48 protein-coding genes (1 of these 48 running past the window's edge) are annotated in these 57,671 nt (G+C 54.4%); 17 read left to right on the forward strand and 31 right to left on the reverse strand.

Going from position 1 to position 57,671, the window contains the following annotated elements; genetic code table 11:
* The coding region (locus CWI75_RS15305; RefSeq protein ID WP_101522404.1) for a CoA transferase at positions 1-1,802 on the reverse strand (1,802 nt) is incomplete at its 3' end.
* A 235-nt stretch (positions 1,803-2,037) separates the two neighbouring features.
* On the opposite strand from CWI75_RS15305, the gene CWI75_RS15310 reads away from it, so the two are divergent.
* Positions 2,038-3,108: a LacI family DNA-binding transcriptional regulator gene (locus CWI75_RS15310; protein WP_101522405.1), complete on the forward strand. Its 1,071-nt coding sequence runs from the start codon at positions 2,038-2,040 to the stop codon at positions 3,106-3,108.
* 142 nt (positions 3,109-3,250) lie between these two features.
* Here the strand turns inward: CWI75_RS15310 and CWI75_RS15315 are convergent, their stop codons facing one another.
* The gene (locus tag CWI75_RS15315) at positions 3,251-4,519 is read right to left on the reverse strand and encodes an MFS transporter (RefSeq protein ID WP_162300108.1); all 1,269 of its coding nucleotides are present in this window, start codon (positions 4,517-4,519) and stop codon (positions 3,251-3,253) included.
* A gap of 602 nt (positions 4,520-5,121) precedes the next feature.
* On the opposite strand from CWI75_RS15315, the gene CWI75_RS15320 reads away from it, so the two are divergent.
* From CWI75_RS15320 to CWI75_RS15330, 3 genes are all read left to right on the forward strand, one after another.
* Positions 5,122-6,120, forward strand: coding sequence for an NAD(P)H-dependent flavin oxidoreductase (locus CWI75_RS15320; protein WP_101522407.1), 999 nt, complete (start codon positions 5,122-5,124; stop codon positions 6,118-6,120).
* Between the two features lie 114 nt (positions 6,121-6,234).
* Entirely contained in the window at positions 6,235-7,848 is a 1,614-nt protein-coding gene (locus CWI75_RS15325) for an AMP-binding protein (protein ID WP_101522408.1), read from the forward strand.
* A gap of 129 nt (positions 7,849-7,977) precedes the next feature.
* Complete coding sequence (locus tag CWI75_RS15330) at positions 7,978-9,327, forward strand: MBL fold metallo-hydrolase (protein WP_101522409.1); 1,350 nt, start codon at positions 7,978-7,980, stop codon at positions 9,325-9,327.
* Between the two features lie 442 nt (positions 9,328-9,769).
* On the opposite strand, the gene CWI75_RS15335 is transcribed toward CWI75_RS15330, so the two are convergent.
* Genes CWI75_RS15335 through CWI75_RS15345 form a run of 3 tightly spaced genes read right to left on the reverse strand, consistent with a single transcriptional unit; the run spans position 9,770 to position 13,579 of the window.
* Positions 9,770-11,374 carry a sodium:solute symporter family transporter gene (locus tag CWI75_RS15335; RefSeq protein ID WP_101522410.1) on the reverse strand — a complete coding sequence of 535 codons (1,605 nt, stop codon included), beginning with the start codon at positions 11,372-11,374 and terminating at the stop codon, positions 9,770-9,772.
* A gap of 23 nt (positions 11,375-11,397) precedes the next feature.
* Positions 11,398-12,411 carry a nuclear transport factor 2 family protein gene (locus CWI75_RS15340; protein WP_101522411.1) on the reverse strand — a complete coding sequence of 338 codons (1,014 nt, stop codon included), beginning with the start codon at positions 12,409-12,411 and terminating at the stop codon, positions 11,398-11,400.
* Positions 12,412-12,415: 4 nt separating this feature from the next.
* On the reverse strand, positions 12,416-13,579 hold the full coding sequence (locus CWI75_RS15345) for a nuclear transport factor 2 family protein (protein WP_101522412.1): 1,164 nt from the start codon (positions 13,577-13,579) through the stop codon (positions 12,416-12,418).
* A 129-nt stretch (positions 13,580-13,708) separates the two neighbouring features.
* Here CWI75_RS15345 and CWI75_RS15350 point away from each other — a divergent pair, with 129 nt between their 5' ends.
* Complete coding sequence (locus CWI75_RS15350) at positions 13,709-14,587, forward strand: AraC family transcriptional regulator (RefSeq protein ID WP_101522413.1); 879 nt, start codon at positions 13,709-13,711, stop codon at positions 14,585-14,587.
* 190 nt (positions 14,588-14,777) lie between these two features.
* On the opposite strand, the gene CWI75_RS15355 is transcribed toward CWI75_RS15350, so the two are convergent.
* A complete protein-coding gene (locus CWI75_RS15355; RefSeq protein WP_101522414.1) occupies positions 14,778-16,124 on the reverse strand; it encodes a 2-oxo acid dehydrogenase subunit E2 in 1,347 nt (448 codons plus the stop codon).
* A 1-nt stretch (position 16,125) separates the two neighbouring features.
* Positions 16,126-18,831, reverse strand: a complete 2,706-nt coding sequence (gene mdeB / locus CWI75_RS15360) for an alpha-ketoglutarate dehydrogenase (protein WP_241521257.1) — start codon at positions 18,829-18,831, stop codon at positions 16,126-16,128.
* A gap of 120 nt (positions 18,832-18,951) precedes the next feature.
* Here mdeB and CWI75_RS15365 point away from each other — a divergent pair, with 120 nt between their 5' ends.
* Positions 18,952-19,419, forward strand: coding sequence for an Lrp/AsnC family transcriptional regulator (locus tag CWI75_RS15365; protein WP_101522415.1), 468 nt, complete (start codon positions 18,952-18,954; stop codon positions 19,417-19,419).
* 433 nt (positions 19,420-19,852) lie between these two features.
* Here the strand turns inward: CWI75_RS15365 and CWI75_RS15370 are convergent, their stop codons facing one another.
* Together CWI75_RS15370 and CWI75_RS15375 are read right to left on the reverse strand one after the other, a co-directional pair.
* Entirely contained in the window at positions 19,853-20,494 is a 642-nt protein-coding gene (locus CWI75_RS15370) for a TonB-dependent receptor (protein WP_101522416.1), read from the reverse strand.
* Between the two features lie 114 nt (positions 20,495-20,608).
* The gene (locus CWI75_RS15375) at positions 20,609-21,610 is read right to left on the reverse strand and encodes an alpha/beta hydrolase family protein (RefSeq protein WP_101522417.1); all 1,002 of its coding nucleotides are present in this window, start codon (positions 21,608-21,610) and stop codon (positions 20,609-20,611) included.
* A 92-nt stretch (positions 21,611-21,702) separates the two neighbouring features.
* On the opposite strand from CWI75_RS15375, the gene CWI75_RS15380 reads away from it, so the two are divergent.
* Complete coding sequence (locus CWI75_RS15380) at positions 21,703-22,749, forward strand: ester cyclase (RefSeq protein WP_101522418.1); 1,047 nt, start codon at positions 21,703-21,705, stop codon at positions 22,747-22,749.
* A gap of 161 nt (positions 22,750-22,910) precedes the next feature.
* Here the strand turns inward: CWI75_RS15380 and CWI75_RS15385 are convergent, their stop codons facing one another.
* Entirely contained in the window at positions 22,911-23,756 is an 846-nt protein-coding gene (locus CWI75_RS15385; protein ID WP_101522419.1) for a LysR family transcriptional regulator, read from the reverse strand.
* 121 nt (positions 23,757-23,877) lie between these two features.
* On the opposite strand from CWI75_RS15385, the gene glyA reads away from it, so the two are divergent.
* The 6 genes from glyA to CWI75_RS15415 all read left to right on the forward strand — a co-directional run bounded on the left by glyA (position 23,878) and on the right by CWI75_RS15415 (position 32,807).
* The gene (gene glyA, locus CWI75_RS15390) at positions 23,878-25,146 is read left to right on the forward strand and encodes a serine hydroxymethyltransferase (RefSeq protein ID WP_101522420.1); all 1,269 of its coding nucleotides are present in this window, start codon (positions 23,878-23,880) and stop codon (positions 25,144-25,146) included.
* Between the two features lie 30 nt (positions 25,147-25,176).
* A complete protein-coding gene (locus CWI75_RS15395) occupies positions 25,177-26,574 on the forward strand; it encodes an L-serine ammonia-lyase (RefSeq protein WP_101522421.1) in 1,398 nt (465 codons plus the stop codon).
* 39 nt (positions 26,575-26,613) lie between these two features.
* Positions 26,614-27,738, forward strand: coding sequence for a glycine cleavage system aminomethyltransferase GcvT (gene gcvT, locus CWI75_RS15400; RefSeq protein ID WP_101522422.1), 1,125 nt, complete (start codon positions 26,614-26,616; stop codon positions 27,736-27,738).
* A gap of 40 nt (positions 27,739-27,778) precedes the next feature.
* Entirely contained in the window at positions 27,779-28,153 is a 375-nt protein-coding gene (gene gcvH / locus CWI75_RS15405; protein WP_101522423.1) for a glycine cleavage system protein GcvH, read from the forward strand.
* Between the two features lie 90 nt (positions 28,154-28,243).
* Entirely contained in the window at positions 28,244-31,138 is a 2,895-nt protein-coding gene (gene gcvP, locus CWI75_RS15410) for an aminomethyl-transferring glycine dehydrogenase (protein WP_101522424.1), read from the forward strand.
* 253 nt (positions 31,139-31,391) lie between these two features.
* Positions 31,392-32,807 carry an alpha/beta hydrolase family protein gene (locus CWI75_RS15415; RefSeq protein WP_146003612.1) on the forward strand — a complete coding sequence of 472 codons (1,416 nt, stop codon included), beginning with the start codon at positions 31,392-31,394 and terminating at the stop codon, positions 32,805-32,807.
* A 200-nt stretch (positions 32,808-33,007) separates the two neighbouring features.
* Here the strand turns inward: CWI75_RS15415 and CWI75_RS15425 are convergent, their stop codons facing one another.
* Together CWI75_RS15425 and CWI75_RS15430 are read right to left on the reverse strand one after the other, a co-directional pair.
* Positions 33,008-34,891 carry a tetratricopeptide repeat-containing sulfotransferase family protein gene (locus CWI75_RS15425; RefSeq protein WP_101522426.1) on the reverse strand — a complete coding sequence of 628 codons (1,884 nt, stop codon included), beginning with the start codon at positions 34,889-34,891 and terminating at the stop codon, positions 33,008-33,010.
* Between the two features lie 84 nt (positions 34,892-34,975).
* A complete protein-coding gene (locus CWI75_RS15430) occupies positions 34,976-37,318 on the reverse strand; it encodes a TonB-dependent receptor (RefSeq protein WP_101522427.1) in 2,343 nt (780 codons plus the stop codon).
* A gap of 578 nt (positions 37,319-37,896) precedes the next feature.
* Here CWI75_RS15430 and CWI75_RS15435 point away from each other — a divergent pair.
* Complete coding sequence (locus CWI75_RS15435) at positions 37,897-38,943, forward strand: ester cyclase (protein ID WP_101522428.1); 1,047 nt, start codon at positions 37,897-37,899, stop codon at positions 38,941-38,943.
* Between the two features lie 54 nt (positions 38,944-38,997).
* Here the strand turns inward: CWI75_RS15435 and CWI75_RS15440 are convergent, their stop codons facing one another.
* The 8 genes from CWI75_RS15440 to hisD all read right to left on the reverse strand — a co-directional run bounded on the left by CWI75_RS15440 (position 38,998) and on the right by hisD (position 47,680).
* A complete protein-coding gene (locus CWI75_RS15440) occupies positions 38,998-40,011 on the reverse strand; it encodes a nuclear transport factor 2 family protein (protein ID WP_101522429.1) in 1,014 nt (337 codons plus the stop codon).
* A gap of 11 nt (positions 40,012-40,022) precedes the next feature.
* Entirely contained in the window at positions 40,023-41,630 is a 1,608-nt protein-coding gene (locus CWI75_RS15445; protein ID WP_101522430.1) for a sodium:solute symporter family protein, read from the reverse strand.
* A gap of 1 nt (position 41,631) precedes the next feature.
* On the reverse strand, positions 41,632-42,612 hold the full coding sequence (locus tag CWI75_RS15450; protein ID WP_101522431.1) for an ester cyclase: 981 nt from the start codon (positions 42,610-42,612) through the stop codon (positions 41,632-41,634).
* 70 nt (positions 42,613-42,682) lie between these two features.
* On the reverse strand, positions 42,683-43,732 hold the full coding sequence (locus CWI75_RS15455; protein WP_101522432.1) for a cupin domain-containing protein: 1,050 nt from the start codon (positions 43,730-43,732) through the stop codon (positions 42,683-42,685).
* A gap of 149 nt (positions 43,733-43,881) precedes the next feature.
* The gene (locus CWI75_RS15460; protein WP_101522433.1) at positions 43,882-44,631 is read right to left on the reverse strand and encodes an HpcH/HpaI aldolase family protein; all 750 of its coding nucleotides are present in this window, start codon (positions 44,629-44,631) and stop codon (positions 43,882-43,884) included.
* Between the two features lie 10 nt (positions 44,632-44,641).
* Complete coding sequence (locus CWI75_RS15465) at positions 44,642-45,322, reverse strand: alpha/beta fold hydrolase (RefSeq protein ID WP_206604755.1); 681 nt, start codon at positions 45,320-45,322, stop codon at positions 44,642-44,644.
* A 50-nt stretch (positions 45,323-45,372) separates the two neighbouring features.
* Positions 45,373-46,416, reverse strand: a complete 1,044-nt coding sequence (locus CWI75_RS15470; RefSeq protein WP_101522435.1) for a LacI family DNA-binding transcriptional regulator — start codon at positions 46,414-46,416, stop codon at positions 45,373-45,375.
* A complete protein-coding gene (hisD, locus tag CWI75_RS15475; protein ID WP_101522436.1) occupies positions 46,394-47,680 on the reverse strand; it encodes a histidinol dehydrogenase in 1,287 nt (428 codons plus the stop codon). The genes CWI75_RS15470 and hisD overlap by 23 nt, the downstream gene beginning before the upstream one ends.
* Positions 47,681-47,857: 177 nt before the next feature.
* On the opposite strand from hisD, the gene CWI75_RS15480 reads away from it, so the two are divergent.
* Complete coding sequence (locus CWI75_RS15480; RefSeq protein WP_101522437.1) at positions 47,858-48,622, forward strand: SDR family NAD(P)-dependent oxidoreductase; 765 nt, start codon at positions 47,858-47,860, stop codon at positions 48,620-48,622.
* A 344-nt stretch (positions 48,623-48,966) separates the two neighbouring features.
* Here the strand turns inward: CWI75_RS15480 and CWI75_RS15485 are convergent, their stop codons facing one another.
* The 10 genes from CWI75_RS15485 to CWI75_RS15530 all read right to left on the reverse strand — a co-directional run bounded on the left by CWI75_RS15485 (position 48,967) and on the right by CWI75_RS15530 (position 54,658).
* On the reverse strand, positions 48,967-49,887 hold the full coding sequence (locus CWI75_RS15485) for a hypothetical protein (protein WP_101522438.1): 921 nt from the start codon (positions 49,885-49,887) through the stop codon (positions 48,967-48,969).
* Positions 49,888-49,943: 56 nt separating this feature from the next.
* A complete protein-coding gene (locus CWI75_RS15490; RefSeq protein ID WP_101522439.1) occupies positions 49,944-50,699 on the reverse strand; it encodes a PP2C family protein-serine/threonine phosphatase in 756 nt (251 codons plus the stop codon).
* Complete coding sequence (locus tag CWI75_RS15495) at positions 50,699-51,406, reverse strand: hypothetical protein (protein ID WP_101522440.1); 708 nt, start codon at positions 51,404-51,406, stop codon at positions 50,699-50,701. The genes CWI75_RS15490 and CWI75_RS15495 overlap by 1 nt, the downstream gene beginning before the upstream one ends.
* Positions 51,403-51,984, reverse strand: coding sequence for a hypothetical protein (locus tag CWI75_RS15500; protein ID WP_101522441.1), 582 nt, complete (start codon positions 51,982-51,984; stop codon positions 51,403-51,405). Before CWI75_RS15500 ends, CWI75_RS15495 begins: the two co-directional genes overlap by 4 nt.
* A 410-nt stretch (positions 51,985-52,394) precedes the next feature.
* Positions 52,395-52,739, reverse strand: a complete 345-nt coding sequence (locus CWI75_RS15505) for a HigA family addiction module antitoxin (RefSeq protein ID WP_101522442.1) — start codon at positions 52,737-52,739, stop codon at positions 52,395-52,397.
* Positions 52,739-53,023, reverse strand: a complete 285-nt coding sequence (locus CWI75_RS15510) for a type II toxin-antitoxin system RelE/ParE family toxin (protein ID WP_101522443.1) — start codon at positions 53,021-53,023, stop codon at positions 52,739-52,741. The genes CWI75_RS15505 and CWI75_RS15510 overlap by 1 nt, the downstream gene beginning before the upstream one ends.
* A gap of 261 nt (positions 53,024-53,284) precedes the next feature.
* Positions 53,285-53,554 carry a HigA family addiction module antitoxin gene (locus CWI75_RS15515; protein ID WP_206604756.1) on the reverse strand — a complete coding sequence of 90 codons (270 nt, stop codon included), beginning with the start codon at positions 53,552-53,554 and terminating at the stop codon, positions 53,285-53,287.
* Positions 53,555-53,565: 11 nt separating this feature from the next.
* Positions 53,566-53,880 carry a type II toxin-antitoxin system RelE/ParE family toxin gene (locus CWI75_RS18950; protein ID WP_241521258.1) on the reverse strand — a complete coding sequence of 105 codons (315 nt, stop codon included), beginning with the start codon at positions 53,878-53,880 and terminating at the stop codon, positions 53,566-53,568.
* 17 nt (positions 53,881-53,897) lie between these two features.
* Positions 53,898-54,134: a site-specific integrase gene (locus CWI75_RS18485; RefSeq protein WP_175580230.1), complete on the reverse strand. Its 237-nt coding sequence runs from the start codon at positions 54,132-54,134 to the stop codon at positions 53,898-53,900.
* Between the two features lie 227 nt (positions 54,135-54,361).
* Positions 54,362-54,658 carry a type II toxin-antitoxin system PemK/MazF family toxin gene (locus CWI75_RS15530; protein WP_101522445.1) on the reverse strand — a complete coding sequence of 99 codons (297 nt, stop codon included), beginning with the start codon at positions 54,656-54,658 and terminating at the stop codon, positions 54,362-54,364.
* A gap of 120 nt (positions 54,659-54,778) precedes the next feature.
* Here CWI75_RS15530 and CWI75_RS15535 point away from each other — a divergent pair, with 120 nt between their 5' ends.
* Positions 54,779-56,179, forward strand: a complete 1,401-nt coding sequence (locus CWI75_RS15535; RefSeq protein WP_146003613.1) for a GumC family protein — start codon at positions 54,779-54,781, stop codon at positions 56,177-56,179.
* Between the two features lie 437 nt (positions 56,180-56,616).
* A complete protein-coding gene (locus tag CWI75_RS15540) occupies positions 56,617-57,549 on the forward strand; it encodes a haloalkane dehalogenase (RefSeq protein WP_101522447.1) in 933 nt (310 codons plus the stop codon).
* Here CWI75_RS15540 and CWI75_RS18955 read toward each other — a convergent pair.
* Positions 57,538-57,671 carry the 3' portion of a type II toxin-antitoxin system RelE/ParE family toxin gene (locus CWI75_RS18955; protein WP_101522448.1) on the reverse strand. It continues 28 nt past the right edge of the window, so 134 of the gene's 162 nt are visible here — the last part of the coding sequence; the start codon falls outside the window, past its right edge; its stop codon occupies positions 57,538-57,540. The genes CWI75_RS15540 and CWI75_RS18955 overlap by 12 nt on opposite strands.

The raw sequence follows: 57,671 nt of genomic DNA on the forward strand, positions 1-57,671 counted from the left end.
CCCCAGCGCACCCATTCTGCCCCCATCAGCGACACCGTGGCGGAAAGCTGGTTGAGCACAATCTCCTGACCGAGGCCAGTTAGCTCGCGCTCGCGCAACGCCGCCAGGATCTGCAGGCAGAGCAGGTAGGGCGAGGTAAAGTCGGGGTAGGCGCATGCAATACCATAAGGCGGACTGCCTTCGAACCCGGAGATTTCATTCAGCCCGGCAGCAGCCGCGAGGATACCGCCAAAGGTACCGCGCTTTGCCCAGGGGCCCGTGACCCCGCAACCAGGCAGATGCATGACAATGATCCCGGGGTTGATCCTCTTGAGCTCGTCGTAGCCGAGCCCCATACGATCGAGGACACCCGTCCTGAAATTTTCAGTTACCACATCCGCCTGCTCGACCATCTTCCTGATCAGCGCGATAGATTCCTGTTTGGACATATCTAGCGTAAGCGATCGCCTCCCGAGGTTCGCATCATTAAAAACACCGTTTGCACTCAGCATGGCGCCCTCCATTCTCACGATATCCAGGCGCACCGATGATTCAATACGGATGACTTCGGCACCGAAGTTGGCAAGGATTCGTGTCCCCAGGGGGCCCGCAAGTACCCACGAGAAATCCAGTACGCGAATCCCCGCAAGCGGCCTGGCGACATCTACCACTACCCCTGCATTATCTGGCCTGTCGGGCTCTGCACGAACTTCTGCGAAGACCGCCTCGGTATGTTCTCCCAGCACGGGCGCCGCACGAGCTGGAACGTCCGCCGCCATCCCGGCAACCGGACTGCGGACGCTAGTGAGGTCCAGGCCCAGGCCCTCGTGCCTGACTGGTGCAAATTGATCAATTGCCTGAAAGTGCGGATGCGCATAAATATCCTCGAACCCGCAAACGGGCAACCCGATCAGGTCAAACTCCTCAACCAGGGCCATAACCTCTTCCGCGGTTATATTGGCCGCCAGCTGTTTCATGATTCCCGCGCCAGGAATGGCCTCTCCTTCCTCGGCAACGATTCCGCGCTCCGCTGCCACCGCCTGAAGCCTCAACAGCGACTGGGGTAACGCGTGAGCCGCGATGTATTTACCGCCCTTACAGCGATGAATCGGGCCGAAGAACCCTTGCCGCCGGGGGATGTGACCCTCAACCGTATAAATACACGGGTTTAGCGACTGGACCCCCATCATCACAGTCGCCTCCTGCACCGAAATATCAACATGGACGCCCGGTGCACCGCGGCAGACGCCCTGCCAGGACAGCAGCGCACCCGTAGCCGCTGCCAGACCCGCCATCTTGTAAGACGGGTCGGCGTTGCCTTGCATAGGCGGCTCATCAGGCGCCCCACTGATACCGAGTATTCCGCCCGACGCCGCTGCAATAAGATCGTTGCCGGAACGGTTCGACCACGGACCATCCTGGCCAAAGGGCGAAATGGAGACAAAGGTCAGGCCAGGGTTAATTTGCCGAACAGATTCGTAATCGAGATCGTACGCTGCCAGCCGCCCGGGCGCGCCGGATTCAACCAGAATGTCAGCCGTCCGCACCAGGGCTTTCACCTTGGCGAGAGTATCCGCATCATCGAGATCGGCGACAACGGAGCGTTTATTCATATTATGAAAAAGATGGTAATAGCCGCACTCAGCGTCCTGCATGCCGTCGAGGCCGGGGCCGTGACTACGGAGAGACCCACCATCCGGCGGTTCGATACGTACAACGTCGGCACCGAGATCTGCCAGCAGACGTGTCGAAAAGACGCCTGAGGCGTCGGTGAGGTCAAGAACACGCACGCCCGCGAGGGCAGATGCGTTGGAAGCACTCATACAATTATCCTTTGGCAACCAAACTTTGGCGACCGCTGAATAGTGAATATCGCAGCACAGCTGAATTCATAGGCCGCTCTATTTTCAATATGGGCGCAGCCTAGCGCAACAAATTAGACTTTTCAAGCAAACGTTTGCAGCTCTGGAGGCCGCGCCTGCCCTGCATTGTGATTAGTGGCATTCCCATTCGCGGAACGGGCTGATGGCTGTTATACTACCTCTTTCTAACTAATGGATGGCCTCGTTGCACTCGTCAATTACCCCGAAACATCGCGCCACCATCCGCGAAGTCGCAGAGATCGCAGGCGTGTCAATCTCAACCGTGTCGCGAGCGCTGACAGGCCATCGGGGCGTTGGTGATCAAACCAGATCCAGAGTGGTCGAGATTGCCAAAAAAGTCGGATACCAGCCCAGCGGGGCAGCTCGCTCTCTCCGCACCTCCCGTTCGCTGACAATTGCCATGCTGGCACCAGATCTCGAGAACCCGGGCAACCAGACCGAAGTCCGCACTGCGATCAGTGTTGCTGCCGCGCGGGGATACTCGCTCATGGTCTTCGACTACAGCGCCGGGTCTACCGGCGGATTCTCGGTGATCAATCGAATTCGCGAGAGTGATGTAGACGGGGTCCTCCTGGGCGCAGCGCGATTGAAAGTCACTCGAGAACTACTGGATCTCCTCGAGTCAGGGATTCCTGTGGAATCTGTGGGTGAGTCGACGACCCCCCATGTCGAAGGAACGTTTATTGTAGATAACGCCACGTGGTTTCATTACGACAAGGCGGCATGCACTCATGCGGCAAGACGCCTGTTCAGCATGGGACACCGGCAGGTCGCCTACATCGACTGGCGGGATCAATCCCTGCTCGGCCGCACACGTTTCCAGGCATTCCAGGAGTGCGCTATCGCGCATGGGCTCCCAGAGAGCTCCGTAACCTTGCTAAAGGCTGCAAAGAAAGAAGAGGCGGTCGGGCTGGTGCAGCATGCTCTCGCAAATTCGCCCACGCCAACTGCAATCATATCCGGCAACGGTGTCATGACACCCTACACCCTGGAGGGAATTCATTCCGCCCACGCCAGGATTCCAGATGACCTTTCGTTCATCGCGTTCGGTGACTCGCCGTGGCACCGAGCCTTTCAACCGTCATTATCCGTCATTCGACGCAACATTGAAGGCGAGGCCGCAGGAATGGTCGAGCGCCTGATTGCGCGAATCGAAGGCCGTGAGGTGCCCGAGCCTGATATCCAGCCAACAGAATTCATTGATCGCGCGTCAATAGCGCCACCGCCACAAACTGAGCCAGATTGACGCAGGCAATGACGACACCGTTGGTACAGAAGGCCGCGATTAGTGCATACGTTGCAAAACCGGTAGCGTGAAAGCCGTAGATTAATAACCACACAGTTGCTGACCTTCACTCAGGGACATCACCCACCGCCGGCATGGAAACTCAAACCCTTACCGCAACCTCCTGCTCTGCTCTATCATCGGATTTGATGAAATAGAGCATCGGCGCCGTGACCAGCAATATGACCAGAAATATCTGGAAAGCGAGGACGTAGCTACCCAATTCGTCATAGACAAACCCGGCAATAGGCGATGCAAGCAATACAATCGGAAGCGATAGAGGCTGCATCAAGCCGTAAGCGGAACCATATGATTGACTGCCAAATGCAGACGCCAACGCCATATTCCGAAGAGGCGCCATTCCACTCAAACCGAAGCCATAAATTACAGCCGCTATCAGGAAGGCCGATTTTTCATGCGCAAGTGAGAACAGAATTATGCCAATCATCTGACAGACCAGGGAGATCAATATGCTCATCCTGGGTCCGAGAAGATCAGCCAACCATCCGAGCAAAGGCTTACCGGATGCAATCAGGGCTGCCATTACCGAAAGGACGATAGAAGCTTCGTAGGCACCCATACCTGAATCCTCCAAATGACCGTAAAGATGCAGGCCGAGCCCCTGAAAAACACAAACCATGCCGCTAAAAAGGATAACGATGCCCCAGAAAGACGGACTCCGAAGCAGCTCCCGGGTACTCCAGAATTTTTCATCCTCGCCAACCGGGGAGGCTACACCGGCCGAGGGACTCGGGGCGCAAATACCGTCGGTTGTGTCGCCGGTTTCACTGGGGTCCTTGATGAATAAAAGTATGATTGGAACAAGGATGATAACCACCACCACCCCGAGAATAACGTAGCCACCCCGCCACCCGAAGTTCAGAAGCAGCCATGCCGCAATTGGCGGAATAAAAATCCCGGCCACTGAAGCGCCAGCCACATCAAGTGACAATGCCAGTCCCCGACGTCGCTTAAACCATCGCACAACTACTTTTGACGTGGAAAAGCTGCTGATCGAGGCCCAGCCAACGCTCAAAATTAGCCCGAAGACTGCATATATTACAAGTATGCTGGGCGCGAGGGACGCAAGAAAGTACCCCACGGATACCAGGACGGTTCCCATCAGCAAAATACGTCTGGCGGACCAAAGGTCCAGTGCCCGCCCTATAAACGGCGCGGACAGAGCGCCACCGGCATGTGCAATCGTGAATGCCAGCGCGACGGCAAATCTGCTCCCACCGAATTCATCAGACATTGCCGGCAGGAACACCCCTCTACTGTAAAAAAGGCTCCCTGAAACCATGGAGATCACAAAACAGGCACCGAGTACGACCCACCCGTAAAAAATCCTCGCCCGAATACGCTCGCTCACGTTTCCCATACCCCTGACGGACGATTGCAACCAACAAAGATATCGCGTTGATTACTCCTCCACGCTGCGCCGACAGTGTCCAACAGTCGCCCGACGGCCAGGGACCTATGTTGCATACTGTGCTCCCAGCTAAGCCATGTGTTCACGATCATTGCCAATCCTTTATCAACATACGCACTAACCCTTTTTGCCGCCAATTTGCCTGGCAAAACCTCTTTGAGACAATCGTATTGCAAAACTATTGCGACATCAAGGAATCGTTTGCGTTACGATTGTCGCCATTGCCCGGGTATTAGATTTACAATGCACTTACCAAGCTGAAGGCTCACGATACCCGAAAATATGCGAAAACTATCACGCACAATCTCGCGTGTTATGGTCCAAGAACTTCTGCCAATCGGCACTGCGCAAAGGCCCAAAGACTAAAATGGCTAACGTCTTAGGCAGTTTCTCCAGCGGCGCGTTGAGAAACGATAATCGGCTTGAGGGATTTGACCAATAATGAGCAAACGTTTTCTTGAAATTGCGAATTTGTTGCGCTAATCTCGATTTAAATGTGAGCCCATGGCCCAGCATTCCTGCAAAACTGGAGATTTTACTTTATGAAGACCCGACTCACCGAACTGCTCGGCATAGAAGCTCCGATAATCTGTGGTGGAATGATGCGCGTTGGCACCGCCGAACTGGCGGCCGCGGCCTCTAACGCAGGCGCACTTGGCGTGATGACAGCACTTACGCTGCCCACCAGTGAAAGGCTGAGGGCTGAAATCGAAAAGTGCCAGTCGCTAACCAACAAACCTTTCGCAGTCAACCTGACTATGGGCGTGGCGGTTACCCAAATCAACTACGACGACTATGTACAAACGATAATTGACAGCGGAGTGAAAATCGTAGAGACCGCTGGCCGCAGTCCGGAGCCATTCATGGAGCGCTTCAAGGCCAATGGTATCAAGGTGATCCATAAGTGTGTAGCGGTACGACACGCACTGACAGCCGAGCGCATCGGCGTCGACGTAGTGAGCATAGACGGTTTCGAGTGTGCCGGGCATCCAGGTGAGAGTGATGTCGGAGGACTTGTGCTATTTCCTGCAGCGACCAGCGCACTGAAAATACCGGTTGTCGCCTCCGGCGGTATAGCGGATGCGCGCGGCCTCGTGGCCGCCCTGGCCCTGGGCTGTGAGGGTATCAATATGGGTACCCGTTTCGTGGTGACAAAGGAGTCCCAGGTTCACCAGAACATCAAGCAGAAGGTTGTCGAGATGGATGAGACCCAGACGCGGCTAATCTTTCGTAGCTACCGTAATACGTCTCGCGTCTATCGCAATAGTGTGGCCGACCAGGTCGCCGAACTGGAGGCGCAGGGTGCGGATTTCAGCCAGGTGCATCATCTGGTATCCGGGAAAAACCAGGAAGTTGCGTGGACCACCGGCGATGTAGAAGCGGGAATGATAACCATAGGTATGTGCGGCGGCCTCATCAACGACATCCCGAGCTGCCGGGAACTGGTACAGAATATCGTGACCGAGGCAAAGCAAATAATAAACGAGCGTCTTAGGACAATTATTGCCACCTCGCCAGCAGGAGATGTAAACGCAGCGTGACTAGCGGACCATGACTTCGTGTTGATCATGAGTAGCCTGCACATGCTGTACTTTCGAACGGTCACTAGCCCGATCATCAAATTCTTTGAATAATAATATACGGGGTGAACAACAATGTCGGATAACTTCGATCGGCAACAAACACGTGAGCCCGATGCACCAGATAGCAGCCGTCTTATTGCACTGTATGAAAGCTCCTGCAGGCACAATGCCAGTCTGCCGGTTTATTCATGCCTGGGCCAGATTATGACCTTTGCAGAACTCGATCGCCTGAGTCGAGATTTTGCAGCTTTTCTGGTGACTCGGCTCAACTTGCAAAAGGGCGACCGAATTGCGGTTCAGTTACCAAACCTCATTCAGTATCCTGTTGTCGCGTGGGCCGCGCTACGTGCCGGCTTGATTATTGTTAACACAAACCCAATGTATACCGCGCGGGAGTTACTTCAACAGTTAACAGATTCCGGCGCCCGCGTACTGGTGATGTTGGCGCGCAATCAGTCTGTTATGGAAACAATAATTTCACAATGCGCTGTAGAGCATGTCATAACAACGCATCAGGAAGATATGATCACCCCGCAGCCTCGCATCAATTGCGAGCTGGTAAATACCACAGCGTTACCAGAAGCTCTTCGCCAAGGTGCGGCCTTGCCGTTTTCCACGGCCTCATTGCTAATGGAAGACCTGGCTTTGCTGCAATACACCGGTGGCACAACCGGGGCTTCAAAAGGCAGTATGCTGACACACGGAAACCTGTTTGCAAGCATGTGTCAATTTAACACGGCATATCCTCCCTCTGAAGAGAGACAAGACGTAGTGCTTAATCCCATGCCGATTTACCACATCTATGGCTTCGTCACCAGCGTTGTCATGGCCACGGCTATGGGTACGCTGTCGGTATTAATACCCGATCCACGCGACATAGACAGATTTATTCAGATCATGTGCGAACGTCCGTTTACGGCTATTGCGGGGATCAATACGATATATGCCGGCTTGATGATGCATCCGGATTTCGACCGAATTAATTTTGATAACCTACGGTATGCCATTGCCGGTGGAGCCGCACTAATGACGTCAGTCGCTGAAGAATGGTACCAGCGTACCGGGTGTCATATTTACGAGGGTTACGCGCTTTCAGAGACTACCTCTGCAGCCTGCATCAATACCATAGGAGCCAGGCAAACAGGTACTGTAGGCAAACCGGTCATAAATACTGAACTGAAATGCGTAGACCTCGATGGTCATGACGTGAAGCCTGAAGGGGAAGGAGAGCTTCTAATCAGAGGCCCACAAGTCATGCAGGGTTATTGGCGGGCCCCGCAAAACAGTACGCCAGCCATTGATGAAGAGGGCTGGTTTCATACCGGGGATATTGCCGTATTGCAGGCAGATGGCTTTGTTCGGATAGTTGATCGCCTAAAGGATATGATTCTTGTTTCTGGCTTCAATGTATATCCGAATGAAATCGAGGAGGTAGTGAGCCGTCACCCGGACGTAATCGAATGTGCTGTAGTGGGTATACCTGATGAGAAAACCGGTGAGGCTGTCAAACTATTCGTGACTACAACTAGCAATGTATTCAGTGAAGACGAAATAAGAGCTTTTTGTAGGGAGTCGCTCACCGCCTATAAAGTGCCCAAGCATGTAGTAGTTGTGGAGGACTTACCAAAGTCTACGGTAGGTAAGATTCTGCGGCGTTCACTGAGGACAGAAAATACGTCCGCGTGAGCTGTCTGTATGTAGCTTCGGGGTAGTACACACGCTTAGCGCAATCTCGCGGAATTCACTCGACGGCAAATTCTACAAGCTCGAATACCTGGCCACTCAGCATATCTTCTTAAAATGGAGTAAGGGATCATGACTATAGACACATTCAGCAGCCTCAGCGCAGGCTCTGCCACACGGGTGGGGACGATTTTAATGACCGTCTCTCTATTCCTGTGCCTGCCCGTTCTAGCGCAGACGCCAATGGGCCTGGATCCGACGCAAGTCGGATCAGATGAAACCTCCGCGCAGCGCATTACTGATGAAATTTGGCAAGCAACCGGTTTTGGCAACACCTTTATGGTCGTCACCACAGACGGGAATGTCGTTATTGATACCTCGGGGAGTGTTTCCGCACCCAAGCACAAACAGCTGTTGCAGGAAGTGAGCGATGCTCCGGTCCGCTACATAATATTAACTCATGCCCATGGCGACCATAGAGGTGGCATACCATTCTGGCGCGAAGAAGGCACTGAGATTATCGCGCATGCGGAGCATGAGGAGTTCGTACACTATACGCAGCGTCTGAAGGGTATGTTTGCCACCCGTAACCGCGCTCAATTCCCAGACTATCTGCGTCCTGTAACTGCGGCGACAGAAACTGTTGCAGCTACTGCACAGATGAATCCCGGCAACTATGCGGCGACGATCCTGCCGACCATCCTGTTTGACCGAAAGTACGATTTCGAGCTCGGGGGCCTGACGTTCCAGGTCATACATACACCCGGAGAAACCCCCGACCAACTCTCGGTCTGGATACCAGAATTGAAAGCTCTGTTCGTTGGCGACAACTTCTACGGCTCGTTTCCGAATATCTATACCCTTCGCGGTACCAAACCACGATGGGCACTGGACTATGTCAATGCGCTGAACACAATGCTGGAACTGGAACCGGAAATATTGATTCCTAGCCACGGTGATGCCATCCACGGCAATGCCACTATCACGCAGGTGGTCAGTAAGTCTCGTGATGCAATCCTGTACGTACATGATGAGACTGTTGCCGGTATGAACCAGGGTAAGGATGTACATACCCTGATGCAGGAAATTACCCTGCCTCCCGAACTGAATGTTGGTGAAGAATACGGCGCAATATCTTGGTCCGTGCGAGGCATTTATGAAGGTTATATGGGCTGGTTTGACGGTAACCCGGCAAATATGTACTCGACACCGGTAGGTGCCGTGTATCCAGACCTCGTGGCGCTGGGTGGCGGGGCTGACAAGATGGCTGGACTGTCGCAGAACTACCTCAGTGGAGGCGATGCGGTTCGTGCGATTCATATAGCGGATATCGCACTGAAGGCGGAGCCCGACAACATAGCGGCCTTGCAGGCGAGGCTGGCGGCGCTGGAAAAGCTATTGGCTGACTCGCGTAACTCCAATGAAGCCGGCTGGCTGCGCTCTGGTATAAGTGAGGCTCGTGCACGTCTCGGACAGCCATGATAGTGATTGGATGTCCTCCGGTTATGGCTGCTTGTTCACCTCAGTAGCCGTAAATCATCGCGCGGGACTTCGCTCGTATTTTGACAACGGCCGAGATGACAGGAAAGCCCGCCTGACCCTGCGGGAGATTTGCGGGGCTTGCTCTGATCCGTTGTGCTCTGTGCGGGAAAATGCGCTGTGGGTGTTCGAATTTAAGTCAATAAAATCAGTAAGTTAAAAATATCCAGCCAAATTCATAATGCTGGGGTCGGTGGTTCAAGTCCACCCGTAGCTACCACTTCTCTCTTTTCCCGGTCTTTCCTTCGGGGGGTCAGGTCTCGCATTGTAGCATCCGCCGGCTCGGCTCTTCGGCTCTTCCCCATGGCTCTTCCCCATTAAGGGGGGATGCACCGATATTCACTAAACCCGGTTAATGATGAAGAGCCGATAAGTGCACCGCTAGCTAGAGGGTTGTCAACACTAAGAGAGCGCCCAGGGACACGACGAAAAACAGCGGAAGGCCCAGCAGAGCACGGTCCACGCTACCCGGCATCAAGCTCCAGCCTGACTCATGGGTGGGAAGCCCACGTTCGGCAAACATGCGCCGGCGCCCAGGCACCGAGTAGGGGTGCCATTCATGTCGCCTGCCTTCCAGGGCCAGGCTGGCAAGCCAGCCAACAATGAGACTCACAAGTCCCCCAATGACCGCGTACCAGGGCCACGCCACCTGTGTGTAGCTGGCCACCCACCAGAGCACCGTAAAACTGGCCGCGACACCGACCAAGATACCCCTTTCGTTGGCGTTGCGGGAAAAAAATCCGAGCCCGTAACAGCTCAGCTTCGCTCCGACGAAGAAGGAGCCAATTTTACTCAACAGTTCTAGGACCGATCCGCCCCAACCGAGTACCGTGAAGGCCGGCACCAATACCGCCATACCCCAGAAGACGGTGAATAGACGGGTCACCACCAATGCCTTCTCTGGGCTACACGGCTTTTTGCTGAAGCGCTGGTAGAAGTCGAGCGTCGATACTGTGGCCATCGAGTTGAGGCTAGAATCTAGACTGGACATGGCCGATGCCAGAACCGCAGCGGCAATGAGACCCAACAATCCCGGTACAGCCAGTTCATCGATGTAGGTGAGGATTATGGTATTTTTGTTGTCAAAAGCTTGCCCCGCGTAGTGATCCCCAAGCAGTATGCCGATAGCAAACATCAGCAGGAAAACAAAGAATGCGGCATATCCCATAAACGCGAAGGCTTTTTTCGCATCGCCAATGGTTTTGGCTGCCAATGTCCGCTGGACCATCATCTGGTTAACGCCGTATACCACAACATGGTAAATAGACATCGCCACAATACCCGTCCAGAGTGTCGCCGTCACTTCCGGGTCTAGCGACGTTTTCATGATATCGAGCGTGCCGGCAGACTGGAGGTCGCCGTACAAGCTTCCCATGTTCCCTTCAAAACCCAGTAGCAGGAAGAACAGTACCGACAAAGCACCCAGCAGTAATACGAAGCTCTGGACAACATCAGTCCAGACGACTGCATTCAAACCGCCCAGCAATGTGTAGCTCAAGGCAAACAAAGCCACCAGAAGAATCGCTACAGGTACGGAAATCGGAGCGATATAGCTTAGTAGTAGCGAGGTGGTATAGAGCATGATTCCCGAGTAGATCAAGTTTCCGAACAGGAAAACGGACGCCATCAACAGTCTCGTCTGACCACCAAAACGCTTTTCCAGGTAGTCATAGATGGAGGCGGAACCGGAATCGTAAAAGAACGGAATAAACACGACGCAAACGAAAAATATAGCGATCGGGTAATTAATATGGATCAGCAGAATCGCCAGTCCTTCATCATACGCCCACGCCGGGGCACCGAGAAAAGTCATCGCTCCGACGTAGGTCGCCAGAACGGAAAGTCCCAGAGCCCACCACGGAATAGAGCGGTCCCCCAGGAAGTAATCCTCCGCGGTGTGAATACGGCCGCTGAACTTCACTCCAATTGCGAGGGTGACAAAGACATAACCAACCAAAATTACCCAATCAATTCCTGCCAGCTGTGCCATTTGTCACCCTTTTTTTTACGGTTTTAATTGGACTGAGATAGCGCTCTCATACTCTTAAGTCGGCCTAGGACATCCAGACCCTGCATATGAAGAAAGTGCAGCAGATCGATAAACACCCAATTCTCCGCAAGCTTGTCGCCGTCTCTCCGATAAAGATCAACCACGCGCATCTCTGTCGGGATGTCCGAGCCTGTCAGACCCAGGAAGCCCCCGCTCGTCTTCATGGACAGATTCGCCCAGCCAAACCACCCGCCAAAACTGCCCTCTGCAAACCGCGCCATGTGCCCGTTGAACGTGATATCTTTCAGTCCATCGTTGAACGGCCCCTGGTGCTGCACTTCGTAGCGTGGGATGGTGTAGGTTGCGCCAATGCCTGTCGGGCCGAACCAGATCATGTCTTCGTGCCATGTGTTACGTAACTCATCGTCCGTAGAGTGCATATCTGATCCTGTAAGCTCATCGCACATACGATTGATGAGTTTCAGGGTCTTCGCAGTCTGCTTGGGATCCTGAGTACCGTACAGTAGTCCATCATGGGTGCGCGGACCGGGCTGAATGATAAAGGCGCCCGTTTGCTCTGGAAGCGGTTGCAAGCCAGCCTGTTTCATGACGCTGATCAGGTCGCAGAAAAATGCGGTTTCGCAGATCTTCCCATTCTCGACGCGATTAAACTCCACATATGGGAGGAAGATCATCTTCCGCGTGGGCGGAATACCCAGCCACTCCTCGTCGAAAAGACCCATCAGGTGACCCATCTCGGCAACCCACTGAGTGCTTTCGTTGTCTATCTGGTTTTTACCCGCGAAAAAGATGTCTGCTCGACGCTGTATTGGGGCGATGGACCTACGCAACGGCTCCCAGAAGACATCGGCGACATCCATTACACCCCACTGCTCATAGAAGGGGTGCATGCCATACCAGTGGTAGTCCTCGGTGGTATATTGACTCATTGCTGTGGCAATTTCTCCCGCATCAGCGCGATCGAGTGCATTGTGGAAATTTCTCACAATATCTTTAATACTCTGCATGTTCTCCATGTAATTACGCCTCCTTGCTACGCGCTGCCGCTATCTGTATTTGCAAATCGAGCTCGTTGAACAACGTCCACTCCTGAACAATCTTTTCCTCAATCACCTTGTACTGGCTCAACCCCCACAACTGTACGGGATTGCCGGTGGCGGGACCAAACGCACCAGAACCGGCATGTTCCGCGTCCATGCTCCACCGAACCGAGACCAGATAACCATCTTGCCCGTTGCCCATCCAGTACACTTCGTCGACGCTGAAGTTATCAACCGTAAAGCAATCCATAATGCTGCGATGGGCATTCCGGTACCCATCCAAGCCTTCGGCTGTCCGGTTGGTGGCACCGGCAAAGGAAATCTCAGACGAAAAGAAGCGCGTCATTTCCTTATAGTTCTGGGCGCTCCAGACCATTTCACAGGCATCGCGGCTAAAGCGATCAATATCGAATCCATCCAGTGACTCGCTGACGGAGATGGGCATTCCTGGGTTCGTCGCGTTTCGCAGTTGGTGCCAGGTAGCATCGTCGCGGGGCCAGCCGGCCGGGGGAACGGCCACCATGTTCTGAACGACCTCATGGAGGTCAACACCAAGTTGTTCCACCAGGGCGCTGTTGTTGTACAACACATGTTCAAGGAAGATCTTATTGTCACGAACGACGCAATTCGCGATTACCAGCACATCAACGGTCTTGCCTGTCGCGGGACCATACTTGCTGTCACCGTCGTTAGTACCTCGAATGATGGTGCGGTGTGAAGTGTGGTAGCCGTTTTCGTCGTCTCCAGCCCAGATTATTTCGTCAGCGATGAGCTTGATATTGGTGAACGCCCCGAGGGTGTGATGAGTGTCAGAAATGATCTTCTCGCAGCCGCATTGCAGGCCATAATCGTCAAAAACCATGCAATCAGCGGAGTAAGTGTCCCCAATGTATTCGACATCCCGATCCTCCCATATCCGGTAAGTAATCCGGACGATATAGTCAATGATGTTATGGTAAGCCTCCTCAAACCCGCCCATCGGCTGCAACACACCAAAATCAGTCGGAATACACTTTTCGTCTTCCCGAAACCCCCCGCCCGTACCATCACGGTTGATATAACGATCGAGCGAGATTGCATAGTCCGGCGGCATGTCAGATCGCTTCAGTGGTCTTGCTCTCTTTGCGGCATCAAAATCAGTCATCAATCACTCCCCCTTTGTGGCTAACAAAAAAATATACAGGCGCACATAGATATTCGTTCGCGTCTTCCTTATGATCAACACGTTACCGTTACTCTTGTATAAATCGGCTGTTCACTGGTAAGAATCTCAATGAATCTACGCGATCTGGTAGCCAACTCGCTTCGCACGGAACTGACCTGGTGCGAAGCTCATAGGGCTGCTCCCTTTCAGAGCGGCTGGCGGCTCGACCCCTTTTTGGTTCTGATTATACCGCTTGATACGGCGTACACACTCAAGGTCGAGCCTTCGGGTGAAGCTATCAAGACCTACCGGGCGCAACCTGGGGAACTGCTTATAGCCCCCCCAGGAATTCGCCACGCATTCGAAGCTGACACATGTACGATTCGGGGCATTAACGTTAAATATTCGGTGTTTGGCGGCATCGATCTGATCAGTTTCTATACTCTTCCCAACCTGCTAACGGGCGAGATCGCCACACAGGCACGCGAAGTGATCGAGTCACTGGTGGGGATCTCGGGACGGCGATCTACTCTGTATCCGGTGCCGCAGAGCAATCAAGAGATGGAGCTTGATCTCTCGAGTATCGTTGCCGAACGCTGCCTGCTGCTACAACTACTCAAGTTGATACTCGCCTACTCTCGGCCCAATCCCCGGGGCGGCACTCGGCTTTCCGATCTGTCCAGGGTCCAGCCGGCGCTGGGAATCATACACGATCGATTACTGGACGAAGTCCCGGTCGATTTCCTGAGTAATGCATGCGGCCTGTCTGAACGCCGCTTTAGAACAGTGTTTAAGCAGGCCGTCGGCCGGGCACCGCACCAGTACCGGCTGGGCAAGCGCATTGAACTCGCTATGAAGATGCTGATGACGCCAGAGCTATCGGTGACGGAAATAGCGAACCAGCTTCGATTTCACGATCTGTCGCATTTCACCAAGACGTTTAAACGGGAATGCGGCTTAAGCCCACAATTCTATCGCATGGACCTCAAGCGGAAAATCGGCCGGTAGGCAATACTGGTCGGTATTCAATTGGACGAAGTGTGCCCCCGACACCGCGGATTCGCGAGCTTGAAGAAAGAGCGCATGCGGTGCCGGCACAACCAGATCCGTGCTGAGACACAAATGAAAGAGTGTTCTGAATTCACAACTCTTCCCGTTTCGTAATGAAAACAAGTGTTGAAATTCAATTTTCGACTCATCATAGAATAAGTCGTCTTAAATCAGTAAGGACGCTAATCAGATACACATTAAAATGTGCGGCAGCAACGCCATCAATAACGCGGTGATCCCAGCTTAGACTCATGGGCAGTATTAAACGGGGTTCGGCGGCCTGCCCGTTCCAGATCATCTGGTATCGCGCTTTCGACACACCCAATATCGCCACTTCCGGCGCATTGATGATTGGGGTGAAGTATGTGCCGCCGATACCGCCAAGTGATGAAATAGAGAAGCAGCCGCCGCTCATCTGCTCTACCGTCAGCTTGCCCTCCCGTGCCCTGGCGGCCAGTAAAGCAACTTCATCGGCAATGTCCAAAACACTTTTCTGGTCGGCATTCCTGATTACAGGAACCACCAGGCCGCGCGACGTATCCGCTGCAAAGCCGATGTGATAATAGCCCTTAACCACCAACTCATCCCCGTCGAGGCTGGCGTTGAACTCCGGGAATTTCTTTAAAGTCGCGACACAGGCCTTGATCAATAAGGCCAACAAGGTCACTTTCACACCCGTTCCGGCATGTTCCGTATTCATCTGCACCCGAAATGATTCAAGGTCGGTAATGTCGGCGTCTTCATGATTGGTTACGTGAGGTATGGCAACCCAGTTTCTATGGAGGTTGGCCCCACTGACCTTGCGAAGTCTCGACAGCTCACGCCGCTCTACTGGGCCAAACTTTTGGAAATCGACTTTTGGCCACGCTAACAGCCCAGGGAAATCATCCCCGGATGTGATCGATTTGAGGCTACCTTTCTTCCGTTTCTCCTCCATTGTTCCGCGCACGTGCGCCATCACATCATCTCGCGTAATACGTCCTCGTTCACCAGTACCTGCAACGTCGGGCAGATGCACACACAGTTCCCTGGCCAGGCGACGTATAGAGGGCGATGAATACGGTGGAATCCTGTCACTTAACGAGGGCGCAGCCTGTGCTAGTGAGCTGTCACTAGAGTCTTGTTCCTCGGCAGCAGGGCTCGGAGCATTATCGGCCAAGGTCGAAAAAGCTATTTCAGAGACAAAATCGGTATCTGTCTTGCTGGAAGTATCCGGGGTAATAGTATTGTTTTTTCCCTGCTGCATTGCGGGCGCCCTTAACTCCAACAATGCAATAATTGCACCTTCGCGAATCTTGTCTCCCTGCGCGACCTTGAGTTGATGCACGCGGCCCGCCACGGTAGAAGGAATCTCCATCGTAGCTTTGTCGGTTTCCACACTGATTAACGCCTGTTCGAGCTCAACCTCATCACCAATGCTCACCAGTAGCTCGATTATTTCCACTTCCGATACGCTGCCGATATCGGGCAGGACTAGTTCATGTAGTTCGGACATCTCAACAATCCCAGGATGCAGTTGCCTGGGGATCAATCCCGTACAGCACGATGGCATCAGCGCACACTTGCGGGTCAATTTCTCCCCGCTGAGCCAGGCTGGACAGTGCCGCTACTACAATATGCTTTCGATCAACCTCAAAAAATCCTCTCAACATTGGCCGCGTATCACTGCGCCCAAAACCATCGGTTCCCAGCACTACAAAAGAAGCTTCAATATAGGAAGCAATCAGTTGCGGTACAGCACGAACATAATCAGTTGCAGCGATAACAGGTACTTCAGGGGTGAAGTGCCGGGCCACATGGCTGACCCGCTGCACGTCCTGCGGGTGCAAACGATTCCAGCGCTCGATAGCTCTCGCCTCACGAGCCAGCTCAGTAAAGCTGGTTGCGCTCCAGATCTCACTGCTAATATTCCAGTCCTCAGCCAACAACTCGGCCGCGGCAATGACCTCCATCAATATGGTGCCAGAACCGACCAGCCTCACAGCTGCCTTCGCTCCACCGGCCGATGTTTGCGCGTAGCGATAGAGTCCTTTGATAATGCCTTCAGCAGCACCGTCAGGTAACGTAGGCTGCGCATAGTTTTCGTTCATCACAGTGACGTAATAGAAAACATCCTTCTGTTCTTCCAGCATCTCCCGCATACCATGATCCACGATGATGGCCAGCTCACCGGCAAAGGCTGGATCATAGGCACGACAGTTGGGAACGGTGGAGGCCAGTAAATGGCTGTGTCCGTCCTGATGTTGTAACCCCTCACCACCGAGTGTGGTTTTACCTGCCGTGGCACCGAGTAAAAATCCACGCGCTCGCTGGTCTGCTGCCGCCCATATCAAGTCCCCGATACGCTGGAACCCGAACATTGAGTAGTAAATATAAAATGGCAGCATGTTCAGGCCGTGCGTTGAGTAGCTGGTTGCCGCGGCAACCCAGGAGCTGATCGCGCCAGCCTCACTGATCCCCTCTTCCAGGATCTGCCCATCCAGTGCTTCGCGATAACTCAGAATTGAGCCGATGTCTTCGGGTTCATAGCGCTGGCCAACACTGGAGTAGATCCCGAATTGCTTGAACAAATTCGCCATACCGAAGGTGCGCGCCTCGTCAGCCACAATAGGTACCACCCGAGGACCCAGCTGCTTGTCTTTCATCAGGCTGGACATCATTCGAACGAAGGCCATAGTGGTCGACATTTCCTTGCCGCCCGCCTCAACAGCAAACTTGCCGTAGCTCTCCAGTTTGGGAATGGATACCGCTGCCGCCGATGTCTGCCGCGATGGCATCGGCCCACCCAGCGCTTCACGTCGTTTATGGAGATAGCGCATCTCCGGACTGTCCGCCGCTGGCCGGCAGAAGCTTAAGGACTCGGTCTCTTCATCCGACAGAGGCAGTTGAAAGTGATCCCTGAAGGCGAGCAAGTCATCGCGAGTCAACTTCTTCTGCTGGTGTGTCGTCATCTTGCCTTGCCCGGCGCTGCCCATCCCATAACCCTTCTTGGTCTGGGCAAGAATAACTGTGGGACGGCCGCTGTGTTGAACGGCCGCATGGTATGCGGCATAGATCTTCACCAGATCGTGACCACCCCGTTTCAGGCGATCTATCTGGTCATCGGTCAAGCCCTCCACCAAACGAGCCAGGCTGTCATTCTGGCCAAAGAAATGCGCACGATTGTAGCTACCGTCCTTCGCCGCGAAAGTCTGCAACTGGCCATCCATCGTCTGGGCAAATGCGCGCACCAATGCACCCTCTCGGTCCCGGGCAAAGAGCCCGTCCCAGTCCGAGCCCCAGACCAGCTTGATGACATTCCAGCCCGCACCACTGAACGAGGCTTCCAGTTCATCGATAATACGAGCATTACCACGCACCGGGCCATCGAGACGCTGCAGATTACAGTTCACCACCCAGACCAGGTTATCGAGCCCCTCTCGCGCGGCAAGCGACAGCGCCGACATGCTTTCAGGCTCATCCATTTCGCCGTCGCCAAATATGCCCCACACCTTGCGGGCAGAAGTATCCTGCAATCCTCGGTGTTGAATGTAGCGCATGAAGCGTGCCTGATAGATGGAGCTGATTGGGCCGATCCCCATGGAACCCGTGGGAAACTGCCAGAAATCGGGCATCAACCAGGGATGTGGGTAGCTCGAAAGTCCCTGGGCACCATTGCGGCTTGCAGAGATCTCCTGCCGGTAGTGCTCCAGATCGCTTTCGGTAAAACGACCGTCCATAAACGCCCGGGCGTAAACACCCGGCGCGGAGTGAGGCTGGTAGAACACCAGGTCACCACCACTCGCATGCCCGGGGCCGCGAAAGAAGTGGTTAAAGCCGACCTCAAACAGGTCCGCCGCGCTCGCGTAACTGGCAACGTGCCCGCCCAGCTCTCCATAGGCCTTGTTGGCACGCACTACCATGGCCAGCGCATTCCAGCGCATGAGAGAGACCAGACGCTCTTCGATCGTAAGGTCCCCCGGGAATGCCGGTTGTTGCTCAACGGGAACAGTATTGACGTAAGGGGTACCGTAGGTAGGCTGCCAGCCAATATCAGGCGCTCGCGCAATCGATGTGACTGCGTCGAGAATCTGCCTGGCGCGATCGGCACCGGCATGGCTCACAAGTGACTGCAGGGCTTCACACCACTCGGCCATCTCCTGTGCATCAGAACCGGCGCCGGCCAACCCGGCGCTGGACATTATTTCAGTGTAGTCAGACATGGAGGCTCCTCTTAGCCTGCATACCTTACTAGCATTTATTCGCCATATTCTGTCGTATTGTGTTGCCCCATGCGTTATTTAAGACATAATCTGCCACAAACCTGCACTTTTTGAGTAAACATGAAAATTGACGGAATAGACCTGAAGATCCTCTACGAGCTTCAGGTGAATGGAAAGCTTACCAATACAGAACTCTCCGAACGGGTGAACCTGTCTGCCTCACCCTGCCTGAAGAGGGTCAAGCGGCTTGAAAGGTGCGGCCTGATTCGCGACTACGTGGCACTCCTCGACCCCGGTTTTCTGGGCCTCGACCTGAATGTCTTCATCTTCATCAGCCTGAAGGCACAAAGCCGTTCTCTACTGACCGAGTTTGAAACGCGGGTTGCAGGCCACGATGAAGTCATGGAGTGCTACCTGATGACAGGTGACGAGGATTACCTGCTGCGAGTTGCTGTGCCGGACGTGACATCCCTGGAGCGATTTATCGTCGACAAGCTTTCCCCGATGCCGGAAGTGGAGAAAATACGCTCCAGCATTGCACTCAAACAAGTCCGCTATAAAACCGCGCTGCCTTTACGAAGGACGTAGTCAATTACTCATTCCGCTTCGCTCACTTTTTTTGATCGCCCCATTGCTGACTATTTCACGGCAATTAGAATGGCCGGTTGCGCGATCGTAGTGTGCGGGGGCTCTAGCAGGTATTGCCGGTGATGGGTGAGACCAGTTTAGTGGAGAACGTTTATCCCTATGGCACCCACGCCGGATAACGGCGCAGGTTGGCAAGGATCTAGGCAATGTCGTTGGCGTAGGGATACTCTCTGAAAACGAGAGCCAGACCTTGCGGACCGTGATCTGGATCCGGGCACCGATCCTCAGCCACGTAACCGGATGGTCGTGCACTGGGCTTTGCATGGCGCAAACTTCAGCACAGCAAGTGTTCGCCACAGAAGATGTACCTTGGCAAATAGCAGGCCTCTAACAACCATGGAAGAAGCGCCCCTCCTGGTGGCTATACCGTGGCTCATCGGTAACATCCAGATTGAGGCAGACCCCACGTTGCGGCCGCTGATGTGACTCCAGGAATAGGCCCACCAGCATCCAACACACAAAAGCCCGGCGTTCGCCGGGCATCAATCTCCGGAAGAATAAGCGGCGAGCTGCCGACCACGCCGTCTTTCACGTTAACTACGCGATCGATTACACCGTCGCCATTGGTGTCACCGGTGAAGTTACTACCACCACAATCAGTCGACTTGGTTTCGTCGTTATAGCGCATACCCGCGATCAACCGGAGGCTGTCTGTGAGCGAGTATTCCCCTTGGGCGAATAAACCCCAGTACTCAGTTTCAATCTCTACCGCGTTGGCGAAGAACCCATTGAGCAGCGTTGCATCGGAAACGATGTCGGTACCTTCGAGGATTATAAAAGTCCCCTGGTCAGTTTCGATAACCGGTCGAGTGGAGTCATCACGCACTGTCTGCTCGTAGATGTAGAAACTGTTGTAATCCTTCAGATCGAAGTAGTAGGCGTCAGCAGTCCACTGGAACGCACCGTCGTGCTTGGACGTAAGTACTAATTCCTGCGACCAGCCCTCAGACCCTTCGATGTAACCACCGTTTGAGTTCGGGGGTGGGCGAAAAATCGAAGTCAAAATTGATGTCATTGGTGTAGTCATTGGCCGCAGTGATTGAGCGGACTGTGAAGCTGTCAAAATCGTAGGTGACCTGCAGCGATACGGTCTCATCGGTCAGGCACGTAATATCAATAAATATAAGCCCTAACGGTGAGCCTCAAACCAGGCAATATCCCGCTCCATAGCCCTGCTAAACTGCTCTCCGGTAAACAGATGATCCGAGCCCGGATATATCTTCAATTGATAGTCCTTACCGGCGAGATACAACCGTGCGGCAAGATCCATGGAGGCCGCAGCGGGTGTAGATGTATCCCCGGCTGCATGCTGAATCGAGATCGGTGACTCTATCTTATCCGCGTTGTTAAGCGAATAAAGATCATTCGCCGCGACACCTTGCCCCAGTTCCTGCAACTCATGCATTAAGCCATCGAGCACGGGTTTACTCACCCCGGCATAATCTTCGCCCAAGCTTTCAGCCAGTTCCCACCCCATCAGGTAGGCAAGTCCGCCACCGCCCGAAGTTGACCATACTGCGCCGGCTTTTACCCGGGATCCCAGCGCGCGCATGACGCGAAGGGTGACGGCACCGCCCATGGAATGCCCCAGCATGTAAGCGCGGCTCAGGTCGAGACCATCGACACTCTCCAGGGCCAGAAAGCAGGCAATGGCATCACGACTATACCAGGCATCGGCCAGGGCGCGGGAGGTGAACGCACCCCCTTCGGAAACGTTGTGCCCGCGGTAGTCCGGGGCCACCACGGCGAAACCGGCGCGGGCATAGGCCTGTGTTGTCTGCCGATAGTAATCGCCGGGGCGGTCGCTCTTGCCCTGGGCATTGAACCCGTTTCGCGGTGGATCTGGATGAAAACCGTGATTGAATTGCAGCACCGGCCAGCCCTGCTCCGGCCTGTCCCCCGCCGGCCGGAGTAACAGCGCATACTGCCGCAGCCCATCTACCTCGAAGCTTAGTATCTGCCGCCGGATCCCCTCGGTACCCGGGTTATCGGTGACCAATGTAAAGGTATGGCTGCCGGAGGCCGCCAGAGTCGCCAGCGCTGCCGGGGTAATACCCGTGTCCCCCGCAAATCCCCTGAAAACCGGTAACAGCAGCGCGATGGCTGCGAGAATTTTCACTCCCTGTCGCATAAATTGTTTCTCCTCCCCTGCCCTCGACCAGTATTTTCTTGTTATCCTCACCCATATTGACTGCGAATGCAATTACCGCAAAAGAGGACATCATGACGGACATTCATAACCGCAACAAACAGACTGTCGCCGCTCTCAGGGAGGCCCTGTACAACTACGAACCGGAGAGCGTGCGCGAGACCATTAACGCGCTGTTCCGTGACGACGCCGTGATTCATCTTGCCTACCCGTTCGAGACGCTGGAGAACCCGGAAGCGCTGTACTCGGTGGTCTACAGTGGGCTACAAGAGGCGATTCCCGATCTTGAGCGCCGCGACACGATCGTCATGGCCGGCCCTACTCCCCATCGGGATAACTGGGTCGGTTGCTGTGGTTACTACACAGGCAGTTTTGAAAAGCCCTGGCTGGACATACCGCCCACCGGTCACCAGGTTGCGATGCGCTTCCATGAATTCTTTCGCCTCGAGGACGATCGCATCGTAGAGATGCAAGCCCTATGGGACATACCCGAGGTTATGCTGCAGGCCGGTGCATGGCCGATGTCTCCCAGCCTCGGACGCGAGTGGCAAGTGCCTTCCCCCGCACCGCAGAACGGCCTGGTACCCAGCCCCCGGAACGCCGCCCAGGCTGCTGCCAGCGAGAAGCTGGTCGGCGATATGTGTGAGGGCCTCGGTCGTTATGCCGAGGGCGGCGTCGAAGCAATGCAGCTGGATAAGTACTGGCACCCTCGCTGCAGTTGGTACGGACCCTCGGCTATTGGTACCGCTCGCGGCATCAGGGGCTTTCGCAACTGGCACCAGATTCCCTTTCTTAACGGCCTGCCCGATCGGGTTGGCTCTACCGGTGCAGGTCACCTGTTCGCCGATGGCGACTTTGTTGGATTCACCGCATGGCCGGGTATGCACATGAGCGTATCCGGAGATGGCTGGCTGGGGATTGCACCAGCGGGCCAGGCAATCACCATGCGCAGCCTGGATTTCTGGCGCTGTGAAAATGGTATGATTCGGGAGAACTGGGTGCTGGTGGATATCCTGCACGTGTATCACCAGTTGAACGTCGACGTATTTGCCCGCCTCCGGGAATTCAATAAGGCACGGGCGGGATTTTCAGGGATTGTGAATGCCGGTCGACCTGATTAACGAGTGAGTAGAAAGTCCAACTCTACGAAATTAATCGAAAATTGCAGAGTCCCATGCTATATCGTGATGAATACCCGGTTATTAGCGACGACATTTAATGCTATTCTGAAGCTAAAATTGGCAAGGGTTCCAGGCTATGCCGTTCGAGCTTGTGACGCGATTCATATACTAATGCGAATATAGTCCACGAGTCTAAGCAGTGCGTTATTTGCTGTTCGCTTGTCGTAATACAGGTGAATATCTACTTTACCAAGGCGGGGAAACTTGTCTGTTTTAGGCAGGACCCGCAGTGATTTAGGCACTGTACTTTTGGCCAAAACTGTCACACCGAGACCCTCTTCAATGGCTGTTTGAATTCCTGTCAGATCGGTATTGGTATAGGCAATTTGCCAGGGGCAGCCCAAACTATTCAGCCGTTCCAGGGCGCGAGCACGGTAGATACACGGCTCAGGAGCCAGCACCAACCTCAGCGGCGACTGCAGGTGGATATCATGAATACTGCCGCTCACCCACACCAACTCATCTTCTTTGATGCGCGAGACGAGCTTCCTTGGCGATTTATCCTGCAGGGCAAGCACCAAATCATACTGATCTGCCGGCTGGGAGAGCAAATTCTTGCTAAGTTCACAATTAATCTCGAGGTTAACGCCAGGATATGATTGGGTGAAATTACCCAGGATCTTCGGCAACAGCGTCGTGGCAAATTCGCTGGGTATACCAAACCTGACCCGTCCGGTCAGGGAGGGCTGTTTGAACTCGGCGATCACCTTGTCATTCAAGGCCAGAATTTCCAGCGCATACTTCAATAATTTACTGCCCGAGGATGTCAGCCCAAGTTGATGACCTTTCCTTGTAAACAGGGATGCTTCGATTTGTTCTTCGAGCCGCTTAATTTGCAGGCTAATCGCGGGTTGTGAGCGCCCGAGCAGTTCGCCAGCCTGGGTAAAGCTGCCCAACTCGGCCACTGTTACAAAGGTCCGCAACACGTCTATTGGTAGATTACGCATCAAATATACTCATAGTTATTATTAATAGTTACATTCTGATTATTAATTTAACAGATAGCCAGACGCTCAGTAGACTACCGAGATTGATATCCACACACACCTGGTCACGCACGGGGAAATTATGTTTAGCACGGCACTTCGTATCTCAGACTATGACCCCGATCTTTGGCAGGCTATACAAAAAGAAGAGCTGCGTCAGGAGCAGAATATTGAACTGATTGCCTCGGAAAATCACACCAGCCCCATGGTGATGGAAGCTCAGGGCACCGTGCTGACCAACAAATACGCCGAAGGCTATCCCGGTAAGCGCTATTACGGTGGTTGCGAGAACGTCGACGTGGTAGAGCAGTTGGCCATTGATCGCGCCAAGGCATTGTTCGATTGCGATTACGCCAACGTCCAACCCCACTCAGGCTCACAAGCCAATACCGCGGTTTATATGGCATTACTAAAGCCCGGTGATACCATTCTCGGATTGAGCCTTGATCATGGCGGCCACCTGACCCACGGCGCCAAACCCAATTTCTCAGGCAAGATCTACAATGCCATCCAATATGGCCTGAACCCGAAAAACGGCGAGATCGATTATGACCAGGTAGACGCGCTCGCCCGGGAACACCATCCCAAAGTGATCGTGGCTGGTTTCTCTGCCTATTCTCAGGTTTTGGACTGGGCACGGTTTCGAAAAATTGCCGACAATGTAGGCGCTTGGCTATTTGTTGACATGGCTCATGTGGCTGGACTGATCGCCGCAGGCGTCTACCCGAGTCCTATTCCCCACGCCCATGTGGTTACAACCACTACCCATAAAACTCTGCGCGGCCCACGCGGCGGACTCATCCTGGCCCAAGGCCAACCCGAACTGGCTAAAAAGTTCAATTCGCTAATCTTTCCGGGGATCCAGGGCGGGCCGCTGATGCATGTGATCGCAGCCAGGGCGGTAGCCTTCAAGGAAGCGCTGGAACCCTCCTTTCGCGAGTACCAAAAGCAGGTCGTCAAGAATGCCAAGGCGATGGCGGAGACCTTTTTACAACGTGGTTACAGGGTTATTTCCGGCGGCACAGAAAACCATTTATTCCTGGTCGACCTGATTGAAAAAGGCATGACCGGCAAGGACGCGGATGCCGCTCTCGGGCGCGCCAATATAACGGTAAACAAGAATGCCGTACCCGATGACCCCCAGTCGCCGTTCGTAACCAGCGGGCTGCGTATCGGCACCCCCGCCATGACAACGCGCGGAATGAACGACGAGCATGCGCGTAAACTGGCGAACTGGATGTGCGATGTACTCGATGATATTGAGGACGAGAGCATCATTAACCAGGTTCGTGACCAGGTCCTGACGCTGTGTAAGCAGCATCCTGTTTACGCCAACTCCAGCTCAAACTAACGACCAACTACCGGACACAGGCGTCACTCCATGGCAATTAGCGTTTTCGATCTCTTTAAAATTGGTATCGGGCCGTCAAGCTCACATACCGTCGGGCCTATGCGGGCGGCACTCACGTTTGCAGATGGTCTGCATCAAGCACGCCTTCTGCAGGATGTGGCGCGGGTCAAGACAGAGCTATTTGGGTCGCTGGGCGCCACGGGAAAAGGCCACGGCTCCCCCAAGGCCGTTATTCTTGGACTGTTGGGTGAGGCCCCGGAAACGGTAGAGGTTGCAGGCATTGCGGCGACAGTCTCCCGGGTGCGCGATGAATATCGCCTCAACCTCAATGGCCGGCGACTCATCAATTTTGACGAAGCACACGACCTCATTCTGCACCGTAAGGAATCACTCTCCTACCACCCCAATGGCATGAAATTCACAGCCTTCGATGGTTTTGGAAACGAGCTCGATAGCAAGATCTATTACTCCGTAGGCGGCGGCTTTGTGGTCGATGAAAGTGCGGCCGGGGCCGAGCGGATCATCGAAGACCAAACCCAACTGCCTTACCCCTTCACCACCGGCGCACAGTTGCTCGAACTGGCACATAAATCGGGTTACTCGATCAGTACCCTGATGCGTCACAACGAACTAATGTGGCGCAGCAGTGATGAAATACGGGAGCGCCTGCGAAACATCTGGACGGTCATGGAAGACAGCATCAAGCGCGGTTGCCAGACCGAGGGCATAATGCCCGGTGGCTTGCAGGTAAAACGCCGTGCAGCGAACCTCTATCGACAGCTGAAAACAAAGCAGGCGGGCGCGCAGGATCCGCTAGATATTATGGACTGGGTGACCCTCTATGCACTGGCCGTTAACGAGGAAAATGCTGCCGGCGGGCGCATCGTGACCGCACCCACTAACGGCGCGGCCGGCATCATCCCCGCGGTCCTGGGCTATTACATGAAGTTCTGCGTTGGCGCAAATGAAGACGACGTTGAGCGCTTTCTGCTGACAGCGGCAGCGATTGGAATTCTGTACAAAGAGAACGCATCGATCAGTGGCGCGGAGGTCGGCTGCCAGGGCGAAGTGGGGTCTGCCTGTTCAATGGCTGCAGGCGCTTTGACCGAAGTACAGGGGGGCACACCCGAACAAGTCGAAAACGCAGCGGAGATCGCTATGGAGCATAACCTCGGCTTGACCTGTGACCCTATCGGCGGACTGGTTCAGATTCCCTGTATCGAGCGTAATGCGATGGGCGCAATCAAGGCCATCAGCGCCTCGCGAATGGCATTACGCGGAGACGGCAAGCACTTCGTCTCGCTGGACAAGGTTATCAAAACAATGCGTGATACGGGCAAGGACATGCAGGACAAGTACAAGGAAACCGCCCGTGGTGGATTGGCAGTCAACGTTATGGAGATCCCGGTCAACATCATCGAATGTTGACATCGCTACACCTTTCATGAAACACCGAGACAGTCGATTATGAATCAAAAAAACACGATATTAACAACGCCGCTGCACGGCCTGCATGTTGAGCTGGGTGGCAAGATGATGCCTTTTGCGGGATATGACATGCCGGTGCAGTTCCCAGGCGGCATCATCAAGGAACACCAGCATACCCGGACCCATGCGGGACTCTTCGACGTCTCCCACATGGGCCAGCTGATTGTGTCGGGGCCCGATGTAACCCGAGAACTCGAACGCCTCGTACCTGTAGACCTCGAGGCACTGGCGGTGAACCAGCAGACCTATGCCGTATTCACCAATACAGAGGGCGGCATCAAGGACGACCTGATCATCACCCGCTTCGCCGACGACGAGTTCTTCCTGGTAGTGAATGCCGCCTGTAAAGCGCAGGATACCGCCCACCTGCGCGAGCAACTCAGCGATGATATCAAGATCGAGACGCTCGCCAGTCGTGCACTACTTGCGCTACAGGGGCCAACCGCAAGTAATGTGATGGCCGCCCTCGCCCCGAGCACCACCGAATTGGTATTCATGCGCGGCTGCACTGCCACTATTTCAGGCGTCGAGTGCTATGTTACGCGCTCCGGCTATACCGGCGAAGACGGGTTTGAGATTTCGGTACCCGGCGCAGAAGCGGATGCTATTGCGCGGATCCTGCTGAATTATGCCGATGTTGAGCCCATTGGGCTTGGCGCGCGGGACTCTCTGCGCTTGGAGGCGGGCCTGTGTCTATACGGCCATGATATGGATGACAACACCAGCCCCGTCGAGGCTACGCTGCTCTTTTCTATCTCTAAATCCCGACGTCCGCGGGGGGCAAAAGCCGGTGGTTTTATCGGAGCGGATAGCGTGTTTGGCCACATTGAGAACGGTGTTACACGCAAACGCCGGGGACTGCTGGTCCAGGGCCGGGTACCCGTTCGCGAAGGCGCAGAACTCTTCGATACAGAAGGCCAGGTGGTCGGTACAGTGACCAGCGGCGGCTTTGGCCCCACCCTCCAGTCACCGATCGCGCTTGGCTATGTGGCTAGCCGGTCTGCCGACTTTGGCACCGAGTTGTTCGCGCTGGTGCGCGGCAAGCAAGTTCCTGTCATCGTCGCCAAAACGCCCTTCATATCGCAGCGCTACTTTCGCGGTTAAACGAATCACCCATTTTCTTATTCGAACAAGAGATTAAAACATGGCCACACTTTATTACACCGAGGAACACGAATGGCTTGCAGTAGAAGGCAATATCGCAACGGTTGGGATCACAGATTTTGCCCAGCAACAGTTAGGGGATATCGTCTTTGTAGACCTGCCGGAGCCAGGCAAGGAAATCGAGCAAGGCGACGAAGTGGTGGTTATCGAATCGGTTAAAGCGGCAGGCGAAATCAAGTCGCCGGTTGCCGGCACCGTAGTCGCCATCAACGAGGCGCTCGCCGATACCCCGGAAACCGTGAACGAGGATCCCATGGGCGATGGCTGGTTCCTGAAGCTCCACATCAGCAATGACATAGACCTCGGCAAGTTGTTGGATGAAGCCGGACATCAAGGACTTTTGGAAGACAGTTAGAGCTGCTGACGGTTAGCACGCCCCCCTTAAGGCGCAATTTTTCCCACAGCTTCGTCACCAGAAACAAGACGTACTATGCAGGTAACGTTAATGAACCAAACAAACCAGACAACGAGCGAATTTGATCAGCATACTGAATTTGTTGGTCGCCACATCGGGCCGACGGCTGATGAGCAGCAGCATATGCTCCAACAGCTGGGCTTGGATTCAATGGACGCATTGGTAAAGCAGGTTGTACCTGCAACCATCCTGTCGCAAGAACCCCTCGCGCTCGATCTCAGTTGCACGGAGCAGTCCGCGCTTGCCACCCTGAAAGCGATCGCCGCCGGGAACCAGCAGTATAAATCCCTTATCGGCCAGGGCTATTACAACACCCACACGCCTGGTGTGATATTACGTAATTTGTTCGAAAATCCAGCCTGGTATACGGCTTATACGCCTTACCAACCGGAGATTTCGCAGGGCCGCCTGGAAGCGATACTCAACTACCAGACTATGGTGGCCGATCTCACCGGGATGGACCTGGCCAATGCATCGTTGCTGGATGAAGCGACTGCCGCCGCCGAGGCCATGACCCTGTGCCAGCGGATGAGCAAAGTCAAAAGCCAGGTGTTTTTCGTGTCCCGGGAATGTTTGCCGCAAACTATTGATGTAATCAAAACCCGCGCCAAACCCATTGGTATCGACGTGATCGTTGGTGATCATCGCACCGATCTCGCTGAGGTGACCCCATTCGGGGTATTGTTGCAGTATCCCGGCGTGGACGGTGCAGTGTGTGACTACACGCAATGCATCGAACAGATTCATAATACCGGTGGCCTGGTGGTAATGGCGGCGGACCTGCTCGCCCTTACCCTGCTAAAATCGCCTGGAGAATTAGGTGCCGACGTTGCTATTGGTTCCAGCCAGCGCTTTGGCGTACCGCTTGGTTTTGGTGGGCCCCACGCAGCGTATATGTCTATCCGGGAATCCCATAAACGCGCTCTGCCCGGCCGCATCGTGGGCGTCTCAATTGATAGACATGGCAACACCGCCTATCGCTTGGCGCTCCAGACCCGCGAACAGCATATCCGGCGCGAGAAGGCGACGAGCAACATTTGTACCGCGCAGGTATTATTGGCGGTTATGGCGAGCATGTATGCGGTTTATCACGGACCGCAGGGCCTGCGCAACATTGCGCTGCGGGTCAACCAGCTGACGCGGTTATGCGCAGCCGGCCTACACAGGCTAGGTTATTGCGGCAGTACCGAAACGTTCTTCGATACCCTGACGCTTGCTACCGGTGACAACACCGCTGCTATTCATGCTGCCGCGCGTGCCCACAAAGTGAACCTGCGCGAAGTCGACGCGACCCATATTGGGCTGTCGCTGGATGAGACCTGCGGCATCGCAGACCTGGAGTTGTTGTGGTCTATCTTTGCGGTCAACCAATCCATCGACTTTACGCCGAAGCAACTGGACGCCACACTTGCACAATCCATCCCTGCGGAAATGCTGCGTTGTGACACGTTCCTGACCCACGAGAGCTTTAATCGCTATCATTCAGAAACCGAAATGATGCGCTACCTGCGGCGTCTGGCGGATAAAGATATTGCGTTGGATCGCGCCATGATCCCGTTGGGTTCCTGTACCATGAAACTCAATGCAACCACAGAAATGCTGCCTGTCTCATGGCCCGAGTTTACACATATGCACCCCTTTGCGCCAATCGAACAAGCCCAGGGTTACCTGCAGATGATTAGCGAACTGGAAGAAATGCTTGCCGCGGCCACTGGCTACGATGCGATATCACTCCAGCCCAACGCTGGGTCGCAAGGCGAGTATGCGGGGTTGCTGGCGATCAAGGCCTATCACGAAAGTCGCGGTGATGGTCAGCGTAACATATGCCTTATTCCCAACTCGGCGCATGGCACCAATCCGGCCTCCGCACAAATGTGCGGAATGAAAACAGTTGTCGTCAAATGCGATGACATGGGCAATGTCGATATCGTTGATCTACAGATTAAGGTGGACAAATACAGCAACGACCTGGCCGCTATAATGATCACCTACCCCTCAACCCACGGCGTGTTTGAGGAGCAGATCAGAGAGGTTTGCGCCATGGTCCATGATCACGGCGGGCAGGTCTACATCGATGGCGCCAACCTCAATGCCATGGTGGGGCTTTGTTACCCGGGGCGCTTTGGCGGCGATGTATCACACCTTAACCTGCACAAGACATTCTGTATCCCGCACGGTGGTGGCGGCCCGGGCGTCGGCCCGATCGGCGTTGGGGCACATCTGCAACCATTCCTGCCAGGTCACCCAAGCTTGCATAAAGCAAAACGTGGCGGCGACCAGAATGCCGTGGCGGCCACCGCGTGGGGCAGCGCCGGTATTCTCCCGATTAGCTGGATGTACATCAAGATGATGGGGCGCGATGGCCTCAAGCAGGCGACCGAGTGCGCAATCCTTAGTGCCAACTATATAGCAGAGCGCCTAAGGGCCCATTACCCGATCCTTTACACCGGCGTGAATGGTCGCGTGGCACACGAATGTATTATCGACCTACGCCCGATCAAGGATACGACTGGTATAACGGTCGATGACGTAGCCAAACGCCTGATTGATTTCGGTTTTCACGCACCGACCATGTCGTTTCCGGTCGCAGGTACATTGATGATCGAGCCCACTGAAAGCGAGTCGCTCGCGGAGCTGGATCGATTTTGTGAAGCAATGATTCTCATCAGGGAGGAAATCAGTGCGATCGAATCGGGCACCTCGGACCCGGCCGACAACCCGCTGAAGTTCGCTCCACACACTGCGGCAGCACTGCTTGCCCAGGACTGGTCACATAGTTATTCGCGCGAGACCGGCGCTTATCCAACAGCGGCACTGCGCAATAACAAATATTGGCCACCAATCGGCCGGGTCGATAACGTATTTGGTGACCGCAACCTGATTTGCGCCTGTCCGTCCATTGCTGACTATGAGGAGAACGTCTAGTAATGATATCCAGCATGCTGACCGTGCTGCAAACGAAATGCCCGGCATCCTCAACCCCGGATGAAACCCGCAAAATCTGCACCGGTTGATTCTGGATATGGTCGATATCTTCAGCCCGGCGAGGATGATGTCTGGGCAAGAATTTCTTCCACGATAGGTCTCACCTTGGCACCCTGTGTCTCTACTTCTACGGACATGCCTTTTTTAATTACTTTGCCATTGGTACACTTCAACCGACGCGGATATGGAACCGATGAAAACGATAAACAAATGGGCAATGGCCCTTGTGGCAGGCCTTTGCCTGCTCTGTGCCGGCGCGATAACTACAGCAAAGGGATCACAAGACTGTGGAACTGCACCGGCAGTGTGCCTGGACAGCCTGGACGAGCTCTCGATTGAATCGATGCGTCAGAGATCCTACGACAGCGTGCTCAAGCCGCTGAAGAAAATCGACTACCGGCGAACCCAGCACACCTACATGATGGCCTATAACTCCGATGGCCAGGCCCTTTACAGCCGCCTGGACTTTCCCGCTTCCACCGTCCCCGCTTCCGGATTTCCGCTGGTGGTGCTGGCCCCGGGCTGGATCAGCAGGAAGCAGGCAGTGGACTGGGATTTCGGACTGGACGGTAAGTCCACTTACAGCCTCGTCGTCGATAGTTTCGTCGAGGCGGGCTATGCGGTTGTCACCGTAGGCTACCGCGGACGAGGGACGATTCATGGTACCCCAGCCCAGGGCATGGCTTACCGGGATGTCTGGGGCAATGGTAGTTATGTGTCACCGCTGTTCTATGCCATCGATACGCTGAATCTACTCGCCGGCCTCGACAGCCTGGCGAAAATACACTGGAAACAGTGGCTGCCGACAACGGGAGCAAAGCCGAAATTCGATTTGAATAAAGTCTCACTGTGGGGACACTCCCAAGGAGGCGATGTCGGGTTGACGGTACTTGCGGTAGTGGGTAAAAACGCTACCTTTGGACAATACGTTTTCGCAGCATCCATCTGGTCCGGCAATATTGCTGACCGCTTCACCCAGGTGGAAACCTTCGAAGCCATGGCGACAACAACCGAAGCCTTTATGTCCGGCGATGGCACCTGGACGGGCTCCGCTACTGGTCGCAATGGGGAGCTCAACCCAGACTTTGTATTCCCCTGGCCGGCGGACTGGATTGGCACCCTGGATACTGAATCTGAAGATTGGACCTGGCAGGCAGAACAATGGTCAACCACCTCTGTGTTTGAGGCCAGGAAACGCAAATACCGGGAAATGTATAACACCTTCAATCAATATGTGGCCAACCTAGGTGATGCGGACTTTCACATCTTTCGCAACGATCGGGACAAAACAGTTGTCGAGCATCCGGCTTCGATTGCGCAAGTAATACCAAAGCTGGGCGGTTTTCATTACGCAAACTATATCACTGCGCCGCTGTCGCTACATATCTCAGACCGGGACTATTACTCACTGCCCGTATGGAACCAGGACCTGGCAAAGCGTGTTAATCAGGCCGGTGGCAAGGCCCGGGTTTATCTCTATCCGGGCAACACTCACTCACTGAAACTCAGCACGTATGACTGGTTCTCTCCAGAAAATGCTGAGCCGGGGGCCCCGCTAGCTACCGCTAGAGATATTCAACTGTTCAGCAGCGCCAGTTTCGGCGACTGAAAAAATACGACAAGAAACGGTATGCCTGGTTAATTCACTGGAATTGGTAGAATCTACCGATGAATACCTACAAGCGACACCGATTTCTACCGGATATAATCTCCTACGCGTTCTGGAGCCACCACCGGTTCAATTTCAGTCATCGAGATATCGAAGACCTCATAGGCGGACCAGGCATCATCTTCAGCGGTCAGGCAAGCTCAGCTCTGTATTTGTATAGCGTCAATCAACGGCGAGAGGTGGCCTTCATACTTTTTCCATGCCTCTAGCGCATCCCGGTATATGGGTTGCCGTACCTGTGTTGCGCTTGGCGTTCTTACAATTTTTGTTGATCGATAAAACTCTAAAATGGCTGGCTCAAAAGGTAAATCAAGGAAGGCGAGCATGTTATGACTTTGTCTTTCCAGATCCGCAACGGTGTCTTCGTAGCGAACATCCAGGATTCTACCGGGCATCAGTTTTTTCCACTGATCCATCAGCGCCCACGCTTGGTTGTATTGATGGGCCAGTGCTCTTAGATCATGCGCATAGTTTTGCGCGCCGCTAAAAGGTAATTTGAATATTGAGAAGCAGGTGTCTACTGGGTCACGTTGGCAGTAAATGAATTTAGCTGCGGGAAATACTAAGCCTAACAAGCCAACGTGCTGGAAATTTAGAGGCGTTATATCCAGCACATAGCTCGCCTTCGAATTATCACTCGCGTATCGCTCTATATAAGCGTTTGCCAAGATATTCCGATGTGGCTTCGTCAAGCTTCTGACACCTTCAGGATAATCTTTCCCTGTCAGCGTCTTTACCTGCGCGGCCATCTCATAGGCAAAGCTAACTTCACCCATACTGGATATGCGGCTATGACTTGCGAGAACTTGCCCTGTTAACGTCGTGCCCGATCGCGGCATACCAATGATAAAAACAGGACGCGCTTCTTTTGGCTCAGGATTCTCTAGCTTGCGCAATGGCGAAGACAGGCAAGACACTAAAGATTGATAATATTTTTCTTTTACTTTGGGCTGATAGGGTGACCTTTCTGCTTGAATGGCATTGGCTGCCGACCAAGCCGCGAAAGCCTCATCATACTGACTGTTTTTGTCGTATATTACTGCCAGAGCAAACAAGGCATATCGCTTATCGCCAGAGGTTAGCTGCTCTTTAGCAAGCAACAATTCCACATCCTGAATTTCTTCACTGGTAGGTTGCCTATATTTAAGCTGTGCAAGCTGGTAATGAGAAAATGTGCGCGCTGGCTTGATGGCGATCGCCTTTTTAAAACATTCTGCGGCTAGATATCGCTGACCCAGTTGCTCATGCAACAAGCCTAGTGCTTCGTGAGCATCTGCACTATCGGGATGCGTGTTAACCAGCTCACTCAGCATACCTAGCGCCAAATCTGTCTGCTCTGCTTCCCGATAGATATTCGCTAGTGCTATGGCGGCACTGGAATTAGCCGGGTCTAGCTGTAATGAACGTTTGTATTGCTCTATCGCACTATTCAATTGACCTTGTGCACGATAGATGTCGGCGAGCGCTTTGTTCACACGGCTTGAATTTGAATCTAACTGAAGCGCTTGTTGAATTGCTTTAATTGCCTGCTCATAGTTTTTGACCTCTCGAAAAGCCGAAGATAAATTGACCCAGCCGTCGACAGAATTGTCATTGATCTCCACCACCCGACTATACGGTGCGATAGCATCACAGGGACTACCAGAATCAAGTAGTAATCCGCCAAGTATATTAAGCGCAAGAATATTGTCCCCGTTCAAATCCAGTGCATGCTTTAGCGCCTTCATGGCATCTGCACCGCGACCTACATCCTTCAGCGCTAGCGCATAGTTAACCAAGGCCTGGGGATCTTTAGCCCGGACAGCCAAAGATTTCTCAATGAGATTGATAGCTTCCTCAGGACGGCGAGAATTCACACAAAGGACACCTAATAGGTTCAGCGCATGAATGTTGACCGGATCAATCTTAAGCACCTGACGATACAGGGCCTCAGCCTCCGAGGACTTACCCTGCTGCTGTAGCTGGTGCGCACGTTTTAGCGTGTTGAGTGTACTCGCCACAAATTTTCCATCTCTAGCAGCCATAGAAAAGCCCTGCAATAATGCAGGGCAAGCTTCCGCAATTCAATCTATGGACTGAACGTTCTTTCCAAGAAAACGCATTACACCTTAGAAGTTATAGGCCATTCTAACACCCCACGTACGTGGATTGTTGTAGTCAACAACGGCTCTGTTACCACTAAAGGTATCTGAACCTGTAATAACGTCTTCCTCTGTAGCATTGTTTACAAATGCCTGAACGCTGATTTTCTCGTCCCGGGAGTACCACGTAGCGGTTAAATCAACCGTTGTATAACTGTCTTGTTTTGCCCAGAAGTACCCTACAGACTCGGTGCTGTATTCATCTGAGTAGTAGAGGAAAATACTGGGAACAATACGACCGCTACTACCAAGATCCACATCATAAGAAATACCAAGGTTCGCGGTTAAGTCTGGCGAGAATGGGGTATCTTCACCATCAAGATCAAAGAAACCTTCAGCGTCGGCCAAGCCGTTATCTTCAGCGTAGGCATTCCTCTTGCGGAACTCACCAAATTCGGAGAAATCGAAGGCTAGGCCTGATACTACACTAAGGTTATCAATGGGTTGCCAATTCATTTCCACCTCGAGGCCTTGTGAGTTCATTTCACCGCCCGGTACGGTCTGGGATATCGCGATACCGTCAGAATTGAGCGTTAATAAGGAGGTTGTTAAGCCCTTATAGTCCGCCTGATACAAAGTGGCGTTTAATGTCATCGCACCATCCAGCAATATGCTCCGCACACCCAACTCATACGAATCGACTTCCGTTGGATCAAGCAAGTCACCCGTTATCTCCTGAGTTCCACCAGAAATATACCCGGTAGCCGCAGACGCGAACACCATTACATCTTCAGTGATGTTGTACTGGGCTGCCAGACGGTAATCTACTGTGTCGTCATCACCTTCGTTTTTGGTCGCAACTTCCCAGTGAATAGACGGCTCAGTCTGGAACGTAGGAAACGCATCGGTCAGCGTATCGTTGTTGGTATAGATCCTCTCGGAGGTTCTTTCATCTTCGCTGTAGCGCAAACCGGCAGTTACTGTCAGTTTCTCAGTGATGTCGTACTCAGCTTGGCCATAGATCGCTTGCGACTCAGCGGAACTCTCTGTGCCATGCACCCAGTGCGCCCAAACTTCCGTTTGTGGCGAACCAATAACGGTATCACCAAATAAGAAGGCATAAGTCGTTTCTTCATCGAAGTAAAAATAGCCCACTGTCCACTGCAGTGGTCCGCTACCGGTAGATGTTAAGTTAATATCCGCTTGCAAAGATTCCGAAAGACCCCATTCGCCAGAGACGTTGCCGGCACCCAATGTGTCGGTGCGGTAAGAACCAACAATAGAGAACTCGCCATCTGTTAAATTGATAGATTCAAAATCCGCATAGCCTATGTGTGTTTTCAACTCTGCGAAGCCGAGATCCCATTTGAACAGTGCGCTGAACGAATCTTCTTCGATATCTCGATTTGGCAAATAATCGAAGGCAATTTCGCGCACATCGGCGGAAATTTGAGCACTTATATCACCGTTTGAAATATTACCAGTTGAGTCTTTACCGCCACCCCAGCCATCACGCAGCCCTTGGCGAATATCGAGAACACCTGTCAGACCGTTGGTTTGCCGGGTCTCTGGGTTAACGGGAATGCCGATCACTTTATGACCAAAGTCACCTGCACCATTTGCTGTGTCACGCCAGTAGCCGGCCGTCAGGTTTAAGTTCATTGTCTCGCTAATATCAAAGTTCAGCTGGCCGCGCAGGTATGTGTCATCCGCGTCTTTCAGGCCGCCATCACTATTGAAGGTATTTTCTACATAGGGATCGCGAGCTGTATCAGTTCCGGAAACTCGCAGGGCAACCTTATCACCCAAAGGAATATTCACAAAACCTTCAAACTTGCGCAACTCGTAGTCACCCAGCGTTAGCGCGCCACCATATTCTAGCTTTTGCGTATTTGGCTTGGCAGTAATCACGTTAACCAAACCACCCAATGTGTTTCTGCCAAACAAAGTGCCTTGAGGGCCGCGAAGAACTTCTACGCGCTCAACATCAACAAAACTGGCCAAGCCCTGAGCAGTTCGCGGGCGATACAAGCCATCGTTATAGACCGGAACCGCAGTATCGGTTGTACCCGCTGAACCAGCGCCACGGATAATGATGCTAGGGGTATTACCCACAACCCTTATTTTTAATCCCGGTGTGGTTTTTTCCATATCGGGAATGCTATAGACACCCAGTTCAGTCAATCTCTCTCCACTCACGGCAGTTACCGACATAGGAATATCCTGAAGGTTAACGGCTCGCTTAGTAGCCGTAACCAGCACCTCTTCCAATGCAGCTGATGATTGCTGTACCGCCACCATATTGGACGCGAGAACTGCTGCAACTGATGAAGCGAGTAGGGACGCTCGTGGAATAAACCTTGGCTTCATATATATCTCCTAATGGACTTAGTTATTCTATTTTGCAAATAGCTTTAGCTGAGTAAATACCCGCGTTCGGCACTCTAGAATCCCATGTTGTACTACGAATGCAAAAAGGTCAATAGAATTGCGGAGATTTAAATGCTTGGAAGATAGAGAGGTTATTAACGCGCCTCAGAATAACCCTCTAAGACTCAATGGAGTATCAGCCAAGCTGATTTATTCCATATTTTTCAGCATGTTGTACAACGCTATCCAGGCTATACGGCTAAAAACTGCACCGCAAAGGGTTCAGCCATTTTTGCGACTTATATGACTTCGAAGTAGTTTAATACAGAGATCTGCACGGAGTTTAGCTCAGCAAACGGCGGACCAAACCGGGCGGACAAGCGCCGGTACGTCGATGGTGCCTCGGCTTTTCCTAACATCTGCTGCGTTAACAGAGCGTAATAGCGGAACAAGTGGCAGTAGACGACTGCGCTGCATTAAAGTATCATTTTGACTCCGAATGCAATTAATGCTGGAATTCAGGCGCGGTATCCACCGACAGACACGCTACACTGCGACAGCAGCTCAGGGAAAACTCAATGATCAAGTATTACGACAACGCACCGGCAGGCACCGAACAGGGCACTATGAAAGGTTTTGACGCCGAGTTCAGCAACATTGTCGATTACATACTACGCATCACCCATCGTATTTGGGAAGGCAAGCAGATAGGCCTGTGTCGCGACTACTACTCGGAGGATTGCCCGATATACACCCTGGCGGGATACACCGAGGGCGCAGAGCAAGTTACGCAGAACACCATTTGCACCCTGTCAGCATTCCCCGACCGCACCCTGCATGCCGACAATATTATCTGGGGCGGCAATGATGAAGAGGGATATCACACCTCCCACCTCATTTGCTCCAACATGACCAATCTCGGGCCGAGCGAGTTTGGTCCCGCAACAGGCCGCAAGGCCCAGATACAGGTTATCGCGCACTGCGTGGTAAAGGACAACAGGATCATCGAGGAATGGCTGGTCCGGGACAATTACCAACTGGCCCTCCAACTGGGGGCAGATCCCCTTGCGTACGCGCAGCAAAAAGCTGACCTACCATTTCAGCCCGAGTTGGCGCAGTGGCTGAGTAGTGAATTCGACCGGGTACACGCCCAGGAGCGCACCCCCAGTAACTATCATGACCAGATTGCCGGTGACCACGAGGCATTTATTAAAGCTGCGCTGAACAATATCTGGAACGCCCGACTGCTGGGCGATTGTCACCTGCTATACGCTGACAATGCCAGGCTGCACGCCTCTGCAAGGGATGACTACGACGGCATCGGGGCAGTTACCCGTTTTTACATCGAGATTCTCGGAGCCCTCCCCGACGCCCGCATCAGTCTGGACTACAGCTGCCACAACTCCATGCTCGAGGGGGACTATGTAGCCGTGCGCTGGACGCTGGCAGGAACCCACAGCGGCGCATCACTGTGGGGGGCACCGAGTGGCGCTCCCGTGCTGGTTCTCGGGGAAAGCCACTATCGCCTGTCTGCGGGCAAGGTTGTTGAAGAATGGCTGGTATTCGATGAATTGGCCGTTATGACTCAAATCGAGCGTGCCCGCAGGCAAGTTGCCTGGGAATAAATCCCGGAACCGGGTTGGCAAGGCATCGGCGCCAGTTGTCAAACCAGCGCGGGGTTATGAGGGGTTTTCAATACTGCGCATACGCTCAAGTACATCCAGGCCTTGCAGCTTGAGCCAGTAGAGAATGTCGATCAGAACCCAGTTCTCAAGCAATTTGTCACCATCGCGCCGGTAGACATCGACCACTCGCATATCAGTGCGTTGCCCACCCGGTAAGCCCATGAAGCCTCCGGTCGGGGTGTGGGACAAGTTGGGCCAGCCAAAGAAGCAGGCGTAGTTTCCCTCGGCAAAGCGGCACACATGACCGTTGTAGACCTTGTCGCCAAGACCCTCGCGAAACGGGTACTGATGTTGCTGTTGATAGCGGGGAATTGTATATGCAGCACCGATTCCGGCCGGGCCATACCAAACCATGTCCCTGGACCAGGTTCTCTCAAGATAATCGGGGGGGCAATTGTTCTCACCCGAGAGGTTTAGCTGGTTCAGGTCGTCAATCATCCGATTGAGCAGTTCCAGCGTCTTCGTCCCTTCCTCCTCAGCCTGGGGCTGCAGCAGGATACCGTCATGCGTGCGCGGCCCCGGGCACAGGAAAGAGGCTCCCGTTTGCGCAGGCAAAGGATTGAGTCCCACCTGTTGCATCAACGCGATAATATCGCAAAACATACCGGTTTTAACAATCTTGCCGCTGGCGGGGTCGACGCAGTTGAATTCCGCATAGCGCAGCATCGCCGTCTTGCCATGCGGGCGAATCCCCAGCCATTCACTGTCGAACAGGCCCATGAAGTGACCCATGCTCATGGTCCAGACATCACCGCTGACCTCATTCACACCCGCCATGAATATATCCTGCCGGCGTTGCAGGCTCGAGAAAGCCCGCAGTAAAGGTTCCCAGAAACCAGTCGCAACCGCGCCCGGCCCCTTGAGCTGGTTGAAGGGGTAGCTTCCGTACCAGTCGATATCGGCGCTGAGGTGGCGTTGCAATATGCCGGCCACGCTCTGGGACGTGGCGCTTTCCATCGCGGAGAAATATGCCAGTACAGTGGATTTCGCCTGTTGCAATTGAGTCATTTCGGTTTGGCCTATAGCAGTCGATTAAAGAGGTACAGGAAGAGAACGCTCACCGCAAAGAAGCCAAGCAGGAAATAGCTAGCCCTGTCGATGCGGCCCGGCACCACGAACCAGCCTTGCTCCTTCTCGGGTCGACCGCTGTCCCGGAAGACTTTGCGCTGCCCCACCACGGTATAAGGAGAATATTCCTTCTGCCGCCCATCCAGCAACAGGCTCGCCAGGAACGAAACCGACATATTCACCGCACCGCCGATTGCGCAGTACCATGGCCAGGCGATATCAGTTCGGGTTGCCACACACCATAGCGCGACAAATCCCACCGCGACCCCAACCAGCAGGCCCCGCTCGGTCGTATGCCGGGAGAAGAAGCCCAGCGCGAACATACTGAGCTTGGCACCTACGAAATAGGATCCGAGTTTACTCAGCGTCTCCAGAACCGACCCTTCACTTTCCGCGAACATCAGTGCTGGCATAATGATCATCGCGGCCCAGAACAAGGTGAAGTAGCGCGAGACCTTCAATAGATCTTCGCCCGAGGCCTGCGGGCGGAAATAGCGCTGGTAAAAGTCCACAGTCGAGACCGTGGACATGGAATTGAAAGCAGAGTCCAGGCTGGACATGCTGGCGGCCAGCACGGCCGCAGCAATCAAACCCATCAGCCCCGGCAGGCCATAATCCGTTGCAAACTGCAGAATTATTGTGTTTCCGTTTTCGAACTCCCTGCCTCCATAGTAGGAATAGAACAGCACCCCAAGCAAAATAAACAGGAAATAAATAAAGAAGGCACCAAAACCCATCATCATGAATGACTTCTTGGCATCGCCGATGGTCTTGGCCGCAAGGGTTCGCTGTACCATCATTTGGTTGGCGCCGTAAACGGTTATGTGAAACAAGGTCATCGCGATCACCCCAGACCATACCGTGGTTACCTTGGTGAAATCGAAACTGAAATCAAGCGCGTCGGCACGTCCGTCTGCCTTGATCTCCGCAAGCGCCTGGGCGATGGGGATCGGCATTTCCCGCACCAGGGCAAACAGGATGATGGCGGCACCGGTGAACAGGATGCCGGCCTGAACGACATCGGTCCAGATGACAGCCGCTATTCCTCCCATCGAGGTATAGATCACTGCTACCACCGTGATGATAACGATGCAGTATTCCACTGATAATCCGGTAATGAACTCCAGTACCAGCGAGGTGGCATACAACACAGCGGCCGACGTCAGGCCCTGAGTCATCAGGAAAATTCCGGAGATAACACTGCGCGATGTAGGCCCGAAGCGCCTCTCCTGATATTCATAGATTGAGGCTACACCGCTGTTGTAGAAAAACGGGAGAAAAAAGCTGGTGACAACGAAAATGACCAGCGGGTAGTTGAGATGAATCGCCATCACCGACATCCCATCGGTATAAGCCCAGGCGGGACCACCCAGAAAGGTCAAGGCGCTGACATAGGTGCTCACCACCGATATGCCAATCGCCCACCAGGGAATACTCCTGTCCCCCAGAAAGAAATCATTGGCTGATTTGACCCTGCGACCAAGAACAAAACCGAACGTCAGGTTCGCGATGATGAAAACACCGAGTATCGACCAGTTGAGCGCACCAAAGTCAGCCATGTTATTCCACTATCCTCGCCCCGGAGCGCATATCACTAAAAACGTCGTAGCCCATCTGCATCAGCATGTCCGGGATATCAATTGCCACCCAGTTTTCGCGCAACAGCTTACCTTCACGGCGCCAGATATCCATCACCCGCAGAGACAGGCGGCGGTCACTGGCCGGCAGACCCAACCAGTCATGACCGCTGTGAGTACCGTGCATATGCGGCCAACCACCGGTAGCGACATAGTCACCATTGGCGACAGTACAGGCATGATGGTCAACATCCCGATCAGGAAAAGCCCGTAGAAATGGCCCTTGATGTTGCTCTCTGAAGCCTTGAATGCCCCGGGTTGTTCCGATGCCACCGGGTCCATACCAAAATAAATCAGGGTGCCAGTAGTTTTCCAGATCCATGCTCCCCAGCTCAAGGCCATCATAGCGGCGCAGGCAATCAAGCATATCCATAACCAGTTGCTTGCTGACAGCGCCATGCCCTGGGTCGGCATCTACAGGGCGTATGCCATCCAGCGTCGCCGGAGGTAGAATCTGGCCGGCATAGCCCAACGGCAGACGCACAGGGCAAACCCCCCTCTGGTACATAACATCGAGAAAATCGGGAATTATGAAGCACTCAATAATGCGTTCGTCCTCGATCCGCAGCAATTCGGTATAACGCAGTGCCAGGGCCTTGTTGCTGGGCGGAATCCCATGAAGCGGCTTTACGAAGCGTCCACTGAAAAAGCCAGTCCCACAAACCCAGCGCTGGCCCCGATCGTTACCGACAAACTGGATGAGTGGTCGCCGCTCCAGATCAGGTAGGGCAGTGCACAAGGGCAACAGAAATTCATCTGCCACCTGCCGCGGACCCAGGAGATCGTCGACAGGATGGGCCGCATGCCAATGCACATTTGGATGCAGGTATTCATCCGCAGCGGCGTGAACCTGATCGACAGAGGCGTGACAGATTGCCGCGTACAAGCTCTCCAGACAATTCATTGTATTGCCTGAATGCACTGGTATCGAAGCACCGCATAGACCGCGACTGAAATCCGTTGAGGTTGCACAATCAGCTCACGGCCGCGGTACTGTCGCCGTGGCGCCAGACGAGCGGGGCCGGTTGATCACCACCACGCACCACATAGGCAATCAATGGCGCCGAACCGTTATTGACATAGGCATGCATCAGACCAATGGGGACCGTGAGAACATCGCCTTCCGCCAGCGAAAACTCCCCCTCCTCCCATTGGAAAATCACCTCTCCCCTGTGTACATACAACACTTCTTCTTCTTGCCTTGCATGAAAGTCCAGCCGGGTTGAGGAATCCATATCAAGCCTTCGCACATGGAATCCGTGAGCCCAGGGTATCTTGCCCGCTGCAATGTTTTCAGCGGCGTTGGCAGGACCGATAATTGCCGACTCCACCACACCCGTTGCCGTTCCGGTCAGGATTGAACCGGCATGTTCCCGCTGCTGTTCCACTGCACATACGCAGGAGAGGATTTCATCGGGGGTCAGGTTACGCAGGGCAGCAACCTGTGCCGGGGACGTCGGCTCCATGGGCCGAATTCCCTCGGGTACCGTCTCGCCCTTGGTAGTATCCACTAGACGGCCATTTTCCAGCAGCACTAATCCGTATTGGGTGGCCTTTACAAAGACGTCTGGCGCCCACAATACGTGCCCGGGGTCATCGCCGCCCAGCACCGCAAACAGGTAACCGACATCATCCCCGACATTTTCGAATCCGCGGAACACGTCGACGGGAATACTGATGCAGTCACCGGGTTCCAGCACGACCTCACCGGCCTCTCCATGCTCGCCCAAGCGAAACGCCCAGCGTCCGCTGTGCACGATGAACACCTCTTCTGTCGTATGGCTATGTTGTGAGTTGACGCAGCGAGGAGGCTGTCGAGCACCGCCGATATTGAAACCATGGGCCTTTTTAATGTGAACGTACTGGTCCGGATGCTCGGCCACACCTGGGCCAATTATGGTGAAGTTTTCCTTCTGGTCGCTTCCCGGGGTATAGGTATCGACAAACGCATTGCGGCAGGGGCGTAGCTCTGTATAACGCACAAGACGCTGGCGCATTTGAGCAGGAGTCCACTGATTGGACATGAAAGATGATCTCCAGTGACAAGCTTTGTAACAATTATTCTCCCCTACACATCGGTAGCGGAAGGACTCTAGGGAGAAATATACTTCGAATGCAAAAATAACTCAAGTTTTGTCGTCGGGTGTCTGTATCGGGCATGAAAGCCGGGCAGCTAAGTGCGGAATCTGTCTACCAGTTGCGCTGCACCCTGCAGCAGGAGACCGTGGTCTGACGATAGCAGGAACAGGCTGGCGCCCCGCTGCTTCCAATACGCAAGCTCGTCCAGATCACCAACAAACATGCCAATGGTGCGCCCTGCATCGGCTCCGCTGCGACATATCCGCTCTACCGCGCTTAGCACAACATCATCTTTGGGAGACCTGGCCCCCAGGGCTACCGTGAGGTCGATACGACCAATAAATAAACAGTCAATACCATCAACCGCAGCAATCTCGTCGATGTGTTCCAATGCCGGCAAATCTTCGATCTGTGCTAATACAACGGTTTCTTCTGCGCTATCGCGCAAATGGTTCCCCATGGGTTTTGCAGTATAACCGGCAGCCCGGGTTGAGCCCGCGTAACCCCTACCCCCTGCTCCAAAATGTGCCGAGTTAACGACCGCTGCGGCCATTTCCCCACTTGTCACATGGGGAATCACGACACCGGTAGCGCCACAATCCAACGCGTTCAGTATATGCTCAGGGGCGGCAGAGGGAACACGCACAAGCGATGGCATACCCGCGCTGCGCAAGGCATGGATGCATTGATCCTGCACCAGGCGATCGAAGGGCGAGTGCTCGGCGTCCAGACACACCAGGTCCAGCGCTGTGCTGCCGATAACCTCGCACAGCATTGGCGAAGGTGTCTTGATAAAAGTGCCCACCAATTGCTCGCGCGCGGCAAGCCGTGTTTTCAGATTCATAGTTTTCCGCTCAATCGCTGTACAGCCAATAACGCATCTCGGCGATAACCCGGCCAGGCTGCTCCATGGTCGCCAGATGCCCGCAGTGCGGGATCACCTGCAAGCTGGATCCCGATATTTTCTCCGCCATTTCCCGATGCAGCTCAACCGAACACAGACGATCCTGCTCCCCACACAGAACCAGCGTCGGACAGTCGATTCCTGCCAGTACCGACGAACTGTCGAGACGATCGCGCAATGCAATGGATTGTCGCACAAACACCTCATCCCCCAGCCTGAGCCCCATATCCAGTACTTCATCCAGGATTTGCTGAGTATCAGGATGCTCATGTGCCAGGTACGCGGGCAGCAACTCATCGCGCATCAGCTGCTCAAGACCAAGCGCCCCCAGCTCGGTCAGCTGACGATTGCGCTGGACCTTGCGCTCAGGGTTGTCAGCCCTGAAATTCGTATCCAGCAATGCCAGCCGCTCAACACGCTCAGGCGCACTGCGCATGATCTCCATGGCTACTATACCGCCCATCGACAGACCCGCCAGGGCAAAACGGGGTGGGGCTGCGTCCAGCACACGTTCCGCAATGGCAGCGATGCTGTTGTCCTGTGTTATATCACCGCAATGTACCCGGCAGTCAGCGGCGAGCGCCGCGACCTGCTGTGACCACAGCCGTTCGTCGCACATCATTCCGGGCAATAAAAGCAGCTCTGTACTTCGAATGCAATAAGATGACAAAAAAAATTTCCTCAGTTGCGAATGGTTGCGCCGTTGCGCAGGACACCGGAAAAGATACGTTTCTCCGGAGGCAAGACATAATTTTCCACACGATCCAGCAGCATTTGCACCGCGGCCTCTGCCATTCGGTCCACCGGCTGCTGGATAGTCACCAGATTGAAGCTGGACCAGCCAGCGGCCCGAACACCGTCAAACCCCACGACCGACACATCCTCGGGAACTCGCAGGTCGTAGCCATACCGTAGTTGATCCATACAACCGAATGCCATCATGTCATTGGCACAGATAATTGCATCGGGTAAAGCGCCACGTTGAGCCATGACCCGGTCTACCGCATCTCTGCCAGAGTCGTAGCTGTAATCACCGGAAACCTGCACGATGTCCTCGATACCCAGATCGTGTAGCCGGTTCATGGCTTCCCGTGTCCGCTGCATACTGACAACCGAATCAGCTGGACCGCTGACCACGGCAAAGGACTTGTGCGACCCGTTCTTCACCAGCAGGTTCACGAGGATCCGCTGCCCCTCGACCTGATCGCAGCTCACAGAGCTGACGGGGATATCACTGTAGGCGCGATTGTAAAAGACCAGCGGCACGTTACGTTTGTTGAAGGCCTCGATTTCCCCGGGTGCGAGATGTGCCGCTACGACCACGCCATCGACCTGGTATTGCCACACCTGGTCCAGGATACGACCCACGTCACTCTCCTGATCGAGCGTGAACAGAAGCACATGCACGCCCCGCTCGGTGAACCGCGCGCTCAGTTGCGAAAGTACCTCGGGATAATAGTTGAGGTTCGAAACGATGACGGCCACCATATTGGAACGCCGTGTGATTAATCCGCGAGCAATGGCATTGGGCTGGTAGCCCAGTTCCTCTACCGCCTTCATCACCCGCTCACGCATTTTCCTGGACACACTCCCACCGGACTTGAAGCAGCGGGAAACTGCAGACTGGGAAACACCTGCATACTGCGCCACGTCGTACGAAGTAACGTGCCGCTTCTTGGCAGCAAATAGCTCGCTTTTCGTACTATTCGTCAGTTTTGCCGCCATAGCGTCTCACGCGGATGTCCGCCTGTTCCTTATGCCCGGCAAAGCCTTCCACCGCGCACAGTCTTGAGCAGTATTCACCGACCATGGCAGAGGCCTCCGGAGTGATTTTTTGATAGGTACAAGTCTTGAGGAACTTGCCTACCCAGAGGCCGCCAGTATAGCGTGCGGCCTTCCTCGTTGGCAAAGTATGATTGGTGCCAATCACCTTGTCGCCGTAGGATACATTCGTTTCCGGCCCCAGAAACAGCGCACCGTAATTGGTCATGTTGGTCAGGAAAAATTCCGGGTCCCGGGTCATCACCTGAACGTGCTCAGAGGCAATCTCGTCCGCCACCTGCACCATTTCTTCGTAGCTCTCACAAAGAATAACCTGCCCATACTCGCGCCAGGCCTGGCCCGCAACCTCCGCTGTGGGCAAAATGGTCAGCTGGCGCTCTACTTCCGCCATCGTGTCCTGCGCCAACTGCTCAGAGGTGGTCAGCAGAATGGCCGGGGAGTTGGGCCCGTGCTCAGCCTGCCCAAGCAAATCGGCGGCACACAGCTCTCCGTCAACAGAATCATCCGCGATCACCAGCGTTTCCGTAGGGCCGGCGAACAAGTCGATTCCTACTCGGCCGAACAACTGCCGCTTGGCTTCCGCGACGAACGCGTTGCCAGGCCCGACGATCATATCGACCGCACCGATCGTCTCGGTTCCAATGGCCATAGCGCCGACCGCCTGGACGCCACCCATGCAGTAAATTTCGTCCGCGCCTGCCATATGCATCGCCACGACGATGGCGGGGCTTGGTCTGCCATTGAAAGGGGGGGCAGCAGCGATAACACGCTTTACGCCTGCCACCTTGGCGGTCACCACACTCATGTGTGCAGAGGCAACCAATGGATATTTGCCGCCGGGGACATAACAACCGACGCTGTTCATCGGAATATGCTTGTGGCCGAGAACGACACCCGGAAGGGTTTCACGTTCCACGTCCTGCATGGAGGCTCGCTGGATCCGGGCGAAATTACCCACCTGCTCCTGCGCGAAACGAATATCGTCGATAACCTGCTGATCAAGCTCTTCATAACAGGCATCAATTTCACTCTGGCTGAGCCTGAAAGATGCCGGCGCCCACTTGTCGAAACGCTGCGAAAACTCGGCCACAGCGGCATCTCCACGATCTTCAATCTGCCGCAGTATATCCTCCACAGTCGCGCGCACTTTAGCATCCTGTGTCTGCGCTTCCTCCACCGACACCCCAGTCTTAAGGTACTTCGCCATTGTCATTGCTCCCAAAATATTAACTGATGGGGCCAAATGCTACCCATCTATGACTTCGAATGCAATTTTTTTGATTATACCCGGCATGAAGGGTAGGATAGCCTGATTCAGCGGCTCTACCTGACTGAAGCGATCGCGCCTCGGCTGCCCCACCAACCCTTAAAAGGATCAGACAACATGGCCGAAGTACGACAAGGCAACACCGCGCTGGAGCACTTCATGCTGCGAGGCAAGATAGCCCTGGTAACGGGTGCCGGCAAAGGCATTGGTCGCGCCTGCGCGGAACTTCTGGCAAACGCCGGGGCGCAGGTGATTGCCGTCGCGCGGACAACTGCAGATCTCGAAAGCCTGGCGCGGGCTTACCCGAACTCTATCGAGGGCTGGACTGAAGATGTCACCAGCGACCAATTCATGCAAAGGCTGGGTGGTTTACGCCAGCTGGACGTGCTGGTCAACAACGTTGGCACCAATCGACCGCAACCGTTTATCGACGTAGAGCTGGTAACGCTTGATCTCATGTTGGATGTCAATATCCGCTCCGCATTCCGGGTAGCGCAGGCTGCCGCCCGGATCATGGTGAATCAGGGCACCGGGTCTATCATCAACATGAGCTCCCAAATGGGACATGTGGGCGCGGTAAATCGGACCGTCTACTGTATGACCAAGCACGCTATTGAAGGCCTGACGAAAGCCATGGCGGTGGAACTGGCACCACGAGGAGTGCGGGTCAATGCCGTCGCCCCAACCTTTATTGAGACTCCAATGACCCGCCCCATGCTGGATGACCCGCAGTTTCAACGCAATGTACTGGCACAGATTCCCATGAACAAACTCGGCCAGGTTGAAGATGTCGCCAATGCAGTTCTGTTTCTGGCGAGTGCTGCCTCCGGATTGATCACCGGCGACAGCCTGAAGGTTGATGGCGGCTGGACAGCGCATTGAATACTAAACCTGAGCGACTACCGCTGCCTGCCCGTGGGGGTAATAATGAACCTGCGACTAGTGCCTGCAATTATGCCCGTTGCGTTGCGTTCCGAAAGCAGCACGAACGAGCCGACCCCAGAGCGTTAGCCGCACTGGCTTCGGCGCTCCGCGGACTGCCAAGAGACCTAGACCAGGCTCTAATCCGTTGTGCTCCGTGGTGTAAAGTGGGCCGGGTTTAGATTTTAGATACGCCAACCAGTGTCGGATCATCTCCGAAAACGAAGCACAACTCATTAATAAATAGACATTTTTAATAAAATAATACGACCTTATACCGCCATATATACCGACAGGATTTGTTATTACCCCCTCGGACCACGCCCTATCACGGCCTCTATGAGAGGCCCCAATCTTTCACGAAGATCGTCTCCATCTGTCCAGTTGATATGGGCGTACTGCCTCGTGTCAAAATGGACGTTCTTCAGGTCACCATTGTGCACTGTCCATATAACGGGAATACCGAGGCCGTGAGCGTATCCAGCCTCATAGTAGACCCCTGGCTTTTGCTCAGTGACGTCTGCCACCAAAAACCTGGACTTTTTGATCTCAGCAATAATTTTAGCGTCGATACGTTCAATGTGTGGGTCATGGTCAACGCGATACGCACGATAGCCTGCCTTCTCCACCGCAGGTTCAATTACGTCCGTATAGAGGGGTTTCATAGCTTCAGAGAAAGACATAGCCACAAAAACTTGAGCACTTTCCAAGTCCACCCCTGGCCTGCTCTCGATCGCATCCCACGCTTCGGGACTAAGTATCAGTGGCGGCGGTCCGTCGAAGGTCCATTTGCCCTGCGCTTTTAATAGCCCACGATCAACTAAAGATTTTAAATAGAAGTCAAACTCTCTGGGCTCTTCCGCCCTAGCCAATACCATGTCTCTTTCTAATTCCAAATGGAGTTGGTCCCCTGGATAGTTAGACATCGCGGCCAAACTGCCCAGCAACCTTTCCATCTTTTCGGATGTGGAGTACCAAGTAGTACTCTCTCGAATGGATTTGACGTTCTGGCTGTTTAACTGTGCAGGCTTGCCTGTGAGAAGGTTCCAGTCTCTCAAGTAGGCTGACAGCTGCAGGTCAGCGCCTGTATGGGCAAGTGTGGCTTTCACTGTACCGCTAATTTCGTATGCCCCGCATCGAGGACAATGGACTAGCTCCTTGTCACTATAGTCACGGTCACTTATCAGTTCTGTTCCGTCCTCCCAACCGCAGATATAACAATTCATTTCGTCTGTTCTCCATCACCGACAGTAATTTTACCCGGGGTTATTGACCCGGTTGGTTAAAATTGAATTGTCACATGCTCGCGTATTGTGCGGACATAGATGTTGTCCTCGGAATAAACTTTTCCAGTCGACCCTGCCGAACCATTCGACTGCTGCCTGAGTAATAAGAAACTTACGTCATCCACCCTGTCCACGGAAACAGGTAGATTTCCTTCTATAAGATCGGCCTGCTTGGTAGCGTCCATCTCCGCCCAAAATCCATCTGTGGCAATGACCAGCATTTCACCCGGCAGCAGAGAGCATTGATCGCATTCAGGCCGTTCAAAGTGCCGGGACCTAAAGCTGCGGGTCAGAAGATGTCTGCCGGGATGAACGGATAGTGCCGTATCGGAGAGAGGCGCTGTAGCATTGGCCAGGGTATGAGCGACCGATAACCACTCAATTGCATTATCCTGCGTTACTTTGCCAATCCGGCAATCACCAGCATGAAACGTCATGACCCGGTTCTGTTCACTCTGCACCGCAATAAAATAACTCGCGGAGTCAGCCGGGTATTGCCGCCGTAAATCCTCATGCGCCTTTCGCATGAAATCACAAATCTGCTGCTCTGTTACCGGCGGGCCTGAGGCAAAGAATCCATCAACCAGACGGCAGGCCAGCTCTCTGGCTAATTCACCGCCATGGGGACCTGTCGTGGAACCGTCTATGACAATGGCCAGCCACGCATCCGTGCGCTCTGCTATACCGCAATGATCCCGGTTTTCCTCAGTTAATGAGCCTGGGGCGCTATGCCATTCATAGTACAAAGCCACTAAGCGCTTCCTTTCAAGGCCTTCACCGCTTCAAGCCGTTTAAATATCAAATCTTCCCTGCTTCGGCTTCCACGCACAATGCCCTGCACGGCATATTCAAAATCGCCGTGCTCCATGAGCGCGCCAATCTGCCCGGCTATGTAGTCCCGGACATCTCCATCTGTATCTGCAATTTCTGCAACAAGCTCTTCCCGCCCATCAACAAGATTTAGAATGTCTTCAAGATCATGGCTGCCTAAAGGATCGTCGTTACCGCGCCCAAGATAAGCTTCAAGCTTGGTTGCTATAAAAAAGGGCGGCGTGAGCAAGCGGATTGTAAGCACATCGGTCAATCTATAATTCTGAGCGGCCTTCAAGGCGGCGGCATACCACCGGTTGCTGAAGCCCAGAATCTTCTCATTGTCGGGCATAAAATCAACTTTCAGCTCGCCCAGACGCATGCGACAGATAACATCATCCTCCATTGATTCACTAAACCCTTTGTCGCGCAACCGGGCCTTAAATACTTCCCACTGGGCATAACCGACAACATTGATGATCAGATCAACATCATCGGTAAAACGGATTTCTTCTTTGGTAAATTCATCGGTAATTAGCAAACCCGTTGTGCATCCCCCGACAAAAGCGACTTCACCCAAAAGCTCATCACCCAAAGCCCTGGCAACTTTTTCTATCATACCTGCTAGCTGCTCATAGGCGCTGCTCATCGGGATTTAAGCCTTTCTTCGAGCCTGCTAATGGCAAGCTTTGACTCGCGCGGGTTCCCCAAACGCACGGCATCTACCAACGCCAGATATTCATAGAGCCTGGGGTCTTTTTTCACTGCCTCCGGAACACTCTTAAACAGAGGTGTCACAGTCTGCCCCTTCTCTTTGCCTTTCGCATCGGGCCAAACATAAATGTAATCCCCGGTACTCATTAGTTCGCCTTTAAGTCCCGGTGCTGCAAATCCGGTAGGAATACCTCTGGTAATCTCTGCAGGTTTGACCGGAAAAACGTACTTCAAGCCATGACAGATAAATTCAAGAAGCGCACTTTTATTCGCTCTTGGATAGCCGGTCTCCCGTTCATGTTTTGCCATCCCTACCGCAATACTGCGGTTGATCGATGCATTTACTTCCGTTTTACTGACACCCAAGGCGGCGGCCAGCCCTCTGGCCGAGTATCGGTCACTGACAGTGATCATATTCTCGGAATCATTGACCGCTTCTGATATCTCGCCGGACTCCTCCTGCTGGGATAGGCTCACGAGCTTGAGCAATATAAATATATCCTGACTTTTCATCACTTCCTTACCTTGCCGTCCTTTGTCCTAGGACCAAGGACACTACATCACGATTCGCCATTTCCTGTCAACAGAATTGATGATCCATAAAGAGAGAGAAAGGCGCGGATGATCGATTCGCGCCTGCAACACCAGGGTGGCGCCTCTTACCTAACCCGCTGCTATTCAGGGTGAAAGCTGCGGGAGATTTGCGGGACTAACCGTGACTTGTTGTGCTCCGTGGTGCAGACTATGCTGTGGATGCTCGGATTTAAGTTAATAAAATCAACGAGTTAAAAATATCCAGCCAAATTCATAATGCTGGGGTCGGTGGTTCAAGTCCACCCGTAGCTACCTCCTCTTACACTTCGGGGGTCAGGTCTCGCATTGTAGCATCCACTGGCCCAACTCACGGTTCTACCCAGTTCTCGCTAAGCCGCCGCTGTCTTGTGTTTTGCTTTCGACTTGTCACCTTCCACGGCAACCAGGCCTTCCGCAGTCACCCGCTTGGTTGGTGTCCATTGCTCAAACTCGGCCTGGTATCTTGCCAGTGTGTGATGGGCTTGCATCGCCATCCAACTCTCCGCCGAGCGTCCCAGCACCTTGCTCACCTTCACAGCCAGGGCCGGAGACAAATCGATCTTTTCATGAAGCAGACGGCTCAAGGTAGACTCTGACACCTCCAGCGCATCCGCCAATGCGGTGGCCGTGAGGCCCAACTCATCTATATAGTTACGCTTAATGAAGCCGCCCGGGTGTACAGTGATTTTAGCCATCAGTGATAATCCTCATAATCCACGACATACGCATCGCCATTCTCAAACTCGAAGGTCATTCGCCAGTTACCGCTGACCCAGATAGCGTGCCTCCCTTTATGTTTTCCCTTCAAGGGGTGCAGGCGCCACCCCGGCAAATCCATATCCGCAATGTCCGTGGCGGAGTCCAAGGCAGCCAACTGGTCGCGCAGTTTGCCCTTATGGTCGGAATTGATGCCCCGGGTATCGTTGCCACCACTGTTGAAGAATTTCTTGAGCCCTTTGTGCCCGATGCTCTTAATCAATTCCCAGCTTTCCTTCAGGATACCTGAGTAGTGTATTGATCTATTGCATATTGCGCAAGCTGCAAGAAAGGCCTCGATTGCTCGGTTTAGAGCTCCCAGGCCAGCACTGATTGCTTCGTGGTAGAACTGGAGGAGCTGATTCAGCTTGTTAGCCGACGCGTCAGCCGCTGACTCGAGCGCCAGAGGCTTACTGGAAGAGAATGCCGACGGGTTCTACCCCGCTTTTTCGGACGGTTTCAAAACAGCTGTTGCCGAGCGATGTTATGCTACCCTCCGGGCCGCAGCCGCCTTATCCAGGTCATAGGTAGCCTGGAGATTCATCCAGAGTTTTGGCGAGGTCCCCAGGACGTCAGCGAGATCTAATGCGGCCGCTGCCGTGACACCCCGCTTCCCGCGAATGAGTTCGTTAACTCGCGCCTTGGTCCAGCCTATTCTCCTTGCGAATTCAGCCTGGCTCATGCCCTGGGGTTCGAGAAATTCCTCAAGCAGCATCTCGCCGGGATGGAACGGATGTTTCGGTTGCCTGTTCACAGCCTTCACCTCTACCTGTGATAATCCACTATCTGCACATCGTATGATTGCCCGCCACTCCAGCGGAAAACCAGTCGCCATTGATCGTTGATCCGTAACGAGTGAAATCCCTTCAAATTACCTTTCAAGGCTTCCAGCCGATTACCAGGTGGAACTCTCAAATCCTGCAAGTCTGCTGCATCATGCAAGTAGAGTAGTTTTCGCCTGGCGGTTCTCCGAAGTTCCGCTGGAAACGATCTGGTTGACTTACTCTTCCTGTCATAAAAGAGGTCGTCCGCCAGTGGTGGCGGGAGGCCGCCCCGTTCAAGTCCACCCGTAGCTACCACCTCTTAAACTTCGGGGGTCAGGTCTCGCATTGTAGCATCCACTGGCCCAACTCATGCGCCGGGTTCCTGCGTCGCTGACGATTGATCACCGCCCGTGCTTCGGCACTCATCACCACCAGTCGGTCCTGCCCATTCTTCACGCCGGCACCCGGGACCACAAACACGCTGGTTTTCGGCTCCTGGATCGGTACTTCCCAATCCCACCGCAAACCCACCACTTCCTGCTCCCGCGTTCCGGTGTTGACCTTGAACAACGCCATCTCCCTCAAATGACCCGGCAACCGCGCAAACAACCTCGATTGCTCGTCCCACGACAGGGGTCTGGCTTGCGGGCATCGTCACACTCAAGCATTTGCAGCAGGGGAGCGGTTTCAAGCCAGATCAAACCGGACTCATACCGCCACAAGCGGCTGGCCGTCTGCCGAAAAGTGCGCCCGATACGAATGCCATAGACACTCGCCTTGCGATCACTACACCTGAGTCAGACCAACTGCATAACGTGGTTCAGCAAGGCGAGCACCTCGGCAAAGCGGGCATCGGTCACGCTTTTCATTGGATGGGGCGCGCCGCCACACAGGCGCCGGTCGAAGGACTTGGGCTGATGACAAAGCACGTAACTGGCTTGCCCGGCCTTGCGCCCACCAGTAACGCCGACGGCTACTGCGAAGGGGTTGTCGGAGTTATAGCTGGCAGTGGTCATCGGCAGGCCAATGACCAGGGATGTGCGTTCGTTAAAAGCTTTGGGAGACAGAACCAGAAAAGGATGCAGTAGAAACATTATTTGCGGCGCCGGCAAATGCAGGCGCGGAGGGAACCAGGGCGGACCCTGCAGGAGACCATGCGGGCAGCAAGCGGATGCACTAAACTGAATGTCGTATTCAGACGCCAGGTAATCGGTATGGTTTTCGTGAAAGACGGTGCGCGCAGCGCCACCCTGACTGCCGATACGGACCCTGTGTGGCACGATAGGGTCCGCCGGCGCGTCTTCGTTGGCACAGCGCTGGTCGTACTGGTCGCGGGCCTCCTGTTCACACTGCTGCAGCCGACACGCTATGAAAGCACGGCGACCGTACTGATGAGTGCCCCGACCGCCATCGATGCCCAGCTGCTCGAGGCGGATGTCCAGGGTGTTGCCATCCAAAAGCACACCTTGATGGGCAGTGAAATCATACGCCGTCTGGTCGAGGTGCTCGACGCGGACTACGCAATCACGCTCACGGCACTGGAGCTGCGAAGCCTCCTGGACGTGCGGCCCGTTCCCGAGACCAACCTGCTGGAACTGGTGGCGATCGGGTCAGAGCCGGAACAGCTGCCACCCCTTCTGGAAAGCTGGATCGAGGTCTACACCGGGGTCCGCGCCCGGGATATCGAAGCACGCAAGGCGCAGACCCTGACCGAAGTCGATGAAGAACTGACGGGGCTGGCCGGACGACTGGATGCGGCCCGTGACGCCCTTGAGACGTATCGGCAGGACAACGACATTATCTCCGTGGAGCGGCAGGAAAACGCCGTACTGTCGCAGCTGGACGGGCTCAACGCAGCGCTCAATCGGGCAGTAGAGGAGGAAATTCGGAGCAATGCCTACCTCGACACCCTCAGGGCATCTTTGGCAGCGGGACAGCAGGTGGTACCGGAAAGCGAGCGCAACGACGTCGCCGCCATGTCGCAAACGCTGGCGGACTTGCGCACACGCCTGCAAGAGCTTCGTGTCCGCTATACCGACGACTACATCAGCAAGGCGCCTCAGCTGCGGGAGATTCCCGAGCAGATTGCCCAGCTGGAGGCGGAGCTTGGCCAGGCCTACACAGAAGGTAGCCAGATGGAGCTGGCCAACGCCGAACGGGCCCATCAGGCTGCCCGGGCGTCCGTGGCAGACCTCGAGAGCCGGCTACAAGGGCAGAAGCAGGCAGTCGCCGAATTCAACACCATCTATGCGAAGCACCAGGCCCTGGCGCAGGATCTGGCGCGGCTGGAAGAGCTCAACCGGGAGACACAGGCCAGGCAGGTGAAAATCGCGGTCAGTCAGGTGGAAAACTACCCCCAGGTGGCAGTCATCGACTGGCCCGCCGCGGAGGCGGAGAGGATCGGGCCACCCTATCCACTGCTGCTTGGTGGCACCGTATTGATCGCCATCCTCGCTGGCATCTTTGGCGTATGGTTGTACAGCTACCTGCATCCACGGCCGGCGCCGAGCCAGTTCGTCACCCTCTCCGGCGTACCCCTGTATCCCCGGGACAGGGATCGGTCACTTGAGCAGGATAGCAGCCAGCCAGAGCGACTGACCCGAGGCAAACCGTGAGGGACACCATGCCAGAGATTCCGCAACGCCGGTGTGCTCACGTCCAGGTTTGAACGGATATGAATGGCATACCCAACGCTGCGAACAGTATTTTCGGGGCAATAGATAGAAACTTCGACAGGTCTGCAGGTCCAGTAGACACAATCAGCGAGGATGCCTACTCTCGATAGGCCGTTAATATGTCGTATACTTCTTCGCCACGGCCAATGCCCGGCGCCAGGATCCAGACGTCGAAGCGGCGGCAGTACTTTACCGGCGCCTGCTGCTGCGACAGCCGGGGCCACGATAATCGAGCCCGCGCGGGCGTCCGCAACCACGCTTGCTGCTGCCGTCAGGGACGCCATAAACAGCACCGCAGCTGACATTGCCAGCCTGCTGGTGGACCACTCAACCGATCCGGCTCACTACCGGGCTCTCAGCGGGGACCTGCCCAGGCCATGACGACCGTTTTGCGTACACCGGACCACCATTTTGCCGGGCTTCCCGACTTTCCCTGGGAGCCCCGCTACCTGCAGCTTACCGACGATCGACTGGGCCCGCTGCGCATGCACTACCTCGATGAGGGCCCCAGGCAAGGGCCGTTAGTGCTGCTGCTGCACGGCGAGCCCAGCTGGTGCTTCCTCTATCGCCACATGATCCGTGAACTCAGCGCACGCGGGTTCCGCTGCGTCGCGCCGGACCTGATCGGATTCGGGCGCTCGGACAAACCGGCGCAGCGCGAGTACTACAGCTATGCCGGCCATGTCGCGCAGATGGCCGCACTGGTCACGGCGCTTGACCTGCGGGACATTATCCTCGTCTGCCAGGACTGGGGTGGCCCCATCGGGCTGTCTGTGCTGGCGCAGATGCCGGAGCGCTTCCAGGCCGTGGTCGCCGCGAATACCCTGCTGCCCAACTGCGAAGCCGCACCCCGCGGAGTGGAGCCCTGGCCGGGAGAGATTGTCGAACAGTGGGTTGCTGCGACCCGGGTGGCCACGGACCTGCCCATTGCCGATGTGGTCGCGGGGGTTTGCGTGGCGCCGCTGTCCGCAGCCGTGCGCGCCGCCTATGACGCGCCCTTCCCGACGCCTGCCTACAAGGCGGCGGCGCTGGAGTTTCCCAGTCTGATCCCGATCCGCGAGGACATGCCCGGCGTCGCCGGGAACCGGCGCACCTGGCAGCTGCTGGAGCAGTGGCAGAAACCGTTTGTCACCGCCTTCAGCGACAGCGACCCGGCGACGGCTGCCTGGGCCGACGTCTTTCGCCAGCGCATTCCCGGCGCCCGGGGCCGCAACCACCCGATCATCCGTGATGCCGGCCACTTCCTGCAGGAAGAACAGGGCCCCGCGCTTGCCGCAGTGGTGGCCGAAGTGGCAAGCTCACTGACCTGATTCACCCTTGCCACCGCAGGCGGACACGCCCTGACCACAGACCAAGCCGTTGATCCGTATCGAGTGAAATTCCTTCAGACTACCTTTCAAGGCTTCCAGCCGATTACCAGGTGGAACTCTTA

Origin of the sequence: Kineobactrum sediminis, assembly GCF_002868715.1 — a bacterium.
GTDB lineage: Bacteria > Pseudomonadota > Gammaproteobacteria > Pseudomonadales > Halieaceae > Kineobactrum > Kineobactrum sediminis.

Bases quoted from the DNA above. Each gene is read 5' to 3' on its own strand.
- CWI75_RS15310 (WP_101522405.1), top strand. From the start codon at position 2,038: ATGGCCTCGTTGCACTCGTCAATTACCCCGAAACATCGCGCCACCATC.
- CWI75_RS15320 (WP_101522407.1), top strand. From the start codon at position 5,122: ATGAAGACCCGACTCACCGAACTGCTCGGCATAGAAGCTCCGATAATC.
- CWI75_RS15325 (WP_101522408.1), top strand. From the start codon at position 6,235: ATGTCGGATAACTTCGATCGGCAACAAACACGTGAGCCCGATGCACCA.
- CWI75_RS15330 (WP_101522409.1), top strand. From the start codon at position 7,978: ATGACTATAGACACATTCAGCAGCCTCAGCGCAGGCTCTGCCACACGG.
- CWI75_RS15335 (WP_101522410.1), bottom strand. From the start codon at position 11,374: ATGGCACAGCTGGCAGGAATTGATTGGGTAATTTTGGTTGGTTATGTC.
- CWI75_RS15340 (WP_101522411.1), bottom strand. From the start codon at position 12,411: ATGGAGAACATGCAGAGTATTAAAGATATTGTGAGAAATTTCCACAAT.
- CWI75_RS15345 (WP_101522412.1), bottom strand. From the start codon at position 13,579: ATGACTGATTTTGATGCCGCAAAGAGAGCAAGACCACTGAAGCGATCT.
- CWI75_RS15350 (WP_101522413.1), top strand. From the start codon at position 13,709: ATGAATCTACGCGATCTGGTAGCCAACTCGCTTCGCACGGAACTGACC.
- CWI75_RS15355 (WP_101522414.1), bottom strand. From the start codon at position 16,124: ATGTCCGAACTACATGAACTAGTCCTGCCCGATATCGGCAGCGTATCG.
- mdeB (WP_241521257.1), bottom strand. From the start codon at position 18,831: ATGTCTGACTACACTGAAATAATGTCCAGCGCCGGGTTGGCCGGCGCC.
- CWI75_RS15365 (WP_101522415.1), top strand. From the start codon at position 18,952: ATGAAAATTGACGGAATAGACCTGAAGATCCTCTACGAGCTTCAGGTG.
- CWI75_RS15370 (WP_101522416.1), bottom strand. From the start codon at position 20,494: ATGACATCAATTTTGACTTCGATTTTTCGCCCACCCCCGAACTCAAAC.
- CWI75_RS15375 (WP_101522417.1), bottom strand. From the start codon at position 21,610: ATGCGACAGGGAGTGAAAATTCTCGCAGCCATCGCGCTGCTGTTACCG.
- CWI75_RS15380 (WP_101522418.1), top strand. From the start codon at position 21,703: ATGACGGACATTCATAACCGCAACAAACAGACTGTCGCCGCTCTCAGG.
- CWI75_RS15385 (WP_101522419.1), bottom strand. From the start codon at position 23,756: ATGCGTAATCTACCAATAGACGTGTTGCGGACCTTTGTAACAGTGGCC.
- glyA (WP_101522420.1), top strand. From the start codon at position 23,878: ATGTTTAGCACGGCACTTCGTATCTCAGACTATGACCCCGATCTTTGG.
- CWI75_RS15395 (WP_101522421.1), top strand. From the start codon at position 25,177: ATGGCAATTAGCGTTTTCGATCTCTTTAAAATTGGTATCGGGCCGTCA.
- gcvT (WP_101522422.1), top strand. From the start codon at position 26,614: ATGAATCAAAAAAACACGATATTAACAACGCCGCTGCACGGCCTGCAT.
- gcvH (WP_101522423.1), top strand. From the start codon at position 27,779: ATGGCCACACTTTATTACACCGAGGAACACGAATGGCTTGCAGTAGAA.
- gcvP (WP_101522424.1), top strand. From the start codon at position 28,244: ATGAACCAAACAAACCAGACAACGAGCGAATTTGATCAGCATACTGAA.
- CWI75_RS15415 (WP_146003612.1), top strand. From the start codon at position 31,392: ATGAAAACGATAAACAAATGGGCAATGGCCCTTGTGGCAGGCCTTTGC.
- CWI75_RS15425 (WP_101522426.1), bottom strand. From the start codon at position 34,891: ATGGCTGCTAGAGATGGAAAATTTGTGGCGAGTACACTCAACACGCTA.
- CWI75_RS15430 (WP_101522427.1), bottom strand. From the start codon at position 37,318: ATGAAGCCAAGGTTTATTCCACGAGCGTCCCTACTCGCTTCATCAGTT.
- CWI75_RS15435 (WP_101522428.1), top strand. From the start codon at position 37,897: ATGATCAAGTATTACGACAACGCACCGGCAGGCACCGAACAGGGCACT.
- CWI75_RS15440 (WP_101522429.1), bottom strand. From the start codon at position 40,011: ATGACTCAATTGCAACAGGCGAAATCCACTGTACTGGCATATTTCTCC.
- CWI75_RS15445 (WP_101522430.1), bottom strand. From the start codon at position 41,630: ATGGCTGACTTTGGTGCGCTCAACTGGTCGATACTCGGTGTTTTCATC.
- CWI75_RS15450 (WP_101522431.1), bottom strand. From the start codon at position 42,612: ATGAATTGTCTGGAGAGCTTGTACGCGGCAATCTGTCACGCCTCTGTC.
- CWI75_RS15455 (WP_101522432.1), bottom strand. From the start codon at position 43,732: ATGTCCAATCAGTGGACTCCTGCTCAAATGCGCCAGCGTCTTGTGCGT.
- CWI75_RS15460 (WP_101522433.1), bottom strand. From the start codon at position 44,631: ATGAATCTGAAAACACGGCTTGCCGCGCGCGAGCAATTGGTGGGCACT.
- CWI75_RS15470 (WP_101522435.1), bottom strand. From the start codon at position 46,416: ATGGCGGCAAAACTGACGAATAGTACGAAAAGCGAGCTATTTGCTGCC.
- hisD (WP_101522436.1), bottom strand. From the start codon at position 47,680: ATGGCGAAGTACCTTAAGACTGGGGTGTCGGTGGAGGAAGCGCAGACA.
- CWI75_RS15480 (WP_101522437.1), top strand. From the start codon at position 47,858: ATGGCCGAAGTACGACAAGGCAACACCGCGCTGGAGCACTTCATGCTG.
- CWI75_RS15485 (WP_101522438.1), bottom strand. From the start codon at position 49,887: ATGAATTGTTATATCTGCGGTTGGGAGGACGGAACAGAACTGATAAGT.
- CWI75_RS15495 (WP_101522440.1), bottom strand. From the start codon at position 51,406: ATGAGCAGCGCCTATGAGCAGCTAGCAGGTATGATAGAAAAAGTTGCC.
- CWI75_RS15500 (WP_101522441.1), bottom strand. From the start codon at position 51,984: ATGAAAAGTCAGGATATATTTATATTGCTCAAGCTCGTGAGCCTATCC.
- CWI75_RS15505 (WP_101522442.1), bottom strand. From the start codon at position 52,739: ATGGCTAAAATCACTGTACACCCGGGCGGCTTCATTAAGCGTAACTAT.
- CWI75_RS15530 (WP_101522445.1), bottom strand. From the start codon at position 54,658: ATGTTTCTACTGCATCCTTTTCTGGTTCTGTCTCCCAAAGCTTTTAAC.
- CWI75_RS15535 (WP_146003613.1), top strand. From the start codon at position 54,779: ATGGTTTTCGTGAAAGACGGTGCGCGCAGCGCCACCCTGACTGCCGAT.
- CWI75_RS15540 (WP_101522447.1), top strand. From the start codon at position 56,617: ATGACGACCGTTTTGCGTACACCGGACCACCATTTTGCCGGGCTTCCC.